The organism is Massilia sp. TWR1-2-2, from assembly GCF_049897565.1.
Lineage (GTDB): Bacteria > Pseudomonadota > Gammaproteobacteria > Burkholderiales > Burkholderiaceae_D > JAFCUW01.
In genome coordinates, this window is record NZ_JAFCWM010000004.1 from 56,036 (window position 1) to 112,524 (window position 56,489).

The window sequence follows — 56,489 nt, forward strand, 5'->3', positions numbered from 1 at the left end:
AATCGGCGCGAGCGGATTGCGCAGTTCGTGCGCCAGCGTGGCGAGAAATTCGTTGTTGCGCGGGTCGGCCTGCTGCAGCGCAGCTGCTGCATTCTTGCGCTCGGTGATGTCGACGACGATGCCGACCATGCGCTGCGGAACCGTGCCATCGTTGAATACGGTACAGTGCGCCTCCATCCAGTGCACACTGGCGTCAGGCCAGATGACGCGCGATTCGAAATGCCATTCGCGCTCGCCGGTGAGGGCCTGCGCGAACTGGCGCTGGACGTCGACCCGGTCTCCGGATGCACATGGGGTTGCCGTGTCATTGGCCAGATCCAGATCCCAGTCGCCGATTTTTCGCGCCGACAGCATGAACTGGTAGGTTGCGGCCACTTCGCGCGCACGCGATTGCGCTATGTCCAGTTCGGCGGTACGCTGCGCGATGCGCGATGCGCGATTCCATCGATTCCAGCGATTGCCGCAGGTCGCGCAGGGCCGCCACCCGCCCGAACGCCGGTCGCAACTGCAGCGCCACTTCGTGCGCCACCGGGATGGCGGTGGCCGACCACGCGCGCGCCGGCGTGGCACAGAACGAGGGCGCTGGCGGTGCCGTCCGGGTCACTGTGCAGTACTACCAGCAAGGCCGCCGCCGCGGCGACGTCGGTGCCGCCGCGCAGCGGCGACGCAGCGCGGCCGGACGCGTATAGTTGCTCGACCGCAAAAACGTCGCCCGCTGCCGGCAGCGGCGATGCAGGCAGCGGCGCCAACGTCGGCCAGCACCGGCCCGTCGTGCTGCCATCGCCGGCGGGCCAGAGCAGCCGCGACCTCGGCGCGTCGCCGGCGCGGCTTTAGGCGGCGTGGAACACGGCGTCGAGGCCAAAATAGGCGCCGGCCAGTTGCGCCGCCGCGCTCATCGATCCCGCGTCATCGGCTGCGCCGCGTAGTCGATCGGCCAGTCAGAGCAGCAGCGCCTGCCTGCGTCCGGCCACCACCGGCTCGGTAATGTCGACGGCCGAACAGGTGATGGCGATGACGCGCTGCCAGCGTCGCGCAACGGCGTTAATTAGAGCGAAAACCAGGCATCCTCGATCGGCTCGTTGCGCGCGATGACAAAACGCTGGCCGGCCAGAGCGAACGCCTCGCCCGCAAATGCGCGCTCAACAAACGGACTGACCTGCGGCCAGATCTCGGCCCATACCTGCGGCGCCGGCGCCATGAAGGCGGCGGGATGCTTCTCGCTGAGCAATGGGACATAGACATCGTGGTACAGCAGGATGCGTTGCGGCCCCCACAGCAACGCCGTCGCCAGCGTCGACGCGAACGCGTGGCGCACGACGGCCCGCGAATCGGTATGCTGCGCGGTGAGGTCCAAACACCGTTGCGCCGGCGGTGGATTGGTTTGCAACAGGCGATTCATGGCTGAATTTCCAGGTAAAAATGCGGCATGGGAAAGGGTTTTCATGGGCGGCGTATTCGGTTGGCGCCGGGGACGGCTGACGCTCGGCTGTAACCAACAGAAAGTAGCTCAGTTGTGTGCCATCAACGCCTGACCATCCAATTGAACACGGTTAATCGGGCCACCGTGCAGTTGGGGCGCTGCGCCAGCACCGGCGGCGCGCTTCGACTTGCCTTGCGTCACGCCTTTGTATACTGTGACGTGACGGCGCGGGCGACCCAGGTCTGCGCCGAGACCGTCAAGGAGCTTTCCGGTGCATTCGAATCGTTGGTTGCGGATCTTGTTGGCCAACCTGGCGTTAGCGGCCGTTTATTACGGCATGGCGCGGCTCGGCCTGATGTTGGCGTTCGAGTCCACCAACGTTTCGCCGCTGTGGCCGCCATCGGGCATCGCGTTGGCCGCCCTGCTGCTGGTCGGGCGCCACGTCTGGCCGGGCGTCATGCTGGGCGCATTTTCGGCCAACCTTGTCGTCTTTCTCGGCAATGGCCAGCTTGGCGCCGGCGCCGCGCTGGCGACGTCGCTGGCGATCGCCGCCGGCAATACCATCGAGGCATTGGTGGCGGCCTGGCTGCTGCAACGCCTCGCTGCCCCGGCACACCTGCTCGGCAAACCTGAACATACCTATCCGTTCGTCGGCGCCACCGCCTTTGCGGCGGCGGCGGCGGCGCTGATCGGCACCACCAGCTTGCTGTGGGCCGGCATTGTGTCGCCGTCGGCGGTGCCGATGATCGCGGCGACCTGGTGGGTCGGCGATCTTGCCGGCATGCTCATCGTGGTGCCGTTGCTGTTGGCGTGGCGCGCCGCGCCGGCGCCGCGCGTCAGCGGCCGCTTGCGCGCCGGCGCCGAACTACTGGCGCTGCTCGCCGTGCTCGTCGCGCTGCTGTATCAGCCGCCCGACGGCGGCCAGCGCATCTGGCTGTTCGCCTTGCTCGTCTGCGTCGGCTGGGCCGCGCTGCGCTACGGTCGCCGCAGTGCCACGCTGGTGGTGCTGGTCGTCGCTGGCGCGTCGGTGCTGGCGACCACGCAAGGCCTCGGGCCGTTTGCCGCCGGCAGCCGCAACGAGGCACTGTTTGGCCTCGAAGTGTTCATCGGGCTGTTCAGCACGGTGGGCATCTTGCTGGCCGCCGATGCCGAGACGCGCGCGCGACGCGATAGTGGCCTGGGCGGCTGGCTGCACTGGGCAGTGCTGGCCGGCACCATGCTGCTGACCCTGGTGGCATGGCAGTACGTCACGGAGGAGACCGAACAGCGCGCCGCCGAGCGGTTTCGGGTCGAAATCGAAGAAGCCCGGCGCCGCGTCGCCGATCGGATCGATGCCTACGCGCAAATCCTGCACAGCGGCCGCGCGCTGCTGACGGCAACGCCCGGCCTGGTCGCGGCCGGCTGGGGCGATTTTGTGCGCGCCGTCGACGTCGACAAGAAGTATCCGGGCTTCCAGGTGCTCGGCGTGGCGCGCCGGGTGCGCGACCGCGCCGCGCTCGAGCGGCAGATGCATGCGGCCGGCTATCCCGAGTATGCGATCTGGCCGGCCGGCCAGCGCGAGTCGTATGTCGCCGTCGTCATGGTCGAACCGTTTGCCGGGCGCAACCTGCGGGCGTTCGGCTTCGACATGAATTCGGAGCCGGTGCGGCGCGCCGCGCTGACGCGGGCGATGCAAAGCGATGCGCTGGCCGTCAGCGGCAAGCTGACGCTGGTGCAGGAGGTCGGCAACGATCGCCAGGCCGGCTTCCTGATGTACCTGCCGGTGTACCGGCGCGGCGCGCCGCACGCCACCGCGGAGCAGCGTCATGCCGCAGTCGAATCGTACGTGTACGGCGCATTCCGCATGAACGACCTGATGCGGGGAATCCTCGGCGCCGAAGCGCCGGCCGTCTCGATCGAGTTGTTCGACGGTGTCGGCACGACGGCGGCGGCGCGCATGTTTGCCAGTGCGCCGGCGGCGCGCTCGGTCGACCGCGCCGCCGCTGCGTATGCGGGCACCACCAGCGTCGCGGTCGGCGACACGTTCTGGACCTTGCGCGTCAGTTCCCTGCCGGCGTTCGAGAGCGCCATCGACCGCGCCAAGGGACTGATCGTGCTGTTCGCCGGCACCCTGATCGCGCTTTTGCTTTTTGGAATGATGCGCGCGCTGCGCCAGACCAGCGAGGACGCGCTGGCGCTGGCCACCAGCATCAAAGGGGCGCTGCGCCAGTCCGAACACCGGTTCGCCATCCTGGTCGATTCGGCCAGCGAATTTTCCATCATCGCCACCGACCTGGACGGTGTGATCGAGGTCTTCAGCGTCGGCGCCGAACGCATGCTCGGCTATGACGCGAACGAACTGGTCGGCGTGGCGTCGCCGGCGCTGCTGCACGAGCCCGATGAACTGGCGGCGCGCGCGCTGGTGCTCAGCGCCGAACTGGGCGAGCCGGTGGCCGGTTTCGAAGTGCTTGTCGCCAAGGCCCGGCGTGGCCATGCCGAGACGGGCGAATGGACGTACCGGCGCAAGGACGGTGCGCGCCTGCCGGTGCAGCTCACGGTCAGTGCCATCCGCGACGCTGAAGGGGCGGTGATCGGCTTTCTCGGCATCGCCCGCGATATCACCGAGCAGAAGCGGATCGATCAGGACTTGCGCGTGGCATTGACGCGGGCCGACGCCGGCAGTCGCGCCAAGGGCGAATTCGTCGCCAACATGAGCCATGAATTGCGTACGCCGCTCAATGCGGTGCTGGGTATGGCGCAATTGTTGCAGCGCACCGCCCTGAATGACGGCCAGCGCCGCGACGTCGACGTCATCCGTAGCGCCGGCGCCGCGCTGCTGGCGATCCTCAACGACATTCTGGATTTTTCGAAGATCGAGGCCGGCAAGATGGCGCTGGCGTGCATGCCGTTGCGACTGGAGGATGTGGCGGCGTCGCTGGCAACGATGATGAGCCTGAATGCGCGTGAAAAGCCGCTGGTGCTGACGATTTCGCTCGATGCCGCCTTGCCGCCGGTGTTGCTGGGCGACGCGTTGCGCCTGCAGCAGGTGCTGGTCAACCTGGCCGGCAATGCCGTCAAATTTACCGAACACGGCCACGTGGCGGTGCGGCTGCGCAGCGCCGGCCGGCGCGACGACACGGTGACATTGGAAATGAGCATCCAGGATAGCGGCATCGGCATGAACGCCGAACAGCTCGACGGCGTCTTTTCCGAGTTTGCGCAGGCCGACTCGTCGACCACGCGCCGCTTCGGCGGCACTGGCCTCGGCCTGGCCATCTCGCGCCGCCTGGTTGCGATGATGGGCGGGCAAATCGCCGTGACCAGCGCGCTCGGCGCCGGCAGCGACTTCGTCGTGTCCTTGCCATTGGCGGTGGCGCCGGCCGATGCCGTCGGCGCCGTGTCGGCGTTGCCGGCGCTGCGCGTGCTGGTCGCCGACAGCGCCGCGGCCAGCGCCGCCGTGCTCGGCGCGGCGCTGGCCGCGCTCGGCTGCCACGCCGCGATGCTGGCGCCGCAGCGGGGCGGCGTCGCCGCCGCCGTTGCCGCGGCGGCGCCGGCGCAGGTCGTCCTGCTCGACCTGGGGCTGGCCGGCGACGATCCCGCGGCGCTCATCGAAACGCTGCGCGGCGGCACCAAGTGCGCCGTCGTGCTCATGCTCAGCGCGTATGAGCGCGCCGTGTTCGACTTCGACCCGGCCGCGCTGGGCGCCGATGCGGTGCTCGACAAGCCGGTCACGCCGGCGCCGTTGCGCAGCTGCCTGGCGGCGATCCTGGCGCGCAAGGGCGGCGGCGGCGGCGCCGCCGGCGCGCGCGCCGCGCCCGCCCCGAGCGTCACGCTGCTGCTGGTGGAAGACAATCTGCTCAACCAGGCGGTCGGCCGGCGCTTGCTCGAGGCGGCGGGCGCCCGGGTCGAGATTGCCGGCAACGGCCAGATCGCCGTCGACATGCTGCGCGCCGACCCTGGCCGCTTTGCGCTGGTGCTGCTCGACATCCAGATGCCGGTGATGGACGGCTTCCAGGCGATTGCACTGATCCGCGGCGAACTGGCGCTGGACCTGCCGGTGCTGGCGATGACGGCCGGCGTGATGGAACACGAGCGCGAGCGCTGCATCGCGGCCGGCATGAACGGCTTCATCGCCAAGCCGCTCGACGCCGAACGGTTGCTCGAGGAAATCGCGCGCCACCTGCCGCCGGCCGATGCGGCGCCGGCCGCAGCGCCGCCAGACGCCGCCGCGGGCGACGCCGACGGCGTGTTCGACGTCAGCAGCCTGGTCGACGAGGCCGACGCCGACGACGGCAACGCCCGCATCATGGCTTCACTGATCGGCGCGCTGGTCGATGCGGGCAGCGGGGAGCTTGACCAGGTCGCCGATGCCTGGCGCGAACAGCGTCTGCCGGCGGCGGCGCGCACGCTGCACGGCCTGCGCGGCTCGATCGGTTCGCTGGGTGCGTGGCGCTTCGCCGCTGCCGCGCTGGCGCTGGAGCGGGCCCTGCACGCGACCCCTGGCGACCATGCGCGGCTCGACCAGCTGCTGCTGAGCGCGCAGGCCGAACTCGGCGCGACCTTGCACGCGGCAGCGGCGTGGCTGGCGCGGCGCCGGCAGCCGGCGGCCGCCGCGGCGGTTGCCGGCGACGAGCTCAGCCGCCTTGGCCTGCTGCTCGGCGAGCGCAACCTTGCCGCCTGCGAGCTGTTTGCCCGCATCGAGCCTGGGCTGGCGCCGCTGGTCGGCGCCGAAGTGGCGCAGCAGTTGCGCCTGGCCATGCGCGTACTTGACTTCGAAAGCGCGGCCGCACTGCTCGCCGGCGACCCGGCCGCATACCTTCGCAGTCAGGCAGCGATGCTGGGCGCCTCCTCCTGATCGACGATTCTGACAAGGCCGCTTCCCATGGATGACAACCGGATCACCGTGTACATAATTGACGACAATGAAATGGCGCGCTCTTTGCTGCACATGATCGTCCAGGGCGAGCAGTTCAACGTCATCGGCAGCGCCGCCGGCGCCGCCAGCGGCCTGGCCGGTGCGCTGGCGCTGCGGCCCGACATCGTCTGCCTCGATATCCAGATGCCCGATGGCGATGGCCTCGACCTGCTCGAGACGTTTTCGCGTCGCCTGCCGCGCACGGTGGTCCTGATGGTGACAGCATGCAATGACGTCACCAGCGTGCAAGCGGCGTTCAAACGCGGCGCGAAGGGATTCATCCTCAAACCGTTTACCAGTGGCACCGTGCTCGACAAGCTTGAGACGGCAGCGAAGTTGCTGGCGGCGCCAAGCGGGGGTGGCGCGCGCGGCTGACCGGCACAGCATGCCATGGGGCGTCACTGGTACTGACTTGTAACCATGAGTGTGGCAAATCGACATCAGTTTCCACCAGCGTGCGCCCAGCAACCCTGTACACGCCGGCGCCATTGCGCTACTATTTGTATCTTTTTGATCTGCACCAACTGCGGTCCCCAAGCTCTGGGCCGCGCACGACTGACGCACAACGGCGCCATCGTCGAACCACCCCGGCCCGCTGTGCTGGCAAGCGCGTTTCGCCTGACAAACCCCAGTTTTCCCCTTTGGCCGCTCGCTGCCGCGGTCGCCGCGCGGCTGGCCGCGGCCGTCACAGTCGATCGCAGTGCTTGCAGTTCGTGCCGTATTTCCAGGCGCAGTGCGATGCATCGGGCAACGTCTCGGGCGCCGAGCTGCTGCTGCGCTGGCACGATCCAGTTTGCCTGCTGGGCCGGGCAGTCCTCGACCGCACGGTTGACCGTGGCGGTCGATGTCAGCGCCGCGCAATTGCGCGCCCTGGAATTCGTGGCGCTGATAGAACTGGCTCTTGCCCGCGTCGGCGCCGATCCGCACCTGCTCAACCTGGAGCTGACGGAAAGTATTTTGCCCGGTCGTTTGTGCGCGACATCACCAGCAGCGCCAGCGACAGGGCGATCGTGCACAGCATCGTCAGCCCGACCGATAGCCTGGCGTTTGCGGTGATGGCGGAAGGGGTAGAAACGCTGGCGCAGCTGGTGGTGCCCAGGGAGCTTGGCCGCGATGATTTCCAGGGCTGTCTGCTGGGCGGAAAATTGTTAGCCAAAGCGACGAATCGGGCTGGAATTGTTATACAATTAATAGTATTTTCGGGGCGAATGCCGCGGCGGATAGCGGGTCGCAGCGTAAGGACGACATGCATACAGTTGTTTCAAAATCGCAAGGCAGCAACCGCGGCGAAGCGCTGATTCTCATCGTCGACGACGTTGCGGCGAATATCACCTTGTTGGGCAAGGCGGTCGAGGGCCTGGCGCAGGTCGTGTTCGCCACCGACGGGATCGCCGCGCTCGAACTGGCATTCAGTCGCGCGCCCGACGTGATCCTGCTCGACATCGAGATGCCGGGCATGGATGGGTACGCCGTCTGCAAGGCGCTGAAGGCGTCGCCGCGCACGGCCGGCTGCGCCATCATCTTCGTCACCGGCCACGACAGCGCGGTGCACGAACTGGCATCATTGAACGAAGGCGCGGTCGATTTTGTGCAAAAGCCGTTCAACCTGGCGGTGGTGCGCGCGCGCGTGCGCACCCATCTGGAACTGGGCGAGCGCACCCGCCAATTGCGCCTGGCCCGGCACGACCTGATGGACCTGGTGCATTCGCTGCCGGCCTTCGTCGCCTTCTGGGACGTCGCTTTTGTCAACCGGTTCAGCAACGACCGCGATGGCCGCTGGTTCGGTGTGCCGGCCTCGGCGATGCGCCTGCGTCCGCTGGCAGCAGTGGTCGGGCCGGACAACGCGGCGCTGGTCATCGCCCATGCTGTTGCGCTCGACGATGGTGGCGAAGCGCAGTTCGAAATGTGCGTGCAACATCAAGGCCAGCAGCGCTGTTGCCATGCCGCGCTGGTGTGCCGCATGCGCGAAAAGGGCCGCCGCGGCTATCTGCTGCTGCTCACCGACGTCAGCGCCAGGAAGCTGGCCGAGCTGGCACTGCGCGAAGAGAAGGAGAAATTCCGCGTGACCTTGAATTCGATCGGCGACGCGGTCATCGCCACCGATGGCGACGCCAGGGTCACCTTCATCAATCCGGTTGCCGAACTGATGACGGGATTTTGCGCCGGCGAGGCGCTCGGTCTGGCGATCGAGACGGTCATGCCGCTGTGCGACGGCGCCAGTGGCGAGCCGAGTGTCAATCCGATCCGCATCGCGCTGCGCGAGAACCGCATCGTCGGCATGGCCTTCGATTCTCAACTGATCGGCCGCGCCGGCCGGCGCTACGCGGTGGAAGACTCGGCCGCGCCGATCGTCGACGCCGACGGCAACCGCAGCGGCGCCATCATCGTGTTCCACGATGTCAGCGAGGCGCGCGCGATGGCGTTCAAGATGACCCACCTGGCCCAGCACGACGCGTTGACCGATTTACCCAACCGGGTGCTGCTGCGCGACCGCACCAGCCAAGCGTTCGAACATGCCAGCCGCTCGGGCCATCGGGTGGCGCTGCTGCTGCTCGACCTGGACAATTTCAAGGCCATCAACAGTGCCATCGGCCACACCATCGGCGACGCCTTGCTCAAGCAGCTGGCCGAGCGCCTGCGCACATTCCTGCGCGTTAGCGACACCATCAGCCGCCAGGGCGGCGACGAATTCGTGATCCTGATCCCGGCCCTCGAGGAAGTCGCCTACGCCGACCAGGTGGCGCGCGATCTGCTGGCGCTGGTGGCGGCGCCGCTATACCACGATGGGGTGCGCTATGACCTGACCGCGAGCATCGGCCTGAGCCTGTATCCGGACGACTGCAGCGACCAGGATGCGATGTATCGCCATGCCGATGCGGCGATGTACAAGGCGAAGCAGGATGGCAAGAACCGTTACCATTTCTTCGCCTCGGAAATCGAGGAAAGCCTGCTGGCACGCAACGCGCTCGACCGCGACCTGCGCATCGCGCTCGACGAGGCGGAGTTTTCGATTGCTTACCAGCCCAAGGTGGACGCCCGCAGTGGCCGCATCGTGGGGGGCGAAGCGTTGCTGCGCTGGTGTCGCGCCGACGGCGTGCACGTGTCGCCCGCCGACTTCATCCCGCTGGCCGAGGAGACCGGCATGATCGTGCAGATCGGCAGCTTCGTGCTCGAGCAGGTGTGCCGCGACCTGGCAGCGCTGGTTGCCGCCGGTTGCCCGACGCGCATCAGCATCAACATCTCGGGCCAGGAGTTCCAGGAGGAGGGCTTCGCCGCCCGCATCGGCGCCGCGCTCGAAGCGGGCGGCATCGCGCCGGCGCTGCTGGAGCTCGAAATCACGGAAGGCACCTTGATGCGCGACATCGATCGGTCGCGCGCCAATCTGCTGCAACTCAAGCGCACCGGTGTGATCATCAGCATCGACGATTTCGGCACCGGCTACTCGAGTCTGGCGTATCTGAAAAATTTCCCGATCGACGTGCTCAAGATCGATCAGTCGTTTGTCCGCGACATGCTCAGCAACACCCAGGACGCCTCGATCATCTCGGCCATCATCCACCTGGCCGGCAGCCTGCGCATCGCGCTGGTTGCCGAGGGCGTCGAACAGGAGGGCCAAGCCGATGCGCTGATGGCCATGGGATGCAACACCATGCAAGGCTACCTGTACGCCCGGCCGATGGCGCTGGCGTCGTTCTGGCCGATGCTGCTGGCCGGCCAGGTACCGGCGCGCTAGCCGTTACAGGGACGCGCCGCAGACGCGCGCGCGGCCTTCCCGCTTGGCGCGGTACAACTGCGCATCGGCCGCCTGCACCAGCGCAGTCTCGTCGAGCTGGCGCGGCGCGGCGATGCCGGCGACGCCGACGCTGACGGTGACGATGCCGCCGAGCGCCGCATCGGCGTGTTCGAGCGCCAGCGCGCGCACCGCCGCCTCGATCTCGGCCGCCTTCATCAGCGCGCCCTCCAGGGCGGTATCGGGCAACAGGCAGGCAAATTCCTCGCCGCCATAGCGCGCCGCCAGGTCGTGCGGGCGGCGCATCGCCGCCTTGATCGCCCCCGCGACCGCGCGCAGGCAGACGTCGCCCTGCTGGTGGCCGTAACGGTCGTTGTAGCGCTTGAAGTGATCGACGTCGATCATGATCAGCGACAGCGGCTGCTTGCTGCGCCCGCAGCGCCGCCACTCGCTGCCAAGCACCGTGTCGAACTGGCGCCGGTTGGCGACGCCGGTCAGGCCATCGACCAGCGCCATCATGCGCAGCAGGTCGGCCTGGCGCTTGAGCGTGAGCTGGGTGTGGACCCGCGCCCGCACCACGGTGGCGTGGAACGGCTTGGCGATGAAGTCGACCCCGCCCACTTCGAAACCCTGGACCTCGTCGAGCGGATCGGCGTTGCCGGTGACGAAGATGATCGGGATGTCGCAGTTGCGCGGATCGCTCTTGAGCAACGCGCACAGCGCATAGCCGCCCATGCCAGGCATCACGACGTCGAGCAGGATCAGGTCGGGCGTGCGCCTGGCGCAAAATGCCAGCGCGTCGGCGCTGTTGACGGCCATGCACACTTCGTAGCGGTCCTTGAAGATCGCATACAGCGTCTGGATATTGCTCGGCTGGTCATCGACCACCAGCAGCAGCGGCGGTGGCGCATCGATGACGATCGGGTCGGACAGAAAATGAGACTCTTGCATCAGGTCGATCCCTCGCGAAGGTAGTTGCTATGGGTCCGCGCCGCGCGGAAGTCCAGCGCGGCCATGGCGCCGGCCAGACGGTCCAGGCGATCGCCGAGATGGGCGCCGTAGTCGGCCTGCAGTGTACCGAACACGGTCAGGGCGCGCATGCTGGCCTGGTCGAGCAAGGGATCGAGCTCATCGAGGCAGGCGGCGAGGCCGGCGATCGAGCGTGACGGCGCCGGCGCCGCCGGCGCGGGGCGGTTCGCCTGTTCGATCAAGCGCAATTCAGTCTGGATGGCTGCCACCGCCGTGCCAATCGTCGTCAACGTGCCCGCGCAGTCGACCTGCTCGGGCGATGTGCGCAGTTGCTGTTCGAGCGTTCCGGCGAAATGGTGCAGGTCGTCGGCGCCGATCATGCCCGCCGCGGTCTTGTAGGAGTGCAGGCGATCGGCCGCCTGTTTCCATGCGCGCCCGGCAAAGCAACAGGCCAGTTCTTCGATCAGCGCATCCGATTCGGCGGCAAAAATGCCGCTCAGGCTAAAATAGATCGAGGTATCGCCGCCGAGGCGGCGCACGGCAAGGTCGAAATCGATCGCGCTGTCCTTCGGCCGCGGCAAGCGCGGCGGGCCAGCCGGCGCGGCCGGCGGCTGCTCCGGCGCAGCCCGGCAGTGCTGCAACAGCGCCGCGACGACGCGGTCGAGGTCGATCGGCTTGCTCAAATGGTCGTTCATGCCGGCCGCCAGCGACAACTCGCGGTCGCCCTGCATCGCGTTGGCCGTCATCGCCAGGATCGGCAACTGCCGGCCGCGCGGATCGGCGCGGATGGCGCGGGTGGCCTCGTAGCCGTCCATGTCCGGCATCTGGATGTCCATCAGCACGGCATCGAACGGCGCCAGCGTTGCCAGCGCCAGCTGCACCGCGGCGGCGCCGCCATTGGCCACCGTGACGAGGGCGCCGCGCTTGGCCAGCAGTTCGCGCGCCACTTGCTGGTTCAGCGGATTGTCGTCCACCAGCAACAGCCGCAGCCCGGCCAGCGGCGTGGCCGGCGTGCCGCTGCCGGCCGGCGCCGCCGGCGCCGCCCTCGGGCCGGTCGCTTCCTGGATCGCATCGATGAGCATCGGCGCGGTGACCGGTTTGACCAGGAAGCCGTGCGGCAGGATGCTGGCCTGCTGCATCCGCTCGGACAGCTCGGCGCGCCCGCTCGCGGTGACCATGATCACCACCGGCAGCTCGTCGGCGCCGCACTGGCGGGCGATCCTGCCGGTGAGCTCCCAGCCATCCATGCCGGGCATGCGCCAGTCGACCAGGATGACGTCGTAGCGCGCCGCTTGCGCCAGCATGGCGAGCGCCTGCGGGCCATCGGCGGCGCAGTCGGCGCGCCAGCCGAGCGCCTCGACCATGCCCGACAGCACTTCGCGCGCGGCGCCGTTGTCGTCGACGATCAGCACGCGCAGGGTGTTGCCGGCGCGCGCGATCGGCAACATCCCGCGCGGCGCCGACACGTCGCCCGGTGCCGTTGCCGGCAGCGCCAGCGCGAAGCTGAACCTGCTGCCGTGGCCCGGGCGGCTCGCCACGTCGATCTCGCCTCCCATCAGCCGCACCAGCCGCTGGCTGATCGCCAGTCCCAGCCCGGTGCCGCCGAAGCGGCGGGTGGTCGATTCCTCGGCCTGGCTGAACTGGTCGAAGATCGTCTCGAGCTTGTCGGCGGCGATGCCGATGCCGGTGTCGCTGACGGCAAACACGATCAGGCCATCGTCGCTGTGGCCGATCGACAGGCGCACTTCGCCGCGGGTGGTGAACTTGATGGCGTTGCCGGCCAGGTTGATGAGCACCTGGCGCAGCCGCATGGCATCACCGTAGAGGTGGCGCGGCAAAGCCGGATCGACGCTCAGGATCAGTTCGAGATGCTTGTCGCCGACCAGCGCGCCGAGCATCGACGACAACTCGGCCGTCAGGGCCGCGAGGTCGAAATTGTGTTCCTCGAGCTGCAGTCCGGCCGCTTCGATGCGCGACAGGTCGAGGATGTCGTTGAGCAGCGCCAGCAGCGACCTGGCCGCGCCCAGCGTCTTGCTCGTATAGTCGCGCTGGATCGCCGTCAGCTCGGTGTACTCCAGCAACTGCAGCATGCCGATCACCGCATTCATCGGGGTGCGGATTTCGTGGCTCATGTTGGCCAGGAACTGGCTCTTGGTCTGGCTGGCGGCCTGCGCGGCGTCGCGCGCGGCGATCAGTTCGCGCTGGCGCGCCTTGTCGATGCCGATATCCTTGGCCATGCCGAGGTAGCCGATCACGGCACCGGCGTCGTCGCGCACCGCCGACATGGTCAGGCTGACCGTCAGCGCGCTGCCATCGTTGCGCCGATAGGTCCATTCGCGCGATTCCGAACCGCCGCCCATGACGGGCGCGAAGACGGCACTGTACAGGCTGGGCAACGGGCCCAGGCTGTCGCCCAGACTGTCGACGCGCGCGAGCAATTCGGCGCGATCGTGCAGCAACTCGGGGGTGCTGGCGCCGACCAGTTCGTCGGCGCGGTAGCCGAGCATGCGTTCGGCGCCAGGGCTGAACAGGGCAATGGTACCGGCCGTGTCGGTCAAGATGATGGCAAAATCGCGCGCCGCATCGACCACGCCGCGCAGTTGCGCCAGCGCTGCCGCCTGGCCGGCCTCGGCCTCGCGCAGTGCGGTGACGTCGCTGACGAAACCGTAAAACCCCTTGACGACGCCGTCGGCGATATCGGGGATGTAGGAAAACAGCGCCTGGCGCTGCTGGCCGTCGTGCAGGTCGACGAGCGATTCAAACAGCGCCGTTTCACCGCGCATGACGGCGCGCACGCGCGGTTCGTGCAGGGCGAAGCGGCGGCGCCCGACCAGGTCGACCATGCGCATCCCCTGCACCTGTTCCGGCGCCAGGCCGAGCCAGTCGTACGAGGCGCGGTTGGTGAAGCGGTTGACCAGTTCGGCATCCCAGTAGACCACCAGCGCGGGGGTGTGATCGATCACGGTCTGGACGTCGGCGCGCGCGCGCGCCAGGTCGGCCATGCTCGCCTGCAGGGCCTGCTGCGCCAACTCGCGCTGGACAATTTCTTCCCGCATCAATGCCTGCGTGCGCACGAGCTGGTCGGTCATGCCGTTGAAGGTGCTGGCCAGGAAACCGAGTTCGTCGGCCAGCGGCAGCCGCACGCGGGCCGCCAGGTCTCCCGACGAGACCGCTTCCATGACATCTTTCAGGATTTCGATCGGGCGCAGCACGCGGCGCCGGATGGCCAGGCTGCCGAGCGCGATCAGGCTGCCCAGCATCACCACGTTGAGCAGCATCAGCGTCGACAGCAACTGCTGTGAGCTGCCCAGCTCCTCGCGGCTCAGGCGCGTCAGCGCGAACGCATCGTCCGCCATTTCCTGGGTGACCAGGAACAGCGCGTTCATGATCGCCGGGGCGTGTTGCGCGCTGGCGGCGCCGCCACTGACCAGTGGGGCGATCCCGGGACGGGCCAATCTGGCGTACAGGCGCTGGATCACTTCGAGGTTGCTGTACTGGCGCGCCAGCAGTGCGCGCGCCGGCGCCGAGTCCTGGTCCAGGGCTGCCAGGGCGGTGCGGAAACTGCCGATCCGTGCGCGCCACTGCGCTTCGGACCGGTCTTCCTGGTAGAGCGCCGTTTCCATGGCCAGGTAGCGGAACTGGGCGGTCGCACGGGCGACCACCTCGGCCTTGCCGGCTTGCGCGGCCGCATCGCGCGCCAGCGCGCTGGCGTACAGCGTGAACGCCAGGCACAGCGCGATAGCGACGCTGGCGGCAAGGATGAACCAGTTGGTTTGGCGGTGCAAGGTCATGGCGCTTACCGGATCAGCTTGATGGCGGCCGGTTGCGCCAGTGACAGCGGCCGCACATCGATCGCGTCGAGATAGTTGGGCACCTCGCCTGCCGCAATCAGGCCGCGTTTCAAGGCCCAGCGGGTCTGGTCGTCGAGCGAGAGCAGCAGCGACTGGTCGAGCGAGAGCGTATAGTCGCCGGCGCGAAACGAGGCCGCCAGTTGCTGCGGCTGCATCCCGATGGCGCGCGCGATCAGCGCCTGCGCGTCGGCCGGCTGTTCCTCGATGGTCGCCACGGCGTCGGCCAGCGCGTCCAGCGCGCGCCGCACCCGCTGCGGATGGGCGTCGAGGAATTGCCTCTTTCCCACCAGCACGAAGCGGTAGACGAACATGTCTGGCTCCATCAGCACGGTGGCATTGGCGCCGTGTTCGGCCTGCATCCGGTTCAGCAGCGGATTCCAGGCGGTCAGCGCGTCGACCCGGCCGCTGCGCAGCGCCTCTTCGAACTGGGCTGGCTGGAGCTCGACGATCTTGACGGCGGCGTCGGGAATGGCGTGCATGGCGAGCAGCTTGTCGAGGAAGTACTCGGCGTTGGTACCCTTGACCGTGCCGACCGTCTTGCCGGCGATGTCGCCCGGCGTTCTGATGCCGCGGTCGCGCCGGCCCAGCAGCGCCATCGTGTGGCGCGATGCGAATACGGTGGCGACGACGGCGATCGGCTGCCCGCTGGCGCGCGCGAACATGAAAGGGACGTCGGCCACCAGCGCGAGGTCGGCCTTGTCGTCGAGCACCGACTGCAATGCTTGCTTGCCCAGCATGAAAGACTGCACCGTCAACGCCAGCTGCCGGCGGCTGAAATAGGCCTTGTCGCGGGCGACGAACACGGCGCCGGCGCTGATCTGGATGGGGATGGCAATGGTGATCGCCTCGGCCGGCGCGGCATGGCCGCGCTGCCACGCAAACCAGCCGACACCGATCGCGGCGCCGGCCAGCAGCAAGGGGACAGCAGCGCGCGATAGTGATGGCATCTTCATTCCTGGCAGGGTGGGTGCGAATTGTTGCTTGCGATTATACGTGGCGCAGCGCGCTGGCAGCAGTAATTTCGTCGCCCCTCAAGGCGCGGCAATCGGGCGCTGTTCGACCAGGAAGCAGCCATCGAAGATACCCGCTTTCGAGCGGCTCGACAGATAGCGCACCGACCACGCAGGGCGGCCCGTCAGCGCCACCGCCAGCGCCGCCGAGCTTGGCGCGGCGCCGGTCAGCGCCTGTTGGACTGCTTGCCGGTGCATGGCACGCGCGTCCGGCTCGATCAGTGCGGGCCATGCGCTGTAGTCGAGCTTGGCATGGTGGTCTCCAAGCAGGGCGGCGAAGCGCGCGTTGCTGAACTTGCAACGGCCCGACACGTCGAGGAAGGCCAGCGCCCGTCCGCTCAGGTCGGCGACGGCATGGGTGAAATGATCGCTTCCCTCCAGCGCGCGCGTGCCGGCTTCGGCGCGGTTGCGTGCCTTGATCAGTTCGGCCTCGAACAGGCTGCGCTCGCGGGCGACGAACATGACCCAGGTGTAGCCGGCGCGCGCGCCATCGCCGCTGGCGTTGACCATCACCGGGATGCGGGTCGCATCGGCGGCGCGCAAGTGCAGGTAGATTTCGCGCACTGCGCCCTCGCGCAGCAGCATCGGCCAGACGTGGGTCTGCAGGAAAATGCGGCTCGCCGGCGGCAGCAGCTGGTCCATCGGCGCGTCCGGGCGCACCGGCGAAGCGGGGCCGAGGATGCGCATCAATTCGGCATTCATCCGGACAATCTTGCCGTCCCCGTCAGTGTGCAGCACGGCGCAGGGAAGCTGGTCGAACGGGTTCATCGACTTGGCGCCACCAGGCTGTCGGCGGTCAGCGACAAATACGGGCGCATCGCCGCCACCACCAGGTCCGGGTGGCTCATGTGGGCGCAGTGCCCGCTGACGTCGAGCACTTGCAGCCGGCTGTTGGCCATGTGGGCATGCAGGTAGTTGCCCACGGCGAGTGGCGCCAGCGCGTCGTGGCGATGCTGCAGCAGCAGTGACGGAACCGTCACCGCGGCGAGGTCGGCGCGGTTGTCGGCGAAGAACGTTGCCCGCGCAAATGTCCGGGCGGCGAGCGGATCGGTTGAACAAAAGCTCGCCGCCAGTTCCGCGCCGGTCGATTCGGCCTGCGCGGCGCCGGCCACTACCGGCGCCAGATACTGCGCCCAGCCGATATAGTTCTGCTCCATCATGTCGAGCAGGGCGGCGAGGTCTTCGCGCTCGAAGCCGCCGTAATAGTCGGGAGGATCATTGAGGAAGCATGGCGACGGAGCGATCAGGATCATCCGCTCGAACAGGGCTGGGCGGGCGATCGAGGCGAGCAAGCCGATGCTGCAGCTGACCGAGTGGCCGACAAAGCGCACCCCTTCGGTCAGGCCGAGCGCATCGCAGACATCGAGCAGGTCCTGCACATAACCGTCGAGACTGGCATAGCGCCGGACATCGAACGGCGCGCCGCCGGCGCCACTGCCGGTGTAGTCGAACAGCACCTGGCGGTACTCGCCGAACGCGCCGCTGACCTTGTGCCACATCGCCTGGTTGCAGCCGAAGCCGTGGGCGTACAGCATCGTCGGGCCATCATTGCCGACGACGGTGACACGATTGCGTTTCAAGATGTCATTCATGTGCGTCCTGTTGCGCAAACGTGCGCGGGCGAAGGTAGTATGTGGGCCGCTTGCTTCGGTGCGCGGTCGACCCGGGTTTGGTGACGCAGTGCCGGAGTCGGTTCAACAGCGGCACCAACTGGTGCCGCTTGACGCACGATTCTAACCCAACGTCTTGCGCAATGGAAACTAGTTTGCCAGGGTTATCAAACCGAACCAGCACGGGGACACTCAGGACGCTCGTTCACGGATCGGCAGATGCTGGCAAGGCGATGGTTATAGTATAGTTCGCGGCAGGCAACCCGTCTAACCTCCCGCTCGATTCATCCCTATGCGCGCAATGTTGTTGGTCCGATCTTTGTTTGCCGCCGCCGCGGTTGTCGCGCTGGCCGGTTGCTCGACGTTGCGCGTTGTCGCCGATGCCGAAAGCGGGGCCGGAAAAGAAGCTGCTGCAGTCTTTTCACGCTGGGTCGATTCCGGTGGCGATGTCGCCAGCGCCGCGGCGTGGTCGCGCAAGGTCAAGGCAGGGGTGACGGTGGCCGAGATCGAGGAGGCCTTCGCCGGCGTGGCCGTCGAGCATAACGTGCGCCCGGTCGGCGAGCTGTCCATCTCCAATGAGCTCGCTGCGCGTTCCGGCCAGACGGGGCGATTTCTCAAGGTGTATTCCTACTGCGACCCGGCCACCGCGCGCCTGATGGTCGATTTCAGCCCGGCCATGGCGGTGTTCCTGCCGTGCCGGATTGCGCTCGTCGAGCAGGAGGACGGCTTGTGGATCCACACCATGAACATGGACATGCTGATCAAGATGGGCCGCAAGATGCCCCCCACGGTGCGTGACGCGATCGGGCGGGTGCGCCTGACCTTGCGCGCGATGCTCGAGCGCGGCGCCAACGGCGAGTTCTAGCCAGTTCTGACGCGCCGGCGACTGTGGCGAATCGATCATCTTTTGCACTGCAACATCGAAGTTGCTTGTTAATTCGGCGCAAATTTGGTTATATGCGTACTTGATCATATGATTGAATGCGCACCGATGAAGGATGATCTCAACAGCGAGCAGATGAAGGAAGTGTTCGAGGAAGTTTCACACTACTTTTTTCTCCTGTCCGAGCCGACCCGGCTAAAGATTCTGTATGCGTTGTGCAACGGCGAACAGCCGGTCGGCGCAATCGTCAAGGAAATTGAAGCGAACCAGGCGAACGTGTCGCGCCAGCTCAACATGCTGTACCAAGCCCGCATTCTGCAGCGGCGCAAGGATGGCGCCCAGGTGTATTACCGGATCGAGGACCAGAATGCGATCGAACTGTGTCAGGTGGTGTGCAAGCAGATGGTGGAAAAGGTTGTCAGTACCAGCCGCCTGATGCAGCCCGCCACGGAAACATTCGTCATCAAGGAAGCATGAAGCTTCTGCCGTTGTCGGTGCGCGGCACGAATATGCATATCTGGCTATATGCGCATTTAGTTGTATGGCAATAGAAAAATATAGAAACATAGTGAGACGCCAACCGATGACAAATTTGATCCGTAAAGCCGGTCGCCTGCTCAAGGCGCCTGAAAATTTCCTGACCGCCCAACAGATCGACGAGGTCAACCGCGGGGGCCTCGATGCAGGCCGGCGCGGGTTCATGCGGCGCAGCTTGCTTGCCGCCGGCGCCACACTGGCCGCCGGCAGCAGCGTCGCGCAACGCATCAATGAAGGTGACCCCAACATCCTGGTGCTGCCCGAGCATGCGCGCACCCTCGGCAAGCCGGTTGCCGCGAATCCCTACGGCGTGCCGTCCTCGTTCGAGACGAACTTGCTGCGGCGCGAGTCGCCAGGCCTGACGCGCGTGTCGGCCGCGTCGGTCGCATTTACGCCTTTGCAAGGCCTGTTCGGCATCATCACGCCTTCCGGCCTGCACTTCGAACGCCATCACCAGGGCTGGCACGATATCGATCCTGCCAAGCACCGGCTGATGGTCAACGGCATGGTGCGCAATCCAAAGGTCTACACGATGGACGACCTGATGCGCATGCCGTCGGTGTCGCGGATGCATTTCATCGAATGCGGCGCCAACACGGCGATGGAGTGGGGCAATGTGGCGGTGCCGTCGGTGCAGTATTCGCATGGCATGCTCAGCTGCAGCGAATTTACCGGGGTGCCGCTGTCGGTGCTGCTGGAGGACTGCGGCTTTGACAAGCGCAATGCGAAGGTGGTGCTGGCCGAGGGTGCCGACGGCTCGTCGATGACGCGCACCATCCCGATCGACCGCGCCCTCGACGACGTGCTGGTGGCCTGGGGAATGAACGGCGAAATGCTGCGCCCGGAGAATGGCTATCCGCTGCGGTTGGTCGTGCCCGGCGTGCAGGGTGTGTCGTGGGTGAAATGGCTGCGTCGCATCGAAGTGGGCGACCAGCCCTACGCGAGCAAGGACGAAGCGATCCACTACATGGATGCGATGCCGGACGGCTCGTTCCGCCAGTACACCTCGATCCAGGAATGCAAGTCGGTCATCACCAGCCCGTCGGCCGGCCAGCGGCTGCTCGACACCGGCTTTTACAACATCACCGGCCTGGCGTGGTCGGGCCGCGGCAAGGTCAAGCGGGTCGACGTCTCGGTCGACGGCGGCAAGAACTGGCGCACGGCGCGCCTGGAAACGCCGGTGCTGACCAAGTGCCTGACGCGCTTTAACATCGACTGGGACTGGCATGGCGATACTGCCGTGCTGCAGTCGCGCGCGATCGACGACACCGGCTACGTGCAGCCGAAGATCAATGAACTGCGCGCGGTGCGCGGCACCCGCTCGATCTATCACAACAACGCCATCCAATCCTGGCAGGTGGCGCCATCGGGGGAGCTAGCCAATGTCCAGGTCTACTAAATTGGCGCTGGCCGCGCTGGCCGCCGCATTGTTTGGCGGCGCCGCCGGCGCCGCCGCGCCGCTGACCAACCTCGGCCGCACGGCCACGCCGACGGAAGTGGCGGCCTGGGACATCGACGTGCGCCCGGACTTCAAGGGTTTGCCGAAAGGTTCGGGCAGCGTCAGCGCAGGCATGAAGGTGTGGGAAGGCAAATGCGCGTCCTGCCACGGCACGTTCGGCGAATCGAATGAAGTGTTCACGCCGATTGTCGGCGGCACCAGCGCCGCGGACATCAAGAGCGGCCGGGTGGCGTCGTTGACCGATGGAAAGCAGCCGCAGAAGACCACCTTGATGAAAGTGGCCACCGTGTCGACGCTGTGGGACTACATCAACCGGGCGATGCCATGGACGGCGCCGAAGTCGCTGACGACGGACGAGGTGTACGCGGTGACCGCGTACATCCTGAACATGGGCGAGATCGTCGCTGACGATTTCGTGCTGTCCGACCAGAGCATCGGCCAGGCGCAGGCGCGCATGCCAAACCGCAACGGCATGACGACGCAACATGGCATGTGGGAAGTGCGCGGCAAGCCCGACGTGGCCAGCAAGGCGTGCATGAAAAATTGTCCGGTCGGAGAGGCGGTTCGCTCGACGCTGCCGGAGCCGTCGCGTAATGCGCACGGCAACCTCAGCCAGCAGAACCGTACGTTCGGCGCGGTACGGGGCGTCGACACCAGCAGGCCGGCGCCGCAGGGCAAGCTCGAACGTCACGCCGCGCCGGCGCCGGTGGTGGCCGCGGCAGTCGCGCATCCGGCCATGGCGCTGCTGCAAAACAACGCCTGCCTCGCCTGCCACGGCGTCAACACCAAAGTGATGGGGCCGAGCTTTGTCCAGGTGGGCGACAAATACCGTGACGATCCTGCCGCCGCTGCCACACTGCTCGCCAAATTGAGACTCGGCAGCAGCGGCGCATGGGGGCCGATCCCGATGCCGCCGCAGTCCCATGTGAATGAAGAAGATGCGAAAACGCTGGTCAAGTGGATCCTCGGCAGCGCGAAATAGTCAGTAGTTTTTTAATGGAGAAATGATGAAGAAATTGGTATTTGCCTTGACGTTGTCGATCGCATGCGGAAGTATCTTCGCTGCAGAGCACCAGGTAAAGATGCTCAACGCCGGCGCCGACGGTGCGATGGTGTTCGAACCGGGCTTCCTGCGCGTGGCGAAGGGCGACACCGTCAAGTTCATCAAGACCGACGCCTCGCACAACAGCGCGGCGCTGGCCGTGCCGGCCGGCGCGCAGGCATGGAAAGGCAAGATGGACGAGGAAATCGCCGTCACGCTGAACCACGAAGGCGTGTACGTGTATGCCTGCGACCCGCACAAGATCATGGCGATGGCCGGCGTGATTCAGGTCGGCAAGCCGGTCAATCTGGCCGAGGCGCAAAAACAGGCGGACGTCCTGTCGAAGAGCTTTGTCATGAACAAGGACCGCCTGTCGAAATACATGGCGCAGGTCAAATAACTATCGCGCTCATCGGCGGTATCAACTAATTTTTGGAGGAACTATGAATCAGAGTCGGCGCGATGTAATGCGGATTTCGGCGGTATTGGGTGCGGCGTTCGCGGCAGGGGTGCTCAGCCCCAAGGATGTATTTGCCGCGGAGTGGAGCCAGAAGGTGTTTGACGCCAAGAGTTTGGCCGACGCCGTCAAGGCCTTGGGCGGCGACAAGTTCGAACTGAGTTCGGACGTGTCGATCACCGGTCCTGACATTGCCGAAAACGGCGCGGTGGTACCGGTATCGGTCGCCAGCAAGGCGGCCGGCACCGACTTCATGGCGATCCTGGTCGACAAGAATCCGAGTGCGATGTCAGCCAGCTTCAACATCCCGCCCGGTACCGAGGCGGCGGTGACGACGCGCGTGAAAATGGGGGCGACCTCGAACGTGCACGCGCTGGCGCGCGCCAACGGCAAGTGGCTGGTCGCTTCCAAGGAAATCAAAGTGACGCTCGGCGGCTGCGGCGGCTAAGACGTCCGGCAAAGAACTGCGAACCAACATACAAAGGATATAGAAATGGGTAACCCAATGCGTATTCGCGCCAGCATGGCTGGCGACGTTGTCGAAGTAAAGATCCTCATGCGGCACGACATGGAAACCGGCCAGCGCAAAGACGCGACAGGCGCCGTGGTGCCGGCGCACTACATCAAGACGCTGGTGGCAAAGCACAAGGACAAGGTGGTCTTCGACGCCAGCTTCGGGCCTTCCGTATCGAAGGATCCATTCCTGTCGTTCAAGTTCAAGGGCGCCGCCGCCGGCGACAAGGTCAGCGTGACGTGGATCGACACCGCCGGCGACACCCGCACCGACGAAGGCACGGTCAGCTGACCGCCACCGTTCAACCGCAACAACCCAGTGCGGCGCCCGACCGCACGATCAATGAAGGAGACGACATGACCAGCAATCGATTTGGCTTGACCGCCGCCGCGCTGCTATGCGCCGCGGGCGCCGCCTTGGCCCAGAGTTCTGCGACCGACGAGATCGCCAAGTACCGCCAGATGCTGGCCGACGGCAATCCGGCCGAGCTGTGGGAAATGCGCGGCGAGGAACTGTGGAAAACCAGGGCCGGGCCAGCCAAGGCCAGCCTCGAACGCTGCGACCTCGGTAAAGGCGCCGGCGTGGTCAAGGGCGCCTACGTCGAACTGCCGCGCTTTTTCAACGATACCGGCACCGTGATGGACCTGGAGCAGCGGCTGATTCACTGCCGCATGACCTTGCAGGGCATCAGCCGCGAGGAAGCGGTCAGGCAGCCGTTCGGCGCCGCCGGCAAACAGTCGAATATCGAAGCGCTGGTCGCCTACGTCACGTCCGAATCGCGTGGCATGAAAATGGCCGTGTCGACCGCGCATCCGCTGGAAAAACGGGCCTACGAGGCCGGCAAGCAGATGTTTTATTATCGCGGCGGCTCGCACGACTTTGCCTGCGCCACCTGTCACTCGTCCGACGGCCAGCGGATCCGCCTGCAGGAGCTGCCGAATATCCTCAACAAGGCCAACGCGCAGGCTGCCTATACGACCTGGCCGGCCTACCGCGTGTCGCAAGGAGAGGTGCGCACCATGCAGCACCGCTTGAATGACTGCTTCCGCCAGCAGCGCTTCCCCGAGCCGGTGTACGCATCGGAAGTGATCACCGCGATCACGATGTTCCTGGCCAAGAATGCCGACGGCGGCGTGTATGCCGGCCCGGCCCTGAAACGATAAGGAGGCGCACATGACCCCGATGAAGAAAACACTGATTGCCTTGCTCGGCGGCGCCACGCTGGCCGGCTGCGCCACCATTGCCGCTGAGCCAGACTACCGCCGGGTCGCGCTCGACCTGATCAAGCAGGACTTCCGCACCAAGGGCCCGGCGACGCTGGAGCGCGTGACGGTGCGCGACGAAGCGCAGCAACTGTGCAGCGAATTTGCCACCGAGCGCAGCAGCGAAGTCAACAGCCGGATCGAGGCGAGCCAGATGCAGACCATCAAGGCCCCGGCGAATGGCAAGTACCTCGGCAGCTGGCAGGAGGGCGAGAAGATTGCCCAGAGCGGACGCGGCATGCAGTCGTCGGACGCGCTCGGCGCGGCCAACGGCGGCAATTGCTATGCGTGCCACCAGATCACCAAGCAGGAGATTTCGTTTGGAAATATCGGCCCGAGCCTGTACCAGTACGGAAAAATCCGCGGCAACAGCGAAGAGATGCTCAAGTACACCTGGGGCAAGATCTACAACGCCCAGGCATACGCGGCGTGCTCGAACATGCCCCGTTTCGGCCACAACGGCATCTTGACCGAGGCGCAGCTGCAGGACGTCATGGCGCTGTTGCTCGACCCCGCATCGCCGGTCAACAAATAACCGCTCGCACAGCAAAACAAGGAATCACGATGGGAATGAATCGGCGCGAATTTGCGCAACTGATGGGGATCGCCGCCGCCGGCGGCCTGCTGCTCAACGCGAAGTCGGCGCTCGCTGCCGGCACCGCCGCCGGCAACCTGTACGACCTGCCGCGCTTTGGCAATGTCCACTTGCTGCATTTCACCGATTGCCACGCGCAACTGATGCCGGTGCATTTCCGCGAGCCCAGCGTCAACCTTGGCGTCGGCAGCGCGGCCGGGCGCATTCCGCACCTGGTCGGCGAGCAGTTGCTCAAGCAGGTCGGCCTGAAGCCGAACACGCCGCAGGCCCATGCATTTACCTCGCTCAATTTCGAGCAGGCCGCCCGCACTTACGGCAAGGTTGGCGGCTTCGCCCACCTGGCGACCCTGGTCAAGCGCATGCGCGCCGGCCGGCCCGGCGCCCTGCTGCTCGACGGTGGCGACACCTGGCAAGGGTCAGGCACGGCGCTGTGGACCAACGGCCAGGATATGGTCGACGCCTGCCTGGAACTGGGCGTGGACGTCATGACGGCGCATTGGGAAATGACGCTGGGCGACAAGCGGGTGCAGGAAATCGTCAACAAGGACTTCAAGGGCAAGGTCGACTTCGTCGCGCAGAACGTCAAGACCAGCGACTTCGGCGACCAGGTGTTCGCTCCTTACGTCATCAAGGAAATGAACGGCGTGCCGGTGGCGATCATCGGCCAGGCGTTTCCCTACACGCCGATCGCCAATCCGCGCTACCTGGTGCCCGACTGGAGCTTCGGCATCCAGGAAGAGAACATGCAGAAGATGGTCGACGAAGCGCGCGCCAAAGGCGCGAAGGTCGTCGTGGTGCTGTCGCACAACGGCATGGACGTCGACCTCAAGATGGCCTCGCGCGTGCGCGGCATCGACGCCATCATGGGCGGCCATACCCACGATGGCGTGCCGGTGCCGGTGATCGTCGCCAACGGTGGCGGCAAGACGCTGGTGACGAACGCGGGAAGCAACAGCAAGTTCCTCGGCGTGCTCGATTTCGACGTGCGCGGCGGCGCCGTGCAGGGCTTCCAGTACCGCCTGCTGCCGGTGTTTTCGAACATGCTGCCCGCTGACGCGGGCATGAGCACGTTGATCAAGAAGGTGCGCGCGCCGTACGAGGCGAAGCTTGGCGAGAAGCTGGCGATGACCGAGGGTACGCTGTATCGGCGCGGCAACTTCAACGGCACCTTCGACCAGTTGATCATCGATGCGCTGATGGACGTCAAGGGCGCCGACATGGCGTTCTCGCCGGGGTTCCGCTGGGGCACGTCGTTGCTGCCGAACAGCCCGATCCTGATGGAGCACCTGATGGACCAGACCGCGACGACCTATTCGTACAGTACCTTGACGAACATGAGCGGCAGCACGATCAAGACCGTGATGGAGGATGTGGCCGATAACCTGTTCAACAAGGATCCGTATTACCAGCAGGGCGGCGACATGGTGCGCGTCGGCGGCATGACCTACGCCATCGAGCCGGATGCGGCAATGGGCTCGCGCATCAGCGACATGCGTCTCAACGGCAAGCTGATCGAGGCCGGCAAGACGTACAAGGTGGCAGGCTGGGCGCCGGTGGCGGAGGGCGCGCAGGGCGAACCCGTGTGGGACGTCGTGGCGCAGTGGCTCAAGGCGCACAAGACCGTCACGCCGCGCAAGCTCAATACACCGCGCCTGATCGGCATGCAGGGCAATGCCGGGATGCTGGCGTGAACGCCAGGCCTGACCGCCGGGCCAGCCAGCGCATGCGCGTCCGGCGCTGGATAGTTGCCACCTGCGCCACGCTGGCGCTGGCGCACACGCAGGCGCAAGCGGTCGAGGCAACCGTCGTTCCTGTCATCAAGCAGACCACGGCCGGCCGCTATCTCGACGCGCGCGAAGCGTATGCCCTCAAGCAGAAGATGGGAACGAAGGCATTCTTCGTCGACGTGCGCACGCGCTACGAGGTCGCGTACCTCGGCATGCCGACCGTCGCCGATGCCAACATCGCCTACGTCGAGCATCCGGACGATGCGCCGTGGGACGACAAGGCGGGCCGCTTCAAGCTCGAGGTCAACAGCGACTTCGGGCCGGAACTGGCGCGGCGGATGGCGGCCAAAGGACTCGGCAAGGGCGATGTCGTCATCGTCATGTGCCGTTCGGGAGACCGCAGCGCGCGCGCCGCCAACCTGCTGTCCCAGCTCGGGTATGCGAGCGTATTTAGCGTCGTCGACGGCTTCGAAGGCGATGTCGCCACCAGCGGGCCAAGGCAGGGCCAGCGGGTGGTGAACGGCTGGAAGAACGCCGACCTGCCATGGAGCTACAAGCTCGATAAGGAACGCATGACGATGACAAGGCTGTCGAGTGAATAGCGCGCCCGGATCCTGCCCGTCATCGAAGCGGCCGCGTTCTGGCAGGCGTGCAGTGCGCTTGCTGGCCGGTTGGGCGATGTACGCCGCCTTCGCCGGCAGCGCCGAAGCGGCCGCCAAGCCGGCGCTGGCAGCGCCGGTGGACCTGCGCGCCGACGGCGCGCTCGCTGCAAAGAGCGGCAACCCGCTGGTCGTGTTGTTCTCGCTGCCAGCGTGCCAGTATTGCGACGTCGTACGGCGCAATTACCTGGCGCCGCTGACGCGCTTGCCGCGGGCGGCGGACCGCCTCGTCGTGCGCGAACTGGAGTTGACCGCGACGACGCCGTTGGCCGGGTTCAACGGCGAGCAATCCAGCGGCAGCGTGCTGGCGGCGCGCTATGGCTTGCAGGTGGCGCCGGCCGTCGTCATGCTCGACCGCGAGGGCAAGTTGCTGGCGCCGCCACTGCTCGGCGGCGACGTCTCCGGCATGTACGGTGCCTACCTCGACCGGGCGGTCGGCGAAGCGCGCGCCAAGCTGGCGGGCGCCGCTTCGGCACGCCCCGGCGATCCCCCACACTAACCATCGGAAAAGAGCCTGCATGAACAACGAAAACGTCGCACTGTCAGGGGGCGCCATGCGCATGAGCCGTCGTTGGTTTGCCAGCCTGGCAGCGGCGCTGCTGGCTTGTGCCGCCGGCACCGCGTCGGCGCAGCCGCGCACGCTCGCGCCAGTGAAGGTCTCGCCCCACGTGTACTACTTCCATGGCCATACCGGCATGGCCGATCCCGCCAACCAGGGTTTCATGTCGAATGCGGGCTTCGTCGTCACGCCGGACGGCGTGGTGGTATTCGATGCGCTCGGCACGCCGGCGCTGGGCGAGGCGATGGTGAGCGCGATTCGCAGAATCACCGCGCAGCCGATCCGGCGCGTCATCGTCAGCCATTACCATGCCGATCATTTTTACGGGCTGCAAGCGTTCAAGGCGGTTGGGGCGGAAGTATGGGCGCACGAAAACGGCCGCCAATATCTGTCGTCCGATATCGCGCCATCGCGCCTGGCGCAGCGCAAGGCCGACCTGAAGCCGTGGGTCGACGAGAAAACGCGGCTGGTGCCGGCCGACCGCTGGCTGCATTTCGACGCCGGCAAGACGATTGCGTTCACGCTCGGCGGCGTGCGTTTCCGCGTGCTCGACATGTCCGCCGCCCATTCGCCCGATGACATCATGCTCGCCGTCGATGACGACAAGATGCTGTTCGCCGGCGACCTGTTCTTCACCGGAAGGATTCCATTCGTGGGCGAAGCAGACAGCAAGGTCTGGCTCGGCGCGCTCGACGACATGCTGAAGATTGCGCCGCAAGTGGTGGTGCCCGGTCACGGCGAGGCGTCGCGCGCGCCGCTGAAGGACCTTGAACTGACCCGATCGTACCTGCTGTTCCTGCGCCGGGCGATGGGAGAGGCGGTAGCCGACATGGTACCGTTCGAGGAAGCCTACCAGAAAGCCGACTGGAAACCATTTGCTTCCTATCCGGCATTCGTCCAGGCCAACCGGATCAATGCGTATCAGACCTACCTGCTGATGGAGCGCGAAAGCCTTCTGGCAAAGTAGTACCCCACCACCCAAACACACGGAGTTCCCATGAAAATCGCTCGTACTCTCTTTGCCGTACTGGTCCTCGCATTCGCTGCGTGCTCTGTCGCCGGCGCGGCGGCCAGGGAAGAGAAAGTCGTCTATCACATGAATGACGGCAGCAACCCGATGGCCGCGTTGAACAATATCCGCAATCACCTCAACGCCAGTCCCAAGGCGAAGATCGTGGTGGTCACGCACGGTCCCGGCATCGACTTCCTGCTCGACGGCGCACAGGACAAGAACGGCAATCCGTATGACGCGGTGGTGCAGGAGTTGGCCAACCGCAGCGTGCAGTTCCGTGTCTGCAATAACACGCTGGAGACGCGCAAGATCGACCGCAAGCGCGTGATACCCGAGGCGACGATCGTGCCCTCCGGCGTTGCCGAAGTGAGCCGGTTGCAGGCGCAAGAAGGCTACGCCTACATCAAGCCATAGCTGTTTGTCACGCGCTGCGCTTGCGCGCCACCATGCCCAGCAAGGCGGACGGGCCGACATGCCCGCTGCCTTCGTCGAGCACGGCGTCGTACTCACGCAGTTCGACGATCTCGAGCGCGGCAAACGCTTGCCGCATCATGTCGCCGGTGTACAGGTGGTCCAGCAAGCCTGGGCCGCCGGTCTTGTAGTCGAGCTGCCTGGGTGTGTAACCCTGCACGATCAACCGGCCGCCCGGCTTGAGCGTGGCGACCATGCCGGCAAACAGGCGCCGCCGCATCTCCGGTCCGGCGAACTGGACAAATATTGCGGCGACGACATCGTAGGCCTCCGGTTGCCACGCCCAGGAATCGCAATCACTGACGTGCAGGTTCACCTTGACGCCAGCGCGGCGGGATAGTTCGTCCGCCTTCGCGACGCCGACCGGGGAAATGTCGAAAGCGTCGACCAGCAGCCCTCGCTGCGCCAGCCAGACGCTGTTCCTGCCTTCGCCATCTGCGACGGCCAATGCCGATTGGCCCGCCGCCAGCAGCGCGCGCTGGCGTGCAAGGTATGCATTCGGCGCGCTGCCGAACAAGAAATCGGGGCTGCCAAAGCGCGCATCCCAGGTTCGCGCCGGATCGCTGAAGTCATTCTCATGCGCCATGCGGCAGCCCGAGATTCTGGTTCGCCGGCACCGCGATGTCGATCAGCTTCGGCTTGGGCAGGTCCAGCGCCGCCATCAGCGCGCCAAAATCTTCCTTGCTGCGGTTGGCCAGACGGGCGTTGTGCCGTTTCTCCCAGCCGATCGTCGACACCGACTGGCCCTTGTAGTCGTGACCGGGCCACATGCGCGTGGCATCGGGCAGTGCGAACAGCTTGCCGACGACGCTGTCGAACAGCGCCGCCGAGCTGCCGCTCTGGAAGTCGGTGCGCCCGCAGCCGTCGATCAACAAGGTGTCGCCGGTGAACACATTGCCGCGCCAGACGTAGCTCACGCTGCCCGCGGTGTGGCCAGGCGTATGCAGTACCTCGATCTGCTCATCGGGGCCGAAGCAGATGATGTCGCCATCGTCGAGCTGCACCTCGGCCGGCGTGATGCCGCAGCCCGACGGCACCGCGGCCTGGGCGCCGGTGACCTCGCGCAGCTTGCCCGCCGATGTGACATGGTCGGCGTGCGCGTGGGTTTCGAGCACGAAGGCCAGCGTCAGGCCGAGCCGGTGCAGGTGCGCCAGGTCGCGCTCCCAATGGCGCTCGACCGGGTCGATGATGACGGCCGACTTGTCATCGTCGGCGACCAGGATATAGGTAAAAGTCGATGATTCGGCATCGAACAGCTGGAGAGGATTGACGTTCATCGCGGGTCTCCAAAGAGGCGAGGTTAAGGGCAAGTTCACAAGGCCGACTTGACCAGCATGCCGACGGCAACCGCAGCCGACACGACAGCGAAACCGATCTGCAGCTGGGGGCCGGCCAGGCGCGCCGATACCAGTCGGCCGCCCAGCATGCCGGCGAGGGCGCCGGCCGAAAACGGCAGCGCTACGCTCCATACCATGCCGCCAGTGGCGGCGCTGGCGACGACACCGGTCACCGAGACGAGGGCGATTACCGCCAGCGAGGTCGCCACCACCGATTGCATCGCCAGGTCCGTGTAGCGCTGCAACGCCGGCACCATGACGAAGCCGCCGCCGACACCCAGCAGGCCTGACAGCAGGCCGGCGACGGTGCCCGACAGCGCCAGCGCGCGCGCGCAGCTGCTGGTCCAGATGAAGCGGCCGGTTGCGCCGTCGCGCTGGCAAGGATGCGCGGAGTGCACGTTCGCCGGGACGGCCGCCGGCGGGTGCGTCGCCTGGCGGAATGTGCGAAAGGCCACCAGCAGCAGGATCAGGGCGAACAGGACACTGAGCCAGCGGTTGTCGAGCCGGTGCGCCAGCCACAAGCCGAGCGGCGACAGCAGCATGCCGGACGCGGCGATCAGCATGGCCGCGCGATAGCGCACGATGCCCTCGCGCAGGCCAAGCACAGCGCCCAGCGCTGCCGCCATGCCGACTGCCAGCAGGCCGATCGGGCCAGCCTGGGCGACGCCCATCTGGATGCCGAACACCAGCAGTGGCACCGCCAGGATGCCACCGCCGGCGCCGGTGAGCGCGAGGATGATGCCAACGACGAATCCCAGTCCGAGCACGATCAGCATGGCGTCGTTCCTCAGGCGGCGTGCTTGTGGCGCGACGGCAGGTGTTCCAGCAGTTCGAAGATCACCATGCCGACGATCATTGCCGCGGCAAACATGAGCGGCTCGCTGCCACCGCCGGCGAGCGACGCCAGCGCCGGGCCGGGGCAGTAGCCGGCCAGTCCCCAGCCGGAACCGAAGGCCAGGCTGCCGAGTACCAGGCGGCGGTCGATACGGGTGGCGGTGGGCAATCGCATGACGTCGCCGAGCAGCGACTTGTCGCGCCCGGCGGCGAAGCGGAACGCGACCAGGCCGACCAGGATCGCGCCGCCCATGACGAAACCGAGCGAGGGATCCCAGCGGCCGGCCAGGTCGAGGAAACCGATGACCTTGGACGGATCGGTCATGCCGGAGATGATCAGGCCGATGCCGAAGACCAGGCCCACAGCCAGTGCCATGATGATGTGCATGAGGCGCTCCTTATCCGATGAGGTGGCGAACGATGAAAACGGTCACGAAGCCTGCCGCCATGAAGGCCGCTGTCGCCACCAGCGAGCGTGGCGAGCGTCGCGACAGGCCGCACACGCCGTGGCCGCTGGTGCAGCCGGCGCCATAGCGCGTGCCGATGCCGACCAGCAGCCCGGCGACCACCAGCGTGGCGGTGCTGGCGTCGACCTGCACCGCTGGCAGCGGGGCGAACACGCCATATGCGACAGGGGCGGCGACCAGGCCGAACAGGAATGCGACGCGCCAGGCGATGTCGCCCGCGGGCCATTGCAGCAAACCGCCGAGGATGCCGCTGATGCCGGCGATGCGGCCATTGAACAGCACGAACAGCGTCGCGGCCAGTCCGATTAAGACGCCGCCGGCCAGCGAGGCCCACGGCGTGAAATGTGCCGAATCGATCATCATGATGTTGCTCCGTTCGGATTTTTACAAAACAGTTGGTACAGCACCTCCATCACCGCCATCGCCTCGTCGCTGGCGATGCTGTAGAAGATCTGCTTGCCCTCGCGCCGCGTCGTCACCAGCGCTTCGTCGCGCAGCACGCCGAGTTGCTGAGACAGCGTTGGTTGTTGAATTCCCAGCACGCTTTCAAGGTCGCTGACGCAGAGCGGGCCTTGCGTTAGCTGGCACAGCAGCAGCAGCCGGTCCGGGTTGGCGAGCACTTTCAGCAGGCCGCATGCCTGGGATGCCGCCGCGCGCATTGCGGCGGGGGCGAGCTGGACTGGTTGGTTCATGAGGGATTGCTCCTTGCAGGTTGCCTTGTACGTAGATATTATATTTCATCACAAACTATTATTCAATATAATATAGCGTCAGCGCTGCGGTGACGAACGCAACGACCTTGTCGGCAATCTTGAATGCCGGAAAACCAACATCAACGGAGGAAGAAATGGCAAGCAAATATGGATTCGGCAAGACTGTGGCCTGCGCGTTCGAGCAGGCGATCGAACGTGTCACGGCCGCCTTGCAGGCAGAAGGATTCGGCATCCTGAGCGACATCGACGTCGCCGCCACATTGAAGAAGAAGCTCAACGCGGATATGCCGGCATACCGGATTCTCGGCGCCTGCAATCCGGCGCTGGCGCAGCGCGCGATCCAGGCTGAGCCATCGATCGGGCTGCTGTTGCCATGCAATGTGCTGGTGCGGCAGATCGCCGAGGGGCAGGTGAGTGTCGAATTCATGGATACTGAATCGGTGTTGCAGCTGGTGGACGCAGCGGGCATCGCGGCGCTGGCAAGCGAGGTGCGCCAAAAACTGGAGCGCGTCATGCAAGCGCTCTAGCGCAGGGCCGCGATCGGGCGGGCGCCGCCGGCAGGCGCAGGTGCACGCTCAGGCCGCCACCGTTGCGGTTGACCAATGTCAGTTTCCCACCGTAGCGCTGGACGATCGTATCGACGATCGACAGGTGGCTTGCCCTGCAGCCTTACGAGAAGGTGGGCCTGCAGGTGCGCTGGATCCCTGTCGCCACGCTCGGTCCGACCAGCATGCCGAAGGCGATCGAAGTGCTGGCGGCCGTCGACAAAGTGGCGGCGTTCCGCACAAATGGAAGAAAACCACGGCAAACCGTGGACAGCTTCGGCGCAGGCCGGCGAGGCTGCGCAGCCGGCCGTTGCGGCGGCGATTCGACAGAACGGCGAACTGATGCAGCGGTTCGGCATTGCCGGCACGCCCGGCGTCATCTGGAAGGACAATCAGGGCAAAGTCCAGGTCAAAGGGGGGATGCCGCGCTTGGCTGTATTGCCGGCAATAACCGGGCTGCCTGAACAAAAGAACGACGACAAGGCGCTTGACAAGTTTCGCTGGCGGCGAGGGTAGTTCGGTCAAACAACGGACGAAGCGTACAACTCGCTCAGCCTGCCGACAAGGCCGAAGCACGCGTAGCTGACGTGGAAGCGGTGGGCTGCATGCCCGACTTTGTTGCACGCTAGCATCACCTGCCCACTATTGCTGCGATGGAAAAAAGTTACTTAGGGGATTTTTTGGTTTCCGACGATAATGGCCGTTGTTTATTGATCAGCGGCACTTTTAGCGGGCGGAACAACAGTATGAAATTACGTAACAAAATGGCGACGTGCATGGCCGTCGTCTTTGCTTTTTTTGCGATCGCGCTTGGCGTTGCAATTTCCGGAATGCAAAACGCGGCTACCCAGTTCGACAAGTTTATCGAACAGGACCAGGCATTCCTGACAGCCAGCACCAACTTGTACGCCCAAGGTCTGCAAATGGGCCAGGCACTGCGCAACGTCATCCTGTCGCCTTCCAACCTGCAAGGTTACAAGAACCTCGATAACGCACGCGAGTCGTTTGCCAAGGAACTGGCGATCGCGCAGGCTCTGGCAAAAGGTGATCCGGCGGTTTCCCAAACGCTCGACAAGATCAAGGCATTGCAAGAACGCCAGGCCGAGATGCACAAGAAAATTCTTGGCTTGATCAAAGTCGATCAGGCGGCGGCGATCGAGCTGCTCAACAAGGACGAGACGCCGTTGTGGCGTCAGATCCGCATCGATCTGCTCGATCTGATCAAAGCCAAGAATGCAGGGGTTGCACTCGCGAAAACTGATCTTGAAAAACGGACTGCCACATCGTTGACGTACAGCCTGCTTCTCGCCGCCGGCGCGATCGTCGCCGGTGCGGGCGTCGCATTCTGGCTCACCCGCAACGTCATGCGACAGTTGGGTGGCGAGCCCGATTACGCAGCCTCGATCGCCGCATCGATTGCCGCGGGCGACCTGACTCGTCGAATCGACGTCGACAACGACCAGAACTCCGCCAGTCTCCTCTTTGCGATGCGCACAATGCAGAACAGCCTGGCTGCGCTGGTGCGCAAGGTGCGCTCGGGCACCGATACGATTACAACAGCATCGAGCGAAATCGCGGCGGGAAACCTCGACCTGTCCTCGCGCACGGAAGAACAGGCCAGCTCCTTGGAAGAAACGGCGGCGTCGATGGAGGAATTGACGTCGACGGTGCAGCAGAACGGCGACAGCGTGCGCCAGGCCAACGAGTTGGCCAATGTGGCGTCGGAAGTGGCGATCAAAGGTGGCGCTGCCGTCGCAGACGTGGTCGGTACGATGGAGTCGATCAATGCCTCAGCCAAGCGGATCGTCGACATCATCAGCGTGATCGACGGGATCGCGTTCCAGACCAACATTCTGGCGTTGAACGCGGCGGTCGAAGCGGCGCGCGCAGGAGAGCAGGGGCGCGGTTTTGCCGTCGTCGCTTCCGAAGTGGGCAACCTCGCTCAGCGCAGCGCTGCAGCAGCCAAGGAAATCAAGGAACTGATCGGCGATTCGGTGGACAAGGTCGAAGCGGGAAGCCGCATGGTCAATTCCGCCGGCGCGACGATGAACGAAGTAGTTGCCAGCGTCAAGCGGGTGACCGCTATCATGGGCGAAATCGCCCTCGCCGGGCAGGAGCAAAGCGCCGGAATTGCGCAAGTGAACCAGGCCATTGCACAGATGGACCAGGTCACTCAACAAAATGCAGCGCTGGTGGAACAGGCGGCGGCTGCTGCCGACTCGATGCAGGATCAGGCAAGACAATTGTCTTCGGTCGTCGGCACCTTCAAACTCGCCGCTGCTGCGGCGCCGTCGCGCGCTCAGAGCGCTGGGCAGTCGGTCCCTGCAGCGGCCTCTCCCGCACGAGCTCTGCTGCGATGACCATCTGCGGCGATGGCCGTGCTCGGCATCGCAATTCGCCGACGTCCTCTCCGCTTTTTTCTCGATCGGAAGAGCTAGATTTTACCGCGCCGTCATTCCGCCTAACACATTGAAAACATTGCCGAAGCCATGCCGCTTGAGAATGCTTGCTGCGATTCCTGGTGTGGGGCGCGGTGGCCATTTTCCTGTACGTCGGCGGCGCCGACGTGTGCATCGATGCGGTCGGCTGCGAGGCGTCAGGAAGCGCCGCTCAGACCTTGACCGGGCGCTACATGAAACTGCAGGCCGGCAGCGCCACCGCGCTGCACTGGGCCATCAATTCGGTCCGCAACGGCGGCAATGTGTCGATTGTCGGCGTCTACGGGCCAACCTTCAACGCCGTGCCGATCGGTAACGCACTCGATAAGGGTGTCAACACGACGACCATTTTTTTGCGCCACAGCCTTGCGCCGCCCGCGACATGACGCACATACAAGGGTGGGGCGCGGACCTGGACCGCAAGAATCGTCCAGGCGTGCCGATGGAGCGTACGCCGCCGCGCCTGGAGGGCGCGCCGATTGCCGCGCCGTCGCAGCAACCGGAGCGCATGGGATATTTCGTCTCGCCCGAGCGGCCGCCCATCACGCCGCTGTTTGGCACCCAGCGTGCGGCCAAAAGGCATCTCCGGCATGCTGCGTCGCCTGGCCTACAAAATGACCGAAAACGATATCCGGCACTTCATGCTGTTGTTGTTGGCCGACCGGATCAACGTCGTTGAAGGCGTCGCCGATGACCTGATGGAGGGGCGCGTGCCAAATGTGTTCGGAGAGATGGGCATCAAGGCCGAGTGGCAGCACAACCGGGCCGGCCTGGCCAAGCAGGCTGAGGTAGCCACCGCCATCGTCGGCATCGGCTACTACATGCTCAAGCGGCGCGACGCGGATCGCTGATGTGAGCGCGGCATTGTCGTGCTGAAACGTTAACGTTTCAAGCCGTCGATCAGGATTTTAATTTCGGCCAGCACGGCCTGCGAGCAATGCGAAGTCGTGTCGAAATCGCGCGCCACTATCATCACCGTCTGCGGCCGCGGATCGATCCACTCGCTGTGGTTGCCCGACTCGTCCAGCGACGCCCGCGCGGTTGCCGCGTGGGTTCCTGCGCCTGCCTGCCTGGCAGCTGGGGCGCCTTTGCTGAGGCAGCGAACTGCAATGTTCCAACCTCGATAGCACGTTCGTAGTGTTCCGCTCACGGCTATCTCCTGAATCCAAAAATTCAAGTTAGCATTCGATCGAGTGGCGGTATGTTCGGTAGCCGACCCAACCAGAACACGGTCAATTTTTGGCAACTACCAAGACTTAAGTTTCAGGCGCGGCGCCGTCGCGTGGATTCCAGCGCCGCACGGTGCCGGTGTCGAAGCCGAACAGGTCGAGCACCCGTCCCAGCGAATGGTCGACCATTTCTTCCAGGCTGGCCGGCCGCGCGTAAAACGCCGGCACCGGCGGATAGACGATCGCACCGGCTTCGGTCACCGCCGCCATGCTGCGGATGTGCCCGAGGTGCAGCGGCGTCTCGCGCACCATCAGCACCAGGCGCCGCCGCTCCTTCAGGTTGACGTCGGCCGCGCGCGACAGCAGCGAACCGGTGACGCCGGTGGCGATCTCCGACATCGTCTTGATCGAGCAGGGCGCCACCACCATGCCGGCCACCTTGAACGATCCGCTCGAAATGGCCGCGCCGATGTCGGTGTTCGAATACGCCACGTCGGCCATCGCCTTCACTTCCGCCATGCTCAGGTCCGACTCGTACTGCAGCGTGACCTGCGCCGATTTGCTCATCACCAGGTGCGACTCCACGTCGAGCTCGCGCAGCAGTTGCAGCATCCGGATGCCGTAGATGACGCCGGAGGCGCCGCTGATGCCGACGACAATGCGGGGCCGCGCTGCGCTGCTCGTATTCATTCGATGTCTCCATGTGGTCGCCGCCGGAATCTGCTTTCCGGCCTTACGGCTGGGGATATTAACAGAGCAATCCGGCCAGAAGTACAGCGTGCACCGCATTTCTTTCGGCAGCGTGCCTGGCCCCGCCATTGTTCGCATTTTTTGATTATTCGATCAAATAATTGCGCTTCTTTTCCCGTTCCCGTTGCGTTGAATTGGTGTGTTCCATGCAAGAAAATACAACAAGCGCGGCGCCGCCAGCGTGGCAACACCCTGGCAAGACCGGCTTCGGGCCGAACTGTTCGACGCCTGGCGCTACCTCGATGCGGGCAAACCGGGTGCCGACAATGCGCGCCGGCCGCTGAACACGCAGTTCGTGCTGAACCAGGCGCGCTACCAGGGCGCGGCGTTGCTGCTGGCGCGCCGCAATTTCGGCTACGGCAGCTCGCGCGAACACGCGCCGTGGGCGCTGCTGCAGTATGGCGTTCGGGTGATTGTCGCGAGCAGTTTCGCTGACATCTTCCGGCAGCAGTGCTACAAGAACGGCATTTTCGCCGTCAGCCGGGACGAAGCGGTGATCGACCATGGTCACGCGCATCGATCGCGGCCGCGACCTGTTCAGGGGTGGCGTCGTGGTTCGATCCAGCCGTGACGCTGCGAATGGTGGCGCCGGCTTCCTTTGATGTCGGTCATTTCAGGCTTTTGGAATACATACGATGTGGAGCGTGCGCTTCATGCCGCCGGCACGACGCAGGACGACGTCGCGAGCGAAAACGCACGCCTTTTCGTCGCTGAACTCCTGCATGGTTACGACCGGCGAGTCAATCTAGTACGAGCCGCTGCCCCGGTTGTTGTAGGTCGTGTTGAGGATCACGAGGACCAGAATGAATCCGTTCATGCTACCTTGCCTCCCGCGGCTTTTTCGCCGCTTTCACCGCCTCCGGAGGCGGAAGATCAACCCGCCGAACTGTACGGTACGTTGCGCAATTATCGACGCCGTCGGCAGCACCGAACCGGTCATCCGACTCGGCAATGCGCCAGTTCGTCAAGAACATGGCGGAGCGCTATCCCCACTTCATGGGCGGCGCGGACGAATCGTTCATAAACGGTGACCCGTCAATCTCGGGCGCCGCCTTCCTGTCCCGTGTCATCAGCTCGCTCAACTACACCCCAAGCTCGATCGACTTGCTGCCCGACCACAAGGGGCTCGCCAAGCACGGTGTCTTGACCGATGCTGTTCCTCGGTCGTATGTGAACGGAAGATCCTGAACTTGTGGTGCGAAGCGGATTTAAGGATCACACTTCGCCGATAATGTCATGGACAACATTGACAGCCCAATATATCTGTGTGAACATAATGCCCTCAGACAACTAGTAGTTCGGCGATGTTGAATCCGTTTTCCAGGAGTACCTTCAATGAGTGACGCACCCCGCACTCTGTTCGAACAGGCCGATATCGTAGCCGCTCTGGCAACGCTCGACAGCGACCAGCTCGACGCGCTCGATTTCGGCGTGATCGGGTTCGACAACGACACCGTCGTGCGGCGTTACAACGCGTTCGAATCGAAAGCGGCCGGCCTGGCGCCGCCACGCGTGCTCGGCCAGCCGTTGTTTACCGTGGTGGCGCCGTGCATGAACAACTTCATGGTCGCCCAGCGCTTCGACGACGCGCTCGATGCCGGCGAGGCGCTCGACGTCACCATCGATTACGTGCTGACGTTTCGCATGCGCCCGGTCAAGGTGGCGCTGCGGCTGATCGCCTCGCCGGGATCGGCCACCCGCTACGTCCTGGTCAACCGGCTATCGTGAGCGACAGTACCGCCGCCGACATCAACGCCAAACATGAAGCGCTGATTCAGTTCCTGTACCTGGCGCCGGTCGGCCTGGTGCAGGCAACGGTGGACGGCACCATCGGCATGATCAATCCGGTCTCGGTCCAGCTGCTGATGCCGCTGTCGCGCGACGGCGGCCTCAGCAACCTGTTCACCGCCCTCGACAGCGTGGCGCCCGAGCTACGCCGGCTGTGCGCGGACTTTTCGCCCACGCAAGGCGTCATTTGCGACGGTATGCACATCCACCTGATCGCCGTCAGCAAGCGCGCGACGGCGATCAAGGTCGTCTCGCTCAGCGTCGTCAAGCTCGACGAGAACCGCCTGATGGTCGTGCTGGCCGACGTCACGGCGCAAGTGCGGCGCGACCGCGAGCTGAAGCAGACCGACGCCTGGCTCACCGCGATCCTCACCAACATCAGCGACTACGCAATGGTCAGGCTCGACCAGCTCGGCCGCATCGACGCGTGGAACGACAGCATCGGGCGCATGCTCGGCTACGCGCCGGAGGCGCTGGTCGGCCAGCCGTACGGAATTTTCCATCCGGCCGGCGCCAGCACGCCGGCCCACCTGGCAGAGCGCCTGCGCGACGCCGACAAGAACGGCTGGAGCCTCGACGAAGGTGCGCGCCTGCGCGCCGACGGCAGCCACTTCTGGGCCAGCGCGATGATCTCGCCGCTGCCCGATCGGGACGCGGCGCCGGACGCGCCAGCCTACAGCCTGATCATCCGCGACATCAGCGACAAGCGCGCCGCGGGCGAGCCGCATCGGCCGGGGCCGTCGCCGGCAACGGGCGCACCTGCAGATCAAGTGACTGCGGCAGCATCGGCTCAGCCTGACAGCGCCGACGCCTACGAGGCGTTGATCCAGTTTCTCTACCGCACGCCGATCGGCCTGATGCAGATCAGTGCCGACGGCACCATCGAGATGCTCAATCCGAAATCGTCGAGCCTGTTGATGCCGTTGACGAGCGACGGCAACCTGGACAACCTGTTCGCCGTGCTGGCCGGCATCGCGCCGGAACTGTCGGCGATGGCGTCGACGTTTGCCGCGCCGACCGGCGTCGTCTGCGAGACCTTGCGCGTGAGCCTGCCGTCGCACGCCGGCGCCGCGACCGGGCCGCAGGTGCTGTCGATCAGCCTGTTGAAACTCGATGCGCAGCGTTTCATGGCGGTGCTGGAAGACGCCACCGCGGAGGTGCAGCGCGAGCAGGCCACGCTGACGCGCCGCCTCGACAACGCCGCCCGTATCGACGGCCTGACCAAGATGCCGAACCGGCGCGCGGTGCAGGAGCAGATCCGCCTGATCATGACGCGCCCGGCGGCGGCCGCGCAAGGCGAGTCGGCCTTCATGTTTATCAATTTCGACCGCTTCAAGCAGATCAACGACACGCTCGGCAACGCCGCCGGCGACAAGGTGCTCACGACGATGGCGGAGCGCATGCGCGCCGCCTTGCGCCCACCCACCGACCGCATCGGGCTGGCCGCCGGCCCGAGCCAGATGGCCGCGCGCATCGGCGGCGACGAGTTCGTCGTCGTGCTCGACGGCATGCGCTGCACCGCCGACATCGAAAGCGTCGCGCAGCGCCTGCTCGAGACGATCAGCAAGCCGTACCGGATTGCGGCCCAGGAGATCATCTGCAACGTCAGCCTGGGCATCGTGCTCGGCGCCCAGGCCAGCGGCGAGGCCGACGCGGTGCTGCGCGACGCCAGCATCGCCATGGCCGAAGCGAAGCGCGCCGGCGGCGGGCGCTACGTGCTGTTCGACACGGCGATGCGCGAGCGCGTGGTGCGCCGCGGCGACATCGAAGGCGACCTGCGCCGCGCCCTGCTGGAGCAACAGTTGTTCGTGCTGTACCAGCCGGTGGTCGGCCTGCTCGATGGCGGCGGCACCGACTACGCCACCGGCGTCGAGGCGCTGGTGCGCTGGCAGCACCCGACCCGCGGCATCGTCTCGCCGGTCGAATTCATCGAGGTCGCCGAAGAGTGCGGCCTGATCGGCGCGGTGGGCGACTTCGTGCTGCGCCAGGCCTGCGACGATTTCGTCCGCTGGCAAGCCGAACTGGGCGAGCGCGCGCCGCGCCTGTTGGCGGTGAACCTGTCGCGCGCCCAGCTGGCGCAGCCCGGCTGGACCGAGGTGGTGACCGGCATCCTGGCCGCGAGCGGCATGCAGGCGCCGCGGCTGCAACTGGAAGTGACCGAGAGCCTGGCCGCGCAAGACCAGCAGGTGCAGGAGCGGCTGCATGAACTCAAGGCGCTCGGCATCAAGCTCGCGTTAGATGATTTCGGCACCGGATACTCGTCGCTGGCAAGCCTGCACCTGCTGCCGGTCGACACCGTCAAGATCGACCGCTCGTTCGTCAACCTGGGCGATACCAGCGATCACCACCGCGTGCTGATCGAGGCGACGGTGATGGTGGCGCGCAGCCTGGGCATGGACACGGTGGCCGAAGGCATCGAAACGCCCAAGCAGGCGGCGTTGGTGCGCGAACTGAAGTGCGACAAGGGGCAGGGCTACCTGTTCAGCCGGCCGCTGACCTCTAGCGCGCTGGTCGACTGGCTGGGCGCGCGCGCCATGCAGCAGGCCGGGTAGCGCAGGGGACGGCGTCGGGCGCGCACAACAGTGTATTTGTCGTGCGTCGCGTCGATAAATTTCCCTCTAAAATGCCGTTCCCGCAACTTCAGTGTTGGCGCACTGACCGATCCGATGAATCAGGCCACCCGTGAAGTTTCCCCGCTCGACTTGTCCAGCTGCGACAAGGAACCCATCCGCTGTCCTGGCAGCATACAACCGCATGGTTTCCTGCTCTGCCTGTCGGACCAGCTGTCGCTATTGCAGGCAAGCGACAACCTCGCCACCCACACCGGCGTGGCCGCCGAGCTCGCCGTCGGCCAGCCGCTCGCCGCCGTCATCGGCAATGAAGCGGCGCGCGTGCTGGCGAGCGAACTGCACTCGGGCAAGATCGGCACGCGCCCCAGCTACCTCGGCACCATCAACCTGGCCAACGGCGCCGGCTTCGACGTCCTCGGCCACGGCTACGACAGCCTGCTGCTGCTCGAATTCGAAGCGAGCGAGCGCGGCGCGCAGGCCGACTTTCGCCACCTGTTCCCCCTGGTCAGCGAATTTCTGCTCGCGCTGCCGTCGGCCGTCAGCGTCGAAGCGATGAGCGACCTGGCGGCGCGCCAGATCCGCAGCCTGACCGGCTTCGGCCGCGTGATGGTGTACCAGTTCGACCAGGACGGCAACGGCCACGTGATGGCCGAGTGCCGCGCCGACGGCTACCCGTCCTATCTCGGCCAGCGCTTCCCGGCGTCGGACATTCCGCGCCAGGCGCGCGAGCTGTATGTGGTCAACCGGATCCGCCTGATCCAGGACGCCGACTACACGCCGGCGCGGCTGGTGCCGGAAACTAATCCGCTCAGCGGCCGGCCGAACGACCTGTCGTTCGCCGCGCTGCGCAGCGTCTCGCCGGTGCATCTGCAGTACATGCGCAACATGAACACGCTGGCGTCGATGTCGATCTCGCTGATGCTCAAGGGCCAGCTGTGGGGACTGGTATCGTGCCACAACGCCGCACCGTGCCCACTGGCGTTCGACAAGCGCAGCGCCTGCGAGCAGCTCGGCCAGATACTGTCGCTGTCGATCGAGTCGCGCGAGAATGCCGCCCAGCTGCAGTTTCGCCTCGACGTGCGGCGCGTGATGGTGTCGATGCTGGCAGGTTTGACCAACGGCGCCGACTTCATCGACAACATGAGCAGCGTGTTCCCCGGCCTGCTCAAGTTCGCCCGCGCCGGCGGCGTGGCGATCGTCGTCGACGAGCGCGTCATCAGCTATGGCGAGGCGCCGTCGCACGAGCAGATCGGCGACCTGGTGGCCTGGCTGAACGTGCACAACCACGACGACCTGTTCCATACCGACAAGCTGTCGGCGCAGTACGCGCCGGCCGCCGACTTTACCCACAACGCCAGCGGCCTGCTGGCGATGCGGATTTCGCGCATCCACCGCCACTACCTGCTGTGGTTCCGTGCGGAAGTGGTGCATACCGTCGACTGGGCCGGCAATCCGCACGCCAAGGACGCCGGCCGGAGCGCGCAATTGACGCCGCGCACCAGCTTCGCCACCTGGCGCGAGACGATCCACGGCACCAGCGCGCCGTGGCACAACGGCGAGATCGAGCTGGCGCTGGAATTTCGCACCGCCTTGCTCGGCATCGCGCTCGAGCGGGCCGAGCAGATGGCCGAGCTGGCCGCCGAACTGGGCCGCTCGAACAAGGAACTCGAGGCGTTCTCGTATTCGGTATCGCACGACGTGGGCGCGCGGCTGCGCCACATCGTATGCTCTTCCGACCTGTTGATGACGTCGGCGGCCGACAGCGACGGCGCCACGCGCCAGCGCTTCCTGGCCAACATCAAGGATTCCGCGCGGCTGGCCGGCAAGCTGGTCGACGACCTGCTGAGCTTTTCGCAGATGGGCCGCGCCGCGCTGCGCCCGGTCGCCGTCAACATCGCTGACCTGGTCAAGGGCTGCATCGACAAGCTGTCGGCCGACGTCGGCGAGCGCAACCTCGAGTGGCAGGTCGGCGAACTGCCCGGCGTGCGCGCCGACCCGGCGTTCCTGTAGCTGGCGGTGATCAACCTGCTGTCGAACGCGGTGAAGTTTACGGCAGGAAAAGACCCCGCGATCATACGGATCGACGCCACCGACGCAGCCACGGAAACGGGGTTTCGCATCGCCGACAATGGCGCCGGCTTCAACATGGACTACGTGCACAAGCTGTTCGGCGTGTTCCAGCGGCTGCACCGGATGGAGGACTTCCCCGGCACCGGCATTGGACTGGCGAACGTGCGCCGCATCGTCGAACGCCAAGGACAATCCACACGACCTGGAACTGACCCTGATCGCGCTGTCGAAAAGCCAGCTTGCCAATGAAGTGGTGATCGCGCGCGACGGCGCCGAAGCGCTCGATTACCTGATGTACCGCGGCGATTTCAGCAGTCGCCAGGCCGGCAACCCGGCCGTCGTGCTGCTCGACCTGAAGCTGCCGAAGGTCGATGGCCTCGAAGTGCTGAAGTAAATCCGCAGTACCGCCGGCTCGCGAAGCATCCCCGTGGTGATGCTGACGTCGTCGAAAGAGGAGCAGGACCTGCTGCGCAGCTACGAGCTGGGCGTCAATGCCTACGTCGTCAAGCCGGTCGACTTCAACGAATTTGTCCGCGCCATCACCGACCTCGGCATCTTCTGGGCGGTGCGCAACGAGCCGCCGCCAGGCTCGCAGCGCTACATCAAGCCGAAGTGAGCGGGACGGGGCGGCGCAGCAGGTGGCGAATGCGCTCGCTGAGCACGTCCGCGCTGTAGGGCTTTTGCAGCAGGTTGACCGCGGCGTCGACCTTGCCTTCATGCGTGAGCACCCCTTCGGCGTAGCCTGACGTAAACAGCACCTGGGCCCTGGGCAGCATCGTGCGCACGCGGTCGCGCAGCGCCAGGCTGCTGACGTCGCCGGGCATGATCACATCGGTAAATACCAGGTCGAGGTGGACGCCGCTGTCGACCAGCGCGACGGCGCTGGCGCCGTCTTGCGCGCACAGCACCTGGTAGCCGAGCGCCGACAGCAGGTCGCTCGTCGAGGCGCGCACGTCCTCCTCGTCGTCGACCACGAGGATCGTTTCGATGCCGCCGCCAAGCGGCGCGGCGGCAATCTCGACGACCGGCGCCGGCGCCTCCGCACTGCGCTGCAAAAAGATCTTCACGCTGGTGCCCTGGCCCGGTTCGCTGTGGAGCAAGATGTCGCCGCCGGACTGCTTGACGAAGCCGTACGCCATCGACAGGCCCAGGCCCGTGCCCTGGCCGATCGGCTTGGTGGTGAAGAACGGCTCGAACGCGCGCTCGAGCACGGCGGCCGGCATGCCGGCGCCGCTGTCGGCCACTTCCAGCATGACGTAATTACCGGCGCCGACTGCGGCCAGCGCCGGCGCGCCGTGGGCAACATTGCAGGCGCGGATGGTCAAGGTGCCGCCGTCGGCCATCGCATCGCGCGCGTTGATGACCAGGTTCACCAGTACATTGTTGAGCTGGCTCGGATCGACGGTGGCGCTCCACAGGCCGGCGTCGATGTCGCTGACGACGGTGGCGCGCGGGCCAAGCACGCGGCGCATCATGTCTTCCATGCTGCGCAGCATGGCGGCCAGGTCGACCACCACGGCTTGCAGCGGCTGGCGGCGGGCAAACGCCAGCAGGTGCGCCGACAGCCTGGCGCCGCGCTCGACGCCGGCCAGCGCGGTGTCGATGCGGCCGCGGGCGGCGTCGCTGACGCCGCCGAGCAGCTTGATGAGTTGCAGGTTGCCGCCGATGATCTGCAGCACGTTGTTGAAATCGTGGGCGACGCCGCCGGTCAGCTGGCCGATCGCTTCCATCTTTTGCGCCTGGTGCAGCGCCGACTGGCTGGCCGCCAGTTCCTGCTGGCTCAGGCGCAGCGACACAAAGGCGGCGTCGCGCTGCCGGCGCGCGACGAACGCGTCGTGGTGATAGCGCACCCGCGCGGCCAATTCGCGCGGATCGGGCCACTTGACGAGGTAATCGTTCGCGCCGGTCGAAAACGCCTTGGCCTTGATGTCGGCATCTTCCTCGGACGACAGCAGGATCACGGGGATCTGCTCGGTTTCCGGATCGGCGCGCAGCCGCCGGATCACGTCGAAACCGTCGACGGCCGGCATGCGCAGGTCGACCAGCACCACCGTGGCCAGCACTTCCTTGGCCAGTTCGACCGCGCGGGCGGCGTCGCAATCGTAGCGCAGCCGCAGGTTCGGCAGCGAGCGCAGGCCGTGTTTGATCAGCGTTTCGGCGAACGATTCGTCGTCGATCAGCAGGACCGAACAGGGGTGCGGATGGTGTTCAAGCATCGAGGATCGATCTCGTCGGCGGGGTCAGGACCGATTGTTAGTTAGGGGTATTTGGGATTTTACATGAGCACGGACATCTGTCTGTTTTCGCATCGCAACGGTGTGGGGGGCAAATCGATACTATTTCTGGTGGGAATTGATCGACGGCCGCTGGACTACGCCAGCGGCCGTCGACATGCAAGCGCCGGCCTTAGCTGCCGATGCGCCCGCCATCATTCTTGGTGATGACGATGGTGGCCGAGCGCGGCCGCTTGCCGACGCCATAGCCGGCATTCGACGGCCACTGGCTGGTGTATTTCGCCGGATCGGCCAGGTTGGCCTGGTCGGTGTTCTCGCCAGGGTGCTGGATATTGATGAACATTGACTTGCCGTCCGGCGTCTCGCACAGGCCGGTAATTTCGCAGCCGACGGGGCCCACCAGGAAACGCTTGAGCGTATTGGCCGTCGGCGCCTTGCCGACGAAGGTGTCGACGTCGAGCGTGCCGCCGGCCGCCTTCGGATAACTGAGCGTCTGCTTGGCGCCGTCGCCGACCTGGCCGGGCAGGGCGGCGAGCATCATGCAGTTCGTCACGTCGGTGTAGGCGCCATCGTCGGTCTGGAACCAGCAGATGCCGGTGTACGGGCTGAACACCAGGCCGTCCGGGCTGGAAAAGTCCTGCTCGCCGGTCAGTTTCGACAGGTTGACCATGCCCTGGCTGGCGCCCGACTCGGCGCCGAACAGGTACACGTCCCAGCTGAAGGTGGTGGCCGCGTTGCCGCCGGCGCCTTCCTTCATGCGCACGATGTGGCCGTTCGGATTGCCCGGCTGCGAGGTCGTGCCCTTCAGGTCGATGTAGGCGCGCGGGTTGGGCCCGTTCGGCGCCAGCTGCGGGCTTGCGCCCGGTTCGGCGCGGCGGTTGCTGTTGTTGGTCAGCGCAAAATACACTTCGCCGTTGGCCGGATTGACCGAGCACCACTCCGGCCGGTCCATCATCGTCGCGCCGACCGCGTCGGCGGCCAGGCGCGCGTTGACGCAGATGTCGGCGTGGTCGGCAAACTTGTACGCCGCAAAGCCGGCAATGGCGGCATTGCTCATCGCCAGCTCGATCCACTGGCCGCTGCCATCGGCGGCGTACCTGGCCACATACAGCTTGCCGCTGTCGAGGTATTTGTCGCCCGCTGCCAGCCGGTCGACGGCGGTGGCGTCAAGCGCGCTCCACAGCGCGCTGGAGACGAACTTGTAGACGTATTCGTTGCGCGAGTCGTCGCCCATGTACACCACCAGCGGCTGGCCGACGGTTGCCGCGCCGAAGGCGGCGCTTTCGTGCGCATAGCGGCCAAGGGCGGTGCGCTTCTTTGCCATCCGCGTCTTGTCGTAGGGATCCATCTCGACGACGAAGCCCATGCCGTTCATTTCGTTGCGGTAGTCGTCGCTGCCGTCGAGCGACGCGCCCAGCTTGCTGTTGTTCCAGCGCGCGTACTTGTCGTCGGCGCCGGCGCTTTCCCAGCCGTGGCGCGACGTTGCGCCCTGGGTGCGGCCGTAGCGCTTGAGCGAGACGACGCTCTTGTCGTTGCCGCGCGCGGCATCGTCGGCGGCGCCGCGGGTGAAGTAGCCGTTCCAGTTTTCTTCTCCCGTCAGGAACGTGCCCCATGGCGTCTTGCCGGTGCCACAGTTGTTCAGCGTGCCGCGCGTGCGGGTGGCCGTCGGCGCGTACCTGGTCACCAGCAGCGCGTTGCCGCGCGCCGGGCCGCTGATCTCGACTTCGCTCAAGGCGGTGACGCGGCGGTTGAACGGCGAATCCTTGACGTAGCTCCAGGCGCTGCCGGTCTTGCGCACTTCCACCACGGCCACGCCGTGAATGGCCGTTTCCTTGTCCACTTCGGCGGCCGGGCGCGGCAAGGTTCGGGTGCCGCCGTTGGCGTGCAGGAAGAACGACGACAGCGTCTGGTCGGTCGTCGCTTCATGGTTGATGGCGAGCAGGGCGCGGTCGACCGAGGTGACCGACGGCAGGCCGGCCGCCGACAGGCCGAACAACTCCATGCCGTCATGGTGGTCGCCGGCGCGCGCTTCGAAATCGCTGTCGGTGCCGTCGTTCTTGTAAGCGGCGGTGGCGGCCGTCAACGGGTCGCCCAGCGCGTAGACCACGCTGGCGGTGTAACCGGCCGGAACGATGACGCTGTCGGCCAGGCTTTTCGATACTGCGCCGAAGCCGAGCAGCACTTCGGCCGGCGGCGGCGGCACCACCGGCACGACCGGCGGGCTCACCGCTGGCGCATCGTCGCCGCCGCATGCGGCAAGGCCAATGCCGCCGAACAGCGCGGTGGCCGCCGACGCCATGCCGCCTCTGAGCACGGAGCGCCGGCTGAGGCGGGCGTCGAGGACTGCGCTGAAGTTTTCATTTCCCGATTCGTTGCAATTGTCGTCATCCGGATCGGTGAGCGATCGGGAAAAGTCATTCAGTTTGTTCATGTGCGATTTCTCCGGTGTTGATGGGTGGGCTCAATTCGGGGAGGAGTCTACGGTTTGAATGTGACGGGCTTGTTACGTCGCTTCCATGGGCGCCGGCGCAGCTGCCGGGCTGATATTGAACACGCTGACGGCTTCCTGCAGGCCGCTTGGCTGGCCAGGTTGCGCACCTCCGACGCGACGACGGCGAAGCGGCGGCCCTGTTCGCCGGTCCGCGCGGCCTCGACGGCGGCGTTTGAGCGCGAGGATGTTGGTTTGAAACGCGATACCGTCGATCACGCCGATGGTGTCGACGATCTTGCGCGACGACGCATTGATCGAGCCCATCGTTTCGATCATCTGCGCCGCTGCCGTGCCGCCGCGGCGCGCCACGCCGGCGGCCTGGTCGGCCAGCACGCCGGCTCGCTGGGCGCTGGCGCCGTTCTGCTGCACCGCGCTGGTCAGCTCCTCCATCGACGACGCGGTCTGCTCCAGCGAGCCGGCTTGTTCCTCGGTGCGGGCCGACAGGTCGTAATTGCCCTGGGCGATTTCGCGCGACGACACGCCGATCGCATCGGTGTTGAAGTGCTATGGTCGTCACACACGCGTCATATTCGCGCTTTAGACTCGGCACGTTCAAAACCCAACCACACAGGAAAAAAATGAAAATCAAGTTGATGTTGAAGTCGGTTGTCGTTGGCGTGTCTGCCATGGTGGCATTGTCGGGCGCGCTGGCCGCCGACATGACCGGCGCCGGCGCCACGTTTCCGTACCCGATCTACGCCAAGTGGGCCGAGATGTACAAGAGCACCACCGGCAACGGCCTGAACTACCAATCGGTGGGTTCCGGCGCCGGCATCAAGCAGATCAAGGCCAAAACGGTCGACTTCGGCGCGTCCGACATGCCGCTGAAAGCTGAAGAGCTCGACGCTGAAGGGCTGATGCAGTTCCCGGCTATCATGGGTGGCGTCGTCACCGTCGTCAACATCGAAGGCATTGCGCCGGGACAGATGAAGCTGACCGGTGCTGTCGTCGCCGACATCTACCTGGGCAAGATCACCAAATGGAACGCGCCTGAAATTGCCGCGCTCAATCCTGGCATGAAGCTGCCGGCCGATGAAATCACGGTGGTGCACCGCGCCGACGGCTCGGGCACGTCGTTCCTGTTCACCGACTACCTGTCGAAAACGAACGCCGACTTCAAATCGAAAATCGGCGCCGGCTCGGCCGTCAAGTGGGCCGTCGGTGTGGGCGGCAAGGGCAATGAAGGCGTCGCCGCCAACGTGCAGCGCATCAAGGGCGCGATCGGCTACGTCGAGTGGGCGTTCGCCAAGAAAAACAAGCTGTCGCACACCCAGCTCAAGAACAAGGAAGGCGTGTTCCTGCAGCCGGACGATGACAATTTCAAGGCAGCCGCAGCTGGCGCCGAGTGGACCAGGACGCCCGGTTTCGGCGTGGTGCTGACCGACCAGGCTGGCAAAGCGAGCTGGCCGATCACCGGCGTGTCGTACATCCTGATGCACAAGAACCAGGCCGACGCCGTCAAGGGCAAGGAAATCCTGAAGTTCTTCGACTGGGCCTACAAGAATGGCGGCGCTGCAGCCGCTGAACTCGACTACGTGCCGATGCCGGCGTCGGTGGTGACGCTGGTGCAGGGCGCCTGGAAAGCGCAACTGAAGGACTCGACGGGCAAAGCGGTGTATTAAATCGAAGCGGCTGGCGCGCAGAACTTCGCGCGCCATTGTCGGGTACTGGCCCCGATATGACCATGTCTTTATGCTGAAGCAATTGCCCAGCAAAATGTAGTTGCGTTCGGGAATCAACCTTGCGCGAACTGCAAACCTTGGGTCCACCATACCGTGAAAACCATCCTGTCCGCCGGCGCACCGGCACGTTCCAGGATCTCCATGTCGATGATGGCGAAGCGTACCGCGCGCCTGCTCGGCAGCCTGCTGTGGCCGCTGCTGGCGCTGCTCGCCTGCGCCAGCATCTGGTCGCTCACCATCGGCCGCGCCAACGTCGAATGGGAGCGCGCCAACGCGGCCATCACCAAAGATGCCGGCGCCTACGCCAAGGCATACGAACAATACGTCACCCGCTCGGTCGGCCAGATGGACCAGGTCACCATGCAGCTCAAGCACAGCTGGGAGCACTCGCGCAATCCGCGCCTGATCGAAGACCTCAAGCGCGACGGCATGTTTACCGATAGCGCCTACGTCGCCGTCAGCATCGTCGACCGCCAGGGCGTGGTGCGCTCGTCGACGCAGGCCGCCACCGGCGCGCCGAACCTGGCGCATACGCGCCTGTTCGCCCATCACCGCGACAACATTTCCAGCGCACTCAGAATCGGCGTCTTGCCCGGTGAACTGGCCTACAGCCAGGAAGTGGTGTTGTTTACGCGCCGTCTCGACACCACCGACGACGGCTTCGATGGCGTGGTGTTGCTGGTCGTCGATGCGCGCTACTTCACGTCGTTTGTCGGCCCGGCCGCGCTGGGCGAGCACGGCATCGTCGCGCTGGTGGGCGCCGACACGCGCCTGCGCATCGAGCAGCGCGGCGACGGCACCATGGCCGACGGCGGCGCCGCCTCGATCCTGCCGCACAGCGACGCCACCTGGCGCGGCGCCAGCGGCGTGCAACTGGTGCAAGGCGACGCCGGCTTTGCCGACGGCATCGGGCGCGTGCTCGGCTGGCGCCAGTCGAGCGCCTATCCGCTGGTCGCCCTGGTGGGCCTGTCGCATCGCGACGCCGTCGCCGGCGCCCAATTGTACTGGCAGGAGGGCCGCAACACGGCGATACTGGCAAGTGTGTGCCTGCTGCTGCTCGGCTCCGTGGCCGCCGCGTTTTCGGCCCGCGCGTCAGCGCGCCGGCGCGAACAGGACGAGGTGCGCAATGCCTACCGCACCGCGACCGAAAGCGCCAACGACGGCTTCTACATGGCCGCGGCGATGCGCGACCGCCAGGGCAACATCGTCGACTTCCGCATCGTCGACTGCAACGAGCGCGGCGCCTTCTTCTATGGCATGCAGCGCAGCGAACTGGTGGGCACGCGCCTGTCGCTGATCGACAACGGCCTGTTCGGCGAGCGGCTGCTGTCGACCTACCGCAAGGCGATGGAGCACGGCTTCCATGAGGACGACCGCCGCATGCCGAGCGACAATCGGCTCAACATCCGCTGGGGCCACCGCCGCATCGTGCGCGTTGGCAACGGCCTGGCGGTGACCTTGCAGGACGTCAGCGAGCGCAAGGCGCACGAAGCGCAGCTCGAACGGCTGGCCAACGAAGACAGCCTTACCGGCCTGCCGAACCGCCACTGGATGCTCGAGTTCATGCCGCGCGCCATCGACAAGGCACGCGCCGCCGGCACCGGTTTTGCCATCCTGTTCATCGACCTCGATGAATTCAAGCAGGTCAACGATTCGCAGGGCCACGCCGTCGGCGACCAGCTGCTGCAGGCGGCCGCGCGGCGCCTGTCGGCCTTGCTGCGCCCGACCGACCACGTGGTGCGCTTCGGCGGCGACGAGTTTATCGTGTTCCTCGACCCGTACGATGGCGATCCGCAGGTGGCGGCGATTGCCGCGCGCATCGTGGCCGCGTTCAACGACCCGTTCGTCATTGCCGACGATGCACAGGCGGTCGGCGCCTCGGTCGGCATCAGCGTGTTTCCGCGCGACGGCAGCGATGCCGAGACGCTGATCAAGCACAGCGACATTGCCATGTACGCCGGCAAGAGCGACGGCAAGGGGCAGTTCCGCTTTTTCGATCCGGCGCTGTCGGCCACGCTGAAAACCAGGGCACGCCTCAAGCACGGTCTGATCGAGGCGATCGAGCGCGAGCAGTTCACCTTGTACTACCAGCCGCGCGTCGATACCCGCACGGGCGAATTGCTCAGCATGGAAGCGCTGCTGCGCTGGCGCCATCCATTGCTGGGCATGGTGTCGCCGGCCGAGTTCATTGCGCTGGCCGAAGCGAGCGGCTTGATCTTGCGCATCGGCGAAATGGTGATCGACATGGCGTGCGCCCAGCTCGCCGCGTGGCAACGCGCCGGCGCGCGCGTCGTGCCGGTCTCGATCAACGTGTCGCCGAAGCAGTTCAAGCGGGGCGGCGTCAAGCATCAGTTGACGGCCGCGCTGCACCGCCATGGCATTGCCGCCGCGCTGCTGGAGGTGGAAATTACCGAGTCGGCCATGATGGGCGACCAGGATGAAATCATCGCCGAACTGGCCGCCATCCGCTCGCTCGGCATCAAGCTGCATGTCGACGATTTCGGCACCGGCTATTCGTCGTTGTCGCAGCTGCAGCGCCTGCGCATGGATGTGCTGAAGGTCGACCGCGCGTTCACCGCGGAACTTGGCACGTCGCGCGAAGGGCGGGTGTTCTTCCAGGCGATCGTCTCGATGGCGCATGCGCTGGAAATGTCGGTGGTGGCCGAAGGCGTCGAGACCGAACAGCAGCTCGACATTTTGCGCGCGCTCAAGTGCAACGAAGTGCAAGGCTACTTCATCGCGCGGCCAATGCCGGCCGACGACATGCAAGTGATGATGGAGCGGCGCTTCCTGCTGCAACCGGTCGAGACAATCGACGCCTGATGATCCAACTCAGGATGAATTTTTAATGCAATTTTCTCAGGAGACGAACGATGACAGCTTCCACACGCAAGCCGGCGGCGACGCCGGCAACACCGGCAATCGCCGACAAGCCTGCCGCGCCGGCACGCCGTCGCGCTGGGGCTAAAACGGTTGAAACGCCGGTCACGCCAATCGCCAGTCCGACCGCCCTCAAACGCAAGCAGCATGAAAAGCGCATCCGCACCAGCTTTGCCCTGCCCGAAAGCGAGATCATCTTGCTGGTCGAACTGAAGAAACGATGCCTTGAGTTCGGCATGAACGTCAAGAAGGGCGAGCTGTTGACGGCCGGCCTGCAGTTGCTGAAGTATCTGCCCGAAACGGCGCTGGAAGCGGCGGTGCTGCCATCGATGCGGGCCGGGCGCAAGAACGCCCCGGTCAAGAAGCGCAAGAAGTAAGCGTGGCGTGGACGGATGAGGCAGACATGACCCCCACCATAATTCTGATGCTGAGCGCGTCGGCCGGTACCGGCCACACCCGCGCCGCCGAAGCGCTGCGCTCGTATGCGGCGATGAACGGCGGCGAGCTGGCGGCCGTCCACCTCGACGTCCTGCAGTTTGTCACGCCGTTGCTGCGCTCGATCTATACCGATGTCTACAACCTGCTCGTCGGGCGGGCGCCGGGGCTGTGGCGCCGTCTGTACCGGGCCACCGATCGCGCCAGGCCGCGCGGCCGGGTCCACAACATACGGCGCTGGGCCGAGCGCATGAGCAGCCGCGCCTTGCTGCGCGAAGTGGCGCTGCGCCGGCCGGACCTGATCATCTGCACCCACTTCCTGCCGGCGGAGATGCTGTCGCCGCTGTGCGGCAGCGGCGCGCTCACTTGCCCGGTCTGGGTGCAGGTGACCGACTTCGACCTGCATCAGATGTGGGTGCACGACCACATCGCCGGTTATTTTGCGCCGAACGATGAAGTCGCGTTCCGGCTGCGCGAACGCGGCATCGCCGCGGCGGCGATCCACGTCACCGGCATCCCCATCATGCCGGCGTTCTCGCAGCAGCTCGACCGCCGCGGCTGCGCGCGCGCGCTGCGGATCCAGCCGCAGATGATGACGGTGTTGCTGATGGGAGGCGGGACAGGCTTGGGCAGCGTGCTTCAAATCGCCGAACGCCTGCTGGCGCTGCGCATCAATTTCCAGATCATTGCGCTGGCCGGGAAAAGCGCATCGACGCTGGCCGCGCTGCGCGAGCTGGCGGCGCGCCATCCGGGCAGGCTGACGCCGCATGGCTACACCAGCCATATCGAGCGGCTGATGGCTTGCTCCGACCTGGTCGTGACCAAGCCGGGCGGGCTGACGACGGCGGAGTCGCTGGCGATGGGCTTGCCGATAATCGTCATTGCACCGATTCCCGGCCAGGAAGAACACAACGCCAATTACCTGCTCGAGCGCGGCGTGGCGCTGAAAGCGTTCGATATGGTGACGCTGGAATATCGGGTCAGATATTTATTGGCGCACCCGGCCAAGCTGGAAGACATGCGCAGCAAGGCGAGGGCGCTGGGTCGTCCGGAAGCGGCGCGCGCGGTGCTCGACACCGTTCTTGCGGAGCTGCGCACATGACGTGGCAGGGATTGCAGCTGGCGCTGACGGTGGGCTATGTCCTGGTCCTCGCCTATATTTTTGCCAAAGTGGAAATTCATATCGAAGGCGATGCCGGCTGGGCGGCGAACCTGCCAACGTGGCGAATCGAATCGCACTGGCTGCTCGACATCTTGTGGGGCGGGCGGGCGATGACTGGCTACCATGCGTGGGTATTTCCGTTCATCGCGCTCAGCTTTCATGGCCCGATCTTCTTCACCGCGGCGGGGTCCTGGCAGATGGAGGCACGCATTATTGCGGCAATCATGCTGTTCTGGATTGCCGAGGACTTCCTCTGGTTTGTCATCAATCCGGCGTTCGGATTGCGCCGTTTTCGCGCCCGGTTCGTGCCTTGGCATAAGCACTGGGTGTGCGGTGCGCCGGTCGACTACTGGATTTTTTCCTGCGCCAGCGCGGCGCTGTTCGCATATTCGTATTGAATGGTGGACGCTTCAGGCGAGGCTTTACTGCGCGATCGGCAGATCGAGTGCGTGACCTACGCGCACGCACAGTTCCGTCGACGTGCGTGAGATGACTTCCTTTGGCACCGCGAATTTTTCGGTCAGCCGGTCGTGATCCTCGAAGCCGTATGACACCATGAACGGATGCATGCCGGTGCAGATCGCCGCGTGATAATCCTTGAATTCGTCGCCGCACACGAAGGCGCGTGCGGGATTGACGTCGAAGCGCTCGCGCGTGAGCCGGAATTGGGCGGTCTTCCCCTGGCTGAGCGGGACGTGGTCAAAGAAGTCGAACTCGCCGACATCGATGTCGTGGCGCGCAAACAGCTGGCGCAGCGTTTCGAGCGGCTCGTTGGTGATGTTGCGGGTGACGAGGCCGACGACGACATCCGGCGCCGCGATGAGCGATTTGATCAGTTCCGCGATCCCGGGGTAAAGGCTGGCCTCGGAACGGTACACGTCGGTGAGCGACGCGACGATTTTCTTGCGGCCGCGTTGGCGCATGTTTTTCTTGATAATCGACGGGAATTCCTTCAGGCCACCCAGGTATTTGAATAGATGGTGGCGTTTTTGAAAGCTCTTCTCCGCCCCGAGCGTCATGCCATTGAGCGCGAACGCCCGTTCGATCGCCGGGTAGGCATCGATCGTGGTTCCGTCCGCATCGAGGATGATGAGTCGCTTATTCTGGAACATGGTTGCCTCAGGGCCGGCTGCGTTATCTGGCCATTCTGAAGACTGCGCATGACAGGTTGATGACATCGGACCTGCCACAATCCTCACACATCTGGAGTGCCGTCAGGCACCGAGCGGCATCGGCTGCCGGGTCAGCGCCACGGCGACGATATAGCCAAACGTGGCGAGCGCGCCCACGAAGGCCGCGCCGCGCACCGCCCTGGTGCGCCCGCGCTTGAGCGCGATGGTGCCAAGCACGATGTAGACGAGCAGGGCGATCACCTTCGCGCTCAGCCAGTTTTGCGCGAACGGGTACTGGCTGCTCCACACGGCCAGCGTGATGGCGCTGGCCAGCAGCAGCGTGTCGACCAGATGCGGCGCGATGCGCACCCAGCGCTGCTGCAGCAGCGCTGGGTCGCGCAGCATCCACACGCCGCGCAACAGGAACAGGCTGCCGCTGACGGCAGCGCAACCCATGTGGAAATGCTTGAGGGTCAAATAGTCCAAAGCAGCCTTTCTTGATCAAAATAGACACCGGGGGCTTAATATAGCCGAGTCCGGTGGTTTTGGAAAAGCGTCGGCTCGCCGCCGGATAAGAATGTATACTGTTTAACTGTCCATCCGTATGGGTGCCACGCCTGCACGAGATTCGCCATGAGACTGACCTCCTATACTGACTACGCCTTGCGCACGCTGATTTTCCTCGGCGTGAACCGCGATCGCCTGGTGACCATCCAGGATATCGCCGACCTGCATGGCATCTCGAAAAATCACTTGATGAAGGTGGTGCACCAGCTGGGCGTGAACGGCATCGTCGACACGGTGCGCGGGCGCAATGGCGGCCTGCGCCTCAGGCGCGAGCCGGCCGACATCAACATCGGCGAAGTGGTGCGCAGCACCGAGACCGATTTCTACATGGCCGTCTGCTTCGACCCCGACCACGTCGGCTGCGCCTATGCGGCCGCATGCTCGCTGAAGGGCGTGCTGGGCGCGGCCACCGCGGCCTACCTGAAAGTGCTCGACAGCGTAACCTTGGCCGACATGCTCGTCGGCCTGGCGACGACGGCGCCAAAAGCGAAACCGGTGCGCATGTATCCGCGCGCTGCGCGGCCGGGCTAAACACCCTCTCCAACTTGCAGTGCGTTGCCACCCTTGCGCAAAGTCGGCATTGA

54 protein-coding genes and 4 pseudogenes (1 of these 58 cut by a window edge) are annotated in these 56,489 nt (G+C 65.5%); 38 read left to right on the forward strand and 20 right to left on the reverse strand.

Going from position 1 to position 56,489, the window contains the following annotated elements; genetic code table 11:
- On the reverse strand, window positions 1-375 hold the 5' end (the start) of the coding sequence (locus ACP7DD_RS05180) for a histidine kinase dimerization/phospho-acceptor domain-containing protein (RefSeq protein ID WP_426173637.1). 528 nt of this gene lie to the left of the window's left edge; only the first 375 of its 903 coding nucleotides appear in the window; its start codon is at window positions 373-375; its stop codon lies beyond the left edge, outside the window.
- Window positions 376-588: 213 nt separating this feature from the next.
- Between ACP7DD_RS05180 and ACP7DD_RS05185 the strand changes: the two genes are divergently transcribed.
- Window positions 589-834: a hypothetical protein gene (locus ACP7DD_RS05185; RefSeq protein ID WP_426173638.1), complete on the forward strand. Its 246-nt coding sequence runs from the start codon at window positions 589-591 to the stop codon at window positions 832-834.
- A 211-nt stretch (window positions 835-1,045) separates the two neighbouring features.
- Here ACP7DD_RS05185 and ACP7DD_RS05190 read toward each other — a convergent pair whose 3' ends face one another.
- A complete protein-coding gene (locus tag ACP7DD_RS05190; protein WP_426173639.1) occupies window positions 1,046-1,399 on the reverse strand; it encodes a hypothetical protein in 354 nt (117 codons plus the stop codon).
- Between ACP7DD_RS05190 and ACP7DD_RS05195 the strand changes: the two genes are divergently transcribed.
- The 5 genes from ACP7DD_RS05195 to ACP7DD_RS05215 all read left to right on the forward strand — a co-directional run bounded on the left by ACP7DD_RS05195 (window position 1,398) and on the right by ACP7DD_RS05215 (window position 10,047).
- Window positions 1,398-1,532, forward strand: coding sequence for a hypothetical protein (locus ACP7DD_RS05195; protein WP_426173640.1), 135 nt, complete (start codon window positions 1,398-1,400; stop codon window positions 1,530-1,532). The genes ACP7DD_RS05190 and ACP7DD_RS05195 overlap by 2 nt on opposite strands.
- A 159-nt stretch (window positions 1,533-1,691) precedes the next feature.
- Window positions 1,692-6,254 (forward strand): CHASE domain-containing protein, encoded by a 4,563-nt coding sequence (locus ACP7DD_RS05200; protein WP_426173641.1) that lies wholly within the window; start codon window positions 1,692-1,694, stop codon window positions 6,252-6,254.
- A gap of 27 nt (window positions 6,255-6,281) precedes the next feature.
- A complete protein-coding gene (locus tag ACP7DD_RS05205) occupies window positions 6,282-6,689 on the forward strand; it encodes a response regulator (protein WP_426173643.1) in 408 nt (135 codons plus the stop codon).
- 596 nt (window positions 6,690-7,285) lie between these two features.
- Complete coding sequence (locus ACP7DD_RS05210; RefSeq protein ID WP_426173645.1) at window positions 7,286-7,612, forward strand: hypothetical protein; 327 nt, start codon at window positions 7,286-7,288, stop codon at window positions 7,610-7,612.
- Window positions 7,561-10,047, forward strand: a complete 2,487-nt coding sequence (locus ACP7DD_RS05215) for a two-component system response regulator (RefSeq protein ID WP_426173646.1) — start codon at window positions 7,561-7,563, stop codon at window positions 10,045-10,047. Before ACP7DD_RS05210 ends, ACP7DD_RS05215 begins: the two co-directional genes overlap by 52 nt.
- Before the next feature lie 3 nt (window positions 10,048-10,050).
- Here the strand turns inward: ACP7DD_RS05215 and ACP7DD_RS05220 are convergent, their stop codons facing one another.
- From ACP7DD_RS05220 to ACP7DD_RS05240, 5 genes are all read right to left on the reverse strand, one after another.
- Complete coding sequence (locus ACP7DD_RS05220; RefSeq protein WP_426173647.1) at window positions 10,051-10,995, reverse strand: diguanylate cyclase; 945 nt, start codon at window positions 10,993-10,995, stop codon at window positions 10,051-10,053.
- Complete coding sequence (locus tag ACP7DD_RS05225) at window positions 10,995-14,804, reverse strand: response regulator (RefSeq protein ID WP_426173648.1); 3,810 nt, start codon at window positions 14,802-14,804, stop codon at window positions 10,995-10,997. Before ACP7DD_RS05225 ends, ACP7DD_RS05220 begins: the two co-directional genes overlap by 1 nt.
- Window positions 14,805-14,809: 5 nt before the next feature.
- Entirely contained in the window at window positions 14,810-15,811 is a 1,002-nt protein-coding gene (locus tag ACP7DD_RS05230) for an ABC transporter substrate-binding protein (protein WP_426173649.1), read from the reverse strand.
- An 84-nt stretch (window positions 15,812-15,895) separates the two neighbouring features.
- Window positions 15,896-16,642, reverse strand: a complete 747-nt coding sequence (locus tag ACP7DD_RS05235) for a PAS domain-containing protein (protein ID WP_426173650.1) — start codon at window positions 16,640-16,642, stop codon at window positions 15,896-15,898.
- Complete coding sequence (locus ACP7DD_RS05240; RefSeq protein ID WP_426173651.1) at window positions 16,639-17,454, reverse strand: alpha/beta fold hydrolase; 816 nt, start codon at window positions 17,452-17,454, stop codon at window positions 16,639-16,641. The genes ACP7DD_RS05235 and ACP7DD_RS05240 overlap by 4 nt, the downstream gene beginning before the upstream one ends.
- Window positions 17,455-17,785: 331 nt before the next feature.
- On the opposite strand from ACP7DD_RS05240, the gene ACP7DD_RS05245 reads away from it, so the two are divergent.
- The 14 genes from ACP7DD_RS05245 to ACP7DD_RS05310 all read left to right on the forward strand — a co-directional run bounded on the left by ACP7DD_RS05245 (window position 17,786) and on the right by ACP7DD_RS05310 (window position 28,604).
- Window positions 17,786-18,349: a DUF302 domain-containing protein gene (locus tag ACP7DD_RS05245; protein WP_426173652.1), complete on the forward strand. Its 564-nt coding sequence runs from the start codon at window positions 17,786-17,788 to the stop codon at window positions 18,347-18,349.
- Window positions 18,350-18,475: 126 nt separating this feature from the next.
- Entirely contained in the window at window positions 18,476-18,844 is a 369-nt protein-coding gene (locus ACP7DD_RS05250; RefSeq protein WP_426173653.1) for an ArsR/SmtB family transcription factor, read from the forward strand.
- A 106-nt stretch (window positions 18,845-18,950) separates the two neighbouring features.
- The gene (gene soxC / locus ACP7DD_RS05255; protein WP_426173654.1) at window positions 18,951-20,303 is read left to right on the forward strand and encodes a sulfite dehydrogenase; all 1,353 of its coding nucleotides are present in this window, start codon (window positions 18,951-18,953) and stop codon (window positions 20,301-20,303) included.
- Window positions 20,287-21,345: a c-type cytochrome gene (locus ACP7DD_RS05260; RefSeq protein WP_426173655.1), complete on the forward strand. Its 1,059-nt coding sequence runs from the start codon at window positions 20,287-20,289 to the stop codon at window positions 21,343-21,345. The genes soxC and ACP7DD_RS05260 overlap by 17 nt, the downstream gene beginning before the upstream one ends.
- A gap of 25 nt (window positions 21,346-21,370) precedes the next feature.
- Window positions 21,371-21,805: a pseudoazurin gene (locus tag ACP7DD_RS05265; RefSeq protein ID WP_426173656.1), complete on the forward strand. Its 435-nt coding sequence runs from the start codon at window positions 21,371-21,373 to the stop codon at window positions 21,803-21,805.
- 43 nt (window positions 21,806-21,848) lie between these two features.
- Window positions 21,849-22,310 carry a thiosulfate oxidation carrier protein SoxY gene (gene soxY, locus ACP7DD_RS05270; RefSeq protein ID WP_426173657.1) on the forward strand — a complete coding sequence of 154 codons (462 nt, stop codon included), beginning with the start codon at window positions 21,849-21,851 and terminating at the stop codon, window positions 22,308-22,310.
- Between the two features lie 45 nt (window positions 22,311-22,355).
- On the forward strand, window positions 22,356-22,667 hold the full coding sequence (gene soxZ, locus ACP7DD_RS05275) for a thiosulfate oxidation carrier complex protein SoxZ (protein WP_426173658.1): 312 nt from the start codon (window positions 22,356-22,358) through the stop codon (window positions 22,665-22,667).
- Between the two features lie 65 nt (window positions 22,668-22,732).
- The gene (soxA, locus tag ACP7DD_RS05280; RefSeq protein ID WP_426173659.1) at window positions 22,733-23,539 is read left to right on the forward strand and encodes a sulfur oxidation c-type cytochrome SoxA; all 807 of its coding nucleotides are present in this window, start codon (window positions 22,733-22,735) and stop codon (window positions 23,537-23,539) included.
- A 19-nt stretch (window positions 23,540-23,558) separates the two neighbouring features.
- The gene (gene soxX, locus ACP7DD_RS05285; protein WP_426173817.1) at window positions 23,559-24,173 is read left to right on the forward strand and encodes a sulfur oxidation c-type cytochrome SoxX; all 615 of its coding nucleotides are present in this window, start codon (window positions 23,559-23,561) and stop codon (window positions 24,171-24,173) included.
- A 35-nt stretch (window positions 24,174-24,208) separates the two neighbouring features.
- Window positions 24,209-25,924, forward strand: coding sequence for a thiosulfohydrolase SoxB (gene soxB, locus ACP7DD_RS05290; protein WP_426173818.1), 1,716 nt, complete (start codon window positions 24,209-24,211; stop codon window positions 25,922-25,924).
- Window positions 25,921-26,562, forward strand: a complete 642-nt coding sequence (locus ACP7DD_RS05295; protein WP_426173660.1) for a rhodanese-like domain-containing protein — start codon at window positions 25,921-25,923, stop codon at window positions 26,560-26,562. Before soxB ends, ACP7DD_RS05295 begins: the two co-directional genes overlap by 4 nt.
- 52 nt (window positions 26,563-26,614) lie before the next feature.
- On the forward strand, window positions 26,615-27,118 hold the full coding sequence (locus tag ACP7DD_RS05300) for a thioredoxin (RefSeq protein WP_426173661.1): 504 nt from the start codon (window positions 26,615-26,617) through the stop codon (window positions 27,116-27,118).
- A 19-nt stretch (window positions 27,119-27,137) separates the two neighbouring features.
- On the forward strand, window positions 27,138-28,145 hold the full coding sequence (locus ACP7DD_RS05305) for an MBL fold metallo-hydrolase (RefSeq protein WP_426173662.1): 1,008 nt from the start codon (window positions 27,138-27,140) through the stop codon (window positions 28,143-28,145).
- Between the two features lie 30 nt (window positions 28,146-28,175).
- Complete coding sequence (locus ACP7DD_RS05310; RefSeq protein ID WP_426173663.1) at window positions 28,176-28,604, forward strand: DsrE family protein; 429 nt, start codon at window positions 28,176-28,178, stop codon at window positions 28,602-28,604.
- A 7-nt stretch (window positions 28,605-28,611) separates the two neighbouring features.
- Here ACP7DD_RS05310 and ACP7DD_RS05315 read toward each other — a convergent pair whose 3' ends face one another.
- The 6 genes from ACP7DD_RS05315 to ACP7DD_RS05340 are packed head-to-tail and all read right to left on the reverse strand — an operon-like array spanning window position 28,612 to window position 31,991.
- A complete protein-coding gene (locus tag ACP7DD_RS05315; RefSeq protein WP_426173664.1) occupies window positions 28,612-29,247 on the reverse strand; it encodes an SAM-dependent methyltransferase in 636 nt (211 codons plus the stop codon).
- Window positions 29,237-29,938, reverse strand: coding sequence for an MBL fold metallo-hydrolase (locus tag ACP7DD_RS05320; protein ID WP_426173665.1), 702 nt, complete (start codon window positions 29,936-29,938; stop codon window positions 29,237-29,239). Before ACP7DD_RS05320 ends, ACP7DD_RS05315 begins: the two co-directional genes overlap by 11 nt.
- A 35-nt stretch (window positions 29,939-29,973) precedes the next feature.
- Window positions 29,974-30,774 (reverse strand): sulfite exporter TauE/SafE family protein, encoded by an 801-nt coding sequence (locus ACP7DD_RS05325; protein ID WP_426173666.1) that lies wholly within the window; start codon window positions 30,772-30,774, stop codon window positions 29,974-29,976.
- 11 nt (window positions 30,775-30,785) lie between these two features.
- The gene (locus tag ACP7DD_RS05330) at window positions 30,786-31,220 is read right to left on the reverse strand and encodes a YeeE/YedE family protein (protein ID WP_426173667.1); all 435 of its coding nucleotides are present in this window, start codon (window positions 31,218-31,220) and stop codon (window positions 30,786-30,788) included.
- Between the two features lie 10 nt (window positions 31,221-31,230).
- On the reverse strand, window positions 31,231-31,662 hold the full coding sequence (locus ACP7DD_RS05335; RefSeq protein ID WP_426173668.1) for a YeeE/YedE family protein: 432 nt from the start codon (window positions 31,660-31,662) through the stop codon (window positions 31,231-31,233).
- Window positions 31,659-31,991 carry a metalloregulator ArsR/SmtB family transcription factor gene (locus tag ACP7DD_RS05340; protein ID WP_426173669.1) on the reverse strand — a complete coding sequence of 111 codons (333 nt, stop codon included), beginning with the start codon at window positions 31,989-31,991 and terminating at the stop codon, window positions 31,659-31,661. Before ACP7DD_RS05340 ends, ACP7DD_RS05335 begins: the two co-directional genes overlap by 4 nt.
- A 107-nt stretch (window positions 31,992-32,098) precedes the next feature.
- Between ACP7DD_RS05340 and ACP7DD_RS05345 the strand changes: the two genes are divergently transcribed.
- The 5 genes and pseudogenes from ACP7DD_RS05345 to ACP7DD_RS05365 all read left to right on the forward strand — a co-directional run bounded on the left by ACP7DD_RS05345 (window position 32,099) and on the right by ACP7DD_RS05365 (window position 35,846).
- Window positions 32,099-32,539, forward strand: a complete 441-nt coding sequence (locus ACP7DD_RS05345) for a DUF302 domain-containing protein (RefSeq protein ID WP_426173670.1) — start codon at window positions 32,099-32,101, stop codon at window positions 32,537-32,539.
- Window positions 32,540-32,800: 261 nt separating this feature from the next.
- The gene (locus ACP7DD_RS05350; protein ID WP_426173671.1) at window positions 32,801-33,073 is read left to right on the forward strand and encodes a hypothetical protein; all 273 of its coding nucleotides are present in this window, start codon (window positions 32,801-32,803) and stop codon (window positions 33,071-33,073) included.
- 137 nt (window positions 33,074-33,210) lie between these two features.
- A complete protein-coding gene (locus ACP7DD_RS05355; protein WP_426173672.1) occupies window positions 33,211-34,917 on the forward strand; it encodes a methyl-accepting chemotaxis protein in 1,707 nt (568 codons plus the stop codon).
- Between the two features lie 197 nt (window positions 34,918-35,114).
- Window positions 35,115-35,330: pseudogene (locus ACP7DD_RS05360) on the forward strand (glutathione-dependent formaldehyde dehydrogenase); the annotation flags it as partial.
- Between the two features lie 255 nt (window positions 35,331-35,585).
- Complete coding sequence (locus tag ACP7DD_RS05365) at window positions 35,586-35,846, forward strand: hypothetical protein (RefSeq protein ID WP_426173673.1); 261 nt, start codon at window positions 35,586-35,588, stop codon at window positions 35,844-35,846.
- Between the two features lie 29 nt (window positions 35,847-35,875).
- On the opposite strand, the gene ACP7DD_RS05370 is transcribed toward ACP7DD_RS05365, so the two are convergent.
- Together ACP7DD_RS05370 and ACP7DD_RS05375 are read right to left on the reverse strand one after the other, a co-directional pair.
- Window positions 35,876-36,145: a hypothetical protein gene (locus ACP7DD_RS05370; protein ID WP_426173674.1), complete on the reverse strand. Its 270-nt coding sequence runs from the start codon at window positions 36,143-36,145 to the stop codon at window positions 35,876-35,878.
- A gap of 106 nt (window positions 36,146-36,251) precedes the next feature.
- Complete coding sequence (locus ACP7DD_RS05375; RefSeq protein WP_426173675.1) at window positions 36,252-36,854, reverse strand: UbiX family flavin prenyltransferase; 603 nt, start codon at window positions 36,852-36,854, stop codon at window positions 36,252-36,254.
- Window positions 36,855-37,111: 257 nt separating this feature from the next.
- Here ACP7DD_RS05375 and ACP7DD_RS05380 point away from each other — a divergent pair.
- The 7 genes and pseudogenes from ACP7DD_RS05380 to ACP7DD_RS05410 all read left to right on the forward strand — a co-directional run.
- Window positions 37,112-37,419: pseudogene (locus ACP7DD_RS05380) on the forward strand (3-isopropylmalate dehydratase small subunit); the annotation flags it as partial.
- Between the two features lie 446 nt (window positions 37,420-37,865).
- A complete protein-coding gene (locus ACP7DD_RS05385) occupies window positions 37,866-38,102 on the forward strand; it encodes a hypothetical protein (RefSeq protein ID WP_426173676.1) in 237 nt (78 codons plus the stop codon).
- Between the two features lie 147 nt (window positions 38,103-38,249).
- On the forward strand, window positions 38,250-38,642 hold the full coding sequence (locus tag ACP7DD_RS05390) for a phosphonate transporter (RefSeq protein ID WP_426173677.1): 393 nt from the start codon (window positions 38,250-38,252) through the stop codon (window positions 38,640-38,642).
- A complete protein-coding gene (locus ACP7DD_RS05395) occupies window positions 38,639-41,254 on the forward strand; it encodes an EAL domain-containing protein (protein ID WP_426173678.1) in 2,616 nt (871 codons plus the stop codon). Before ACP7DD_RS05390 ends, ACP7DD_RS05395 begins: the two co-directional genes overlap by 4 nt.
- Before the next feature lie 114 nt (window positions 41,255-41,368).
- Window positions 41,369-43,282, forward strand: a complete 1,914-nt coding sequence (locus ACP7DD_RS05400) for a GAF domain-containing protein (RefSeq protein ID WP_426173679.1) — start codon at window positions 41,369-41,371, stop codon at window positions 43,280-43,282.
- 6 nt (window positions 43,283-43,288) lie between these two features.
- Window positions 43,289-43,591, forward strand: a complete 303-nt coding sequence (locus tag ACP7DD_RS05405) for a sensor histidine kinase (protein WP_426173680.1) — start codon at window positions 43,289-43,291, stop codon at window positions 43,589-43,591.
- Window positions 43,491-43,958, forward strand: a pseudogene (locus ACP7DD_RS05410) (response regulator). Before ACP7DD_RS05405 ends, ACP7DD_RS05410 begins: the two are co-directional and overlap by 101 nt.
- Here the strand turns inward: ACP7DD_RS05410 and ACP7DD_RS05415 are convergent.
- From ACP7DD_RS05415 to ACP7DD_RS05425, 3 genes and pseudogenes are all read right to left on the reverse strand, one after another.
- Window positions 43,945-45,558, reverse strand: coding sequence for a response regulator (locus tag ACP7DD_RS05415; RefSeq protein WP_426173681.1), 1,614 nt, complete (start codon window positions 45,556-45,558; stop codon window positions 43,945-43,947). The pseudogene ACP7DD_RS05410 and the gene ACP7DD_RS05415 sit on opposite strands and share 14 nt — an antisense overlap.
- A gap of 190 nt (window positions 45,559-45,748) precedes the next feature.
- Window positions 45,749-48,007, reverse strand: a complete 2,259-nt coding sequence (locus ACP7DD_RS05420) for a PhoX family protein (protein WP_426173682.1) — start codon at window positions 48,005-48,007, stop codon at window positions 45,749-45,751.
- A gap of 140 nt (window positions 48,008-48,147) precedes the next feature.
- Window positions 48,148-48,562, reverse strand: a pseudogene (locus ACP7DD_RS05425) (methyl-accepting chemotaxis protein); the annotation flags it as partial.
- A gap of 83 nt (window positions 48,563-48,645) precedes the next feature.
- Here ACP7DD_RS05425 and pstS point away from each other — a divergent pair.
- The 5 genes from pstS (at window position 48,646) to ACP7DD_RS05450 (ending at window position 54,624) form a co-directional block, all read left to right on the forward strand.
- Window positions 48,646-49,689: a phosphate ABC transporter substrate-binding protein PstS gene (pstS, locus tag ACP7DD_RS05430; RefSeq protein ID WP_426173683.1), complete on the forward strand. Its 1,044-nt coding sequence runs from the start codon at window positions 48,646-48,648 to the stop codon at window positions 49,687-49,689.
- A gap of 153 nt (window positions 49,690-49,842) precedes the next feature.
- Window positions 49,843-52,572 (forward strand): bifunctional diguanylate cyclase/phosphodiesterase, encoded by a 2,730-nt coding sequence (locus ACP7DD_RS05435; RefSeq protein ID WP_426173684.1) that lies wholly within the window; start codon window positions 49,843-49,845, stop codon window positions 52,570-52,572.
- Between the two features lie 50 nt (window positions 52,573-52,622).
- Window positions 52,623-53,006: a hypothetical protein gene (locus ACP7DD_RS05440; protein ID WP_426173685.1), complete on the forward strand. Its 384-nt coding sequence runs from the start codon at window positions 52,623-52,625 to the stop codon at window positions 53,004-53,006.
- A 26-nt stretch (window positions 53,007-53,032) separates the two neighbouring features.
- Window positions 53,033-54,166, forward strand: a complete 1,134-nt coding sequence (locus ACP7DD_RS05445; RefSeq protein WP_426173686.1) for an MGDG synthase family glycosyltransferase — start codon at window positions 53,033-53,035, stop codon at window positions 54,164-54,166.
- On the forward strand, window positions 54,163-54,624 hold the full coding sequence (locus tag ACP7DD_RS05450) for a hypothetical protein (RefSeq protein WP_426173687.1): 462 nt from the start codon (window positions 54,163-54,165) through the stop codon (window positions 54,622-54,624). Before ACP7DD_RS05445 ends, ACP7DD_RS05450 begins: the two co-directional genes overlap by 4 nt.
- A 24-nt stretch (window positions 54,625-54,648) precedes the next feature.
- On the opposite strand, the gene ACP7DD_RS05455 is transcribed toward ACP7DD_RS05450, so the two are convergent.
- Together ACP7DD_RS05455 and ACP7DD_RS05460 are read right to left on the reverse strand one after the other, a co-directional pair.
- Window positions 54,649-55,404, reverse strand: a complete 756-nt coding sequence (locus tag ACP7DD_RS05455) for an HAD family hydrolase (protein ID WP_426173688.1) — start codon at window positions 55,402-55,404, stop codon at window positions 54,649-54,651.
- Window positions 55,405-55,440: 36 nt separating this feature from the next.
- On the reverse strand, window positions 55,441-55,824 hold the full coding sequence (locus ACP7DD_RS05460; protein WP_426173689.1) for a SirB2 family protein: 384 nt from the start codon (window positions 55,822-55,824) through the stop codon (window positions 55,441-55,443).
- Window positions 55,825-55,971: 147 nt separating this feature from the next.
- On the opposite strand from ACP7DD_RS05460, the gene ACP7DD_RS05465 reads away from it, so the two are divergent.
- Entirely contained in the window at window positions 55,972-56,436 is a 465-nt protein-coding gene (locus ACP7DD_RS05465; protein WP_426173690.1) for an RrF2 family transcriptional regulator, read from the forward strand.
- Window positions 56,437-56,489: the final 53 nt, after the last annotated feature.

Coding starts and splice junctions, on each gene's coding strand:
- ACP7DD_RS05340 (WP_426173669.1), bottom strand. CDS start 31,991: ATGAACCAACCAGTCCAGCTCGCCCCCGCCGCAATGCGCGCGGCGGCA.
- ACP7DD_RS05355 (WP_426173672.1), top strand. CDS start 33,211: ATGGAAAAAAGTTACTTAGGGGATTTTTTGGTTTCCGACGATAATGGC.
- ACP7DD_RS05215 (WP_426173646.1), top strand. CDS start 7,561: ATGCATACAGTTGTTTCAAAATCGCAAGGCAGCAACCGCGGCGAAGCG.
- ACP7DD_RS05225 (WP_426173648.1), bottom strand. CDS start 14,804: ATGACCTTGCACCGCCAAACCAACTGGTTCATCCTTGCCGCCAGCGTC.
- ACP7DD_RS05205 (WP_426173643.1), top strand. CDS start 6,282: ATGGATGACAACCGGATCACCGTGTACATAATTGACGACAATGAAATG.
- ACP7DD_RS05450 (WP_426173687.1), top strand. CDS start 54,163: ATGACGTGGCAGGGATTGCAGCTGGCGCTGACGGTGGGCTATGTCCTG.
- ACP7DD_RS05305 (WP_426173662.1), top strand. CDS start 27,138: ATGAACAACGAAAACGTCGCACTGTCAGGGGGCGCCATGCGCATGAGC.
- ACP7DD_RS05440 (WP_426173685.1), top strand. CDS start 52,623: ATGACAGCTTCCACACGCAAGCCGGCGGCGACGCCGGCAACACCGGCA.
- soxC (WP_426173654.1), top strand. CDS start 18,951: ATGACAAATTTGATCCGTAAAGCCGGTCGCCTGCTCAAGGCGCCTGAA.
- ACP7DD_RS05415 (WP_426173681.1), bottom strand. CDS start 45,558: ATGCTTGAACACCATCCGCACCCCTGTTCGGTCCTGCTGATCGACGAC.
- soxZ (WP_426173658.1), top strand. CDS start 22,356: ATGGGTAACCCAATGCGTATTCGCGCCAGCATGGCTGGCGACGTTGTC.
- ACP7DD_RS05190 (WP_426173639.1), bottom strand. CDS start 1,399: ATGAATCGCCTGTTGCAAACCAATCCACCGCCGGCGCAACGGTGTTTG.
- ACP7DD_RS05390 (WP_426173677.1), top strand. CDS start 38,250: ATGAGTGACGCACCCCGCACTCTGTTCGAACAGGCCGATATCGTAGCC.
- ACP7DD_RS05375 (WP_426173675.1), bottom strand. CDS start 36,854: ATGAATACGAGCAGCGCAGCGCGGCCCCGCATTGTCGTCGGCATCAGC.
- ACP7DD_RS05320 (WP_426173665.1), bottom strand. CDS start 29,938: ATGAACGTCAATCCTCTCCAGCTGTTCGATGCCGAATCATCGACTTTT.
- ACP7DD_RS05220 (WP_426173647.1), bottom strand. CDS start 10,995: ATGCAAGAGTCTCATTTTCTGTCCGACCCGATCGTCATCGATGCGCCA.
- ACP7DD_RS05325 (WP_426173666.1), bottom strand. CDS start 30,774: ATGCTGATCGTGCTCGGACTGGGATTCGTCGTTGGCATCATCCTCGCG.
- soxA (WP_426173659.1), top strand. CDS start 22,733: ATGACCAGCAATCGATTTGGCTTGACCGCCGCCGCGCTGCTATGCGCC.
- soxB (WP_426173818.1), top strand. CDS start 24,209: ATGAATCGGCGCGAATTTGCGCAACTGATGGGGATCGCCGCCGCCGGC.
- ACP7DD_RS05260 (WP_426173655.1), top strand. CDS start 20,287: ATGTCCAGGTCTACTAAATTGGCGCTGGCCGCGCTGGCCGCCGCATTG.
- ACP7DD_RS05350 (WP_426173671.1), top strand. CDS start 32,801: ATGGAAGAAAACCACGGCAAACCGTGGACAGCTTCGGCGCAGGCCGGC.
- ACP7DD_RS05335 (WP_426173668.1), bottom strand. CDS start 31,662: ATGATGATCGATTCGGCACATTTCACGCCGTGGGCCTCGCTGGCCGGC.
- pstS (WP_426173683.1), top strand. CDS start 48,646: ATGAAAATCAAGTTGATGTTGAAGTCGGTTGTCGTTGGCGTGTCTGCC.
- ACP7DD_RS05310 (WP_426173663.1), top strand. CDS start 28,176: ATGAAAATCGCTCGTACTCTCTTTGCCGTACTGGTCCTCGCATTCGCT.
- soxY (WP_426173657.1), top strand. CDS start 21,849: ATGAATCAGAGTCGGCGCGATGTAATGCGGATTTCGGCGGTATTGGGT.
- ACP7DD_RS05365 (WP_426173673.1), top strand. CDS start 35,586: ATGCTGCGTCGCCTGGCCTACAAAATGACCGAAAACGATATCCGGCAC.
- ACP7DD_RS05265 (WP_426173656.1), top strand. CDS start 21,371: ATGAAGAAATTGGTATTTGCCTTGACGTTGTCGATCGCATGCGGAAGT.
- ACP7DD_RS05455 (WP_426173688.1), bottom strand. CDS start 55,404: ATGTCATCAACCTGTCATGCGCAGTCTTCAGAATGGCCAGATAACGCA.
- ACP7DD_RS05230 (WP_426173649.1), bottom strand. CDS start 15,811: ATGCCATCACTATCGCGCGCTGCTGTCCCCTTGCTGCTGGCCGGCGCC.
- ACP7DD_RS05245 (WP_426173652.1), top strand. CDS start 17,786: ATGTTGTTGGTCCGATCTTTGTTTGCCGCCGCCGCGGTTGTCGCGCTG.
- ACP7DD_RS05195 (WP_426173640.1), top strand. CDS start 1,398: ATGGCTGAATTTCCAGGTAAAAATGCGGCATGGGAAAGGGTTTTCATG.
- ACP7DD_RS05250 (WP_426173653.1), top strand. CDS start 18,476: ATGAAGGATGATCTCAACAGCGAGCAGATGAAGGAAGTGTTCGAGGAA.
- ACP7DD_RS05385 (WP_426173676.1), top strand. CDS start 37,866: ATGCGCCAGTTCGTCAAGAACATGGCGGAGCGCTATCCCCACTTCATG.
- ACP7DD_RS05465 (WP_426173690.1), top strand. CDS start 55,972: ATGAGACTGACCTCCTATACTGACTACGCCTTGCGCACGCTGATTTTC.
- ACP7DD_RS05420 (WP_426173682.1), bottom strand. CDS start 48,007: ATGAACAAACTGAATGACTTTTCCCGATCGCTCACCGATCCGGATGAC.
- ACP7DD_RS05315 (WP_426173664.1), bottom strand. CDS start 29,247: ATGGCGCATGAGAATGACTTCAGCGATCCGGCGCGAACCTGGGATGCG.
- ACP7DD_RS05235 (WP_426173650.1), bottom strand. CDS start 16,642: ATGAACCCGTTCGACCAGCTTCCCTGCGCCGTGCTGCACACTGACGGG.
- ACP7DD_RS05330 (WP_426173667.1), bottom strand. CDS start 31,220: ATGCACATCATCATGGCACTGGCTGTGGGCCTGGTCTTCGGCATCGGC.
- soxX (WP_426173817.1), top strand. CDS start 23,559: ATGAAGAAAACACTGATTGCCTTGCTCGGCGGCGCCACGCTGGCCGGC.
- ACP7DD_RS05400 (WP_426173679.1), top strand. CDS start 41,369: ATGAATCAGGCCACCCGTGAAGTTTCCCCGCTCGACTTGTCCAGCTGC.
- ACP7DD_RS05445 (WP_426173686.1), top strand. CDS start 53,033: ATGACCCCCACCATAATTCTGATGCTGAGCGCGTCGGCCGGTACCGGC.